The 57274-nt window shown below is 66.6% G+C and carries 47 protein-coding genes and 2 tRNA genes (1 of these 49 only partly in view); 28 read left to right on the top strand and 21 right to left on the bottom strand.

Going from position 1 to position 57274, the window contains the following annotated elements:
• Positions 1 to 6560: the 5' portion of a peroxidase family protein gene (locus tag ACWIEX_RS02105; protein WP_454031494.1), read on the bottom strand. 2437 nt of this gene lie to the left of the window's left edge; only the first 6560 of its 8997 coding nucleotides appear in the window; it begins with the start codon at positions 6558 to 6560; its stop codon lies beyond the left edge, outside the window.
• Between the two features lie 171 nt (positions 6561 to 6731).
• Between ACWIEX_RS02105 and ACWIEX_RS02100 the strand changes: the two genes are divergently transcribed.
• A complete protein-coding gene (locus ACWIEX_RS02100; protein WP_454031493.1) occupies positions 6732 to 8105 on the top strand; it encodes a sensor histidine kinase in 1374 nt (457 codons plus the stop codon).
• A gap of 176 nt (positions 8106 to 8281) precedes the next feature.
• Positions 8282 to 8950, top strand: coding sequence for a response regulator (locus ACWIEX_RS02095; RefSeq protein WP_454031492.1), 669 nt, complete (start codon positions 8282 to 8284; stop codon positions 8948 to 8950).
• Between the two features lie 147 nt (positions 8951 to 9097).
• Here ACWIEX_RS02095 and ACWIEX_RS02090 read toward each other — a convergent pair.
• A tRNA-Gln gene (locus ACWIEX_RS02090) sits at positions 9098 to 9172 on the bottom strand.
• Positions 9173 to 9320: 148 nt separating this feature from the next.
• On the opposite strand from ACWIEX_RS02090, the gene ACWIEX_RS02085 reads away from it, so the two are divergent.
• The 3 genes from ACWIEX_RS02085 to ACWIEX_RS02075 all read left to right on the top strand — a co-directional run bounded on the left by ACWIEX_RS02085 (position 9321) and on the right by ACWIEX_RS02075 (position 10809).
• Positions 9321 to 9397: transfer RNA gene (locus ACWIEX_RS02085), tRNA-Pro, on the top strand.
• A 348-nt stretch (positions 9398 to 9745) separates the two neighbouring features.
• Positions 9746 to 9880: a hypothetical protein gene (locus ACWIEX_RS02080; RefSeq protein WP_454031491.1), complete on the top strand. Its 135-nt coding sequence runs from the start codon at positions 9746 to 9748 to the stop codon at positions 9878 to 9880.
• A gap of 14 nt (positions 9881 to 9894) precedes the next feature.
• Positions 9895 to 10809: an MBL fold metallo-hydrolase gene (locus ACWIEX_RS02075; protein ID WP_454031490.1), complete on the top strand. Its 915-nt coding sequence runs from the start codon at positions 9895 to 9897 to the stop codon at positions 10807 to 10809.
• Positions 10810 to 10870: 61 nt separating this feature from the next.
• Here ACWIEX_RS02075 and ACWIEX_RS02070 read toward each other — a convergent pair whose 3' ends face one another.
• Positions 10871 to 11647 carry a DUF1499 domain-containing protein gene (locus tag ACWIEX_RS02070; RefSeq protein ID WP_454031489.1) on the bottom strand — a complete coding sequence of 259 codons (777 nt, stop codon included), beginning with the start codon at positions 11645 to 11647 and terminating at the stop codon, positions 10871 to 10873.
• A 157-nt stretch (positions 11648 to 11804) separates the two neighbouring features.
• On the opposite strand from ACWIEX_RS02070, the gene ACWIEX_RS02065 reads away from it, so the two are divergent.
• Positions 11805 to 14309, top strand: coding sequence for a methyl-accepting chemotaxis protein (locus ACWIEX_RS02065; protein WP_454031488.1), 2505 nt, complete (start codon positions 11805 to 11807; stop codon positions 14307 to 14309).
• Between the two features lie 238 nt (positions 14310 to 14547).
• Here ACWIEX_RS02065 and ACWIEX_RS02060 read toward each other — a convergent pair whose 3' ends face one another.
• Positions 14548 to 16176 (bottom strand): long-chain-fatty-acid--CoA ligase, encoded by a 1629-nt coding sequence (locus ACWIEX_RS02060; protein WP_454031487.1) that lies wholly within the window; start codon positions 16174 to 16176, stop codon positions 14548 to 14550.
• 134 nt (positions 16177 to 16310) lie between these two features.
• On the opposite strand from ACWIEX_RS02060, the gene ACWIEX_RS02055 reads away from it, so the two are divergent.
• The 4 genes from ACWIEX_RS02055 to ACWIEX_RS02040 all read left to right on the top strand — a co-directional run bounded on the left by ACWIEX_RS02055 (position 16311) and on the right by ACWIEX_RS02040 (position 20187).
• Entirely contained in the window at positions 16311 to 16775 is a 465-nt protein-coding gene (locus ACWIEX_RS02055; RefSeq protein WP_454031486.1) for a MarR family winged helix-turn-helix transcriptional regulator, read from the top strand.
• 6 nt (positions 16776 to 16781) lie between these two features.
• On the top strand, positions 16782 to 18245 hold the full coding sequence (locus ACWIEX_RS02050; protein WP_454031485.1) for an amidase: 1464 nt from the start codon (positions 16782 to 16784) through the stop codon (positions 18243 to 18245).
• Between the two features lie 156 nt (positions 18246 to 18401).
• Entirely contained in the window at positions 18402 to 19778 is a 1377-nt protein-coding gene (locus ACWIEX_RS02045) for an aspartate aminotransferase family protein (protein WP_454031484.1), read from the top strand.
• 199 nt (positions 19779 to 19977) lie between these two features.
• A complete protein-coding gene (locus tag ACWIEX_RS02040; protein WP_454031483.1) occupies positions 19978 to 20187 on the top strand; it encodes a hypothetical protein in 210 nt (69 codons plus the stop codon).
• 334 nt (positions 20188 to 20521) lie between these two features.
• On the opposite strand, the gene ACWIEX_RS02035 is transcribed toward ACWIEX_RS02040, so the two are convergent.
• Positions 20522 to 21118 carry a L,D-transpeptidase gene (locus ACWIEX_RS02035; RefSeq protein ID WP_454031482.1) on the bottom strand — a complete coding sequence of 199 codons (597 nt, stop codon included), beginning with the start codon at positions 21116 to 21118 and terminating at the stop codon, positions 20522 to 20524.
• Between the two features lie 222 nt (positions 21119 to 21340).
• Here ACWIEX_RS02035 and ACWIEX_RS02030 point away from each other — a divergent pair, with 222 nt between their 5' ends.
• Positions 21341 to 22270 carry a histone deacetylase family protein gene (locus tag ACWIEX_RS02030; protein ID WP_454031481.1) on the top strand — a complete coding sequence of 310 codons (930 nt, stop codon included), beginning with the start codon at positions 21341 to 21343 and terminating at the stop codon, positions 22268 to 22270.
• A gap of 15 nt (positions 22271 to 22285) precedes the next feature.
• Here the strand turns inward: ACWIEX_RS02030 and ribB are convergent, their stop codons facing one another.
• On the bottom strand, positions 22286 to 23566 hold the full coding sequence (gene ribB / locus ACWIEX_RS02025; RefSeq protein ID WP_454031480.1) for a 3,4-dihydroxy-2-butanone-4-phosphate synthase: 1281 nt from the start codon (positions 23564 to 23566) through the stop codon (positions 22286 to 22288).
• Between the two features lie 104 nt (positions 23567 to 23670).
• Entirely contained in the window at positions 23671 to 24789 is a 1119-nt protein-coding gene (gene aroC / locus ACWIEX_RS02020) for a chorismate synthase (RefSeq protein ID WP_454031479.1), read from the bottom strand.
• 386 nt (positions 24790 to 25175) lie between these two features.
• Between aroC and ACWIEX_RS02015 the strand changes: the two genes are divergently transcribed.
• Complete coding sequence (locus ACWIEX_RS02015; RefSeq protein WP_454031478.1) at positions 25176 to 25961, top strand: pseudouridine synthase; 786 nt, start codon at positions 25176 to 25178, stop codon at positions 25959 to 25961.
• Positions 25962 to 25973: 12 nt separating this feature from the next.
• Here the strand turns inward: ACWIEX_RS02015 and ACWIEX_RS02010 are convergent, their stop codons facing one another.
• Both ACWIEX_RS02010 and ACWIEX_RS02005 read right to left on the bottom strand, forming a co-directional pair.
• On the bottom strand, positions 25974 to 29993 hold the full coding sequence (locus ACWIEX_RS02010; protein ID WP_454031477.1) for a Pls/PosA family non-ribosomal peptide synthetase: 4020 nt from the start codon (positions 29991 to 29993) through the stop codon (positions 25974 to 25976).
• Positions 29994 to 30416: 423 nt separating this feature from the next.
• Positions 30417 to 31061, bottom strand: a complete 645-nt coding sequence (locus ACWIEX_RS02005) for a histidine phosphatase family protein (RefSeq protein ID WP_454031476.1) — start codon at positions 31059 to 31061, stop codon at positions 30417 to 30419.
• 91 nt (positions 31062 to 31152) lie between these two features.
• On the opposite strand from ACWIEX_RS02005, the gene folP reads away from it, so the two are divergent.
• The 3 genes from folP to folK are packed head-to-tail and all read left to right on the top strand — an operon-like array spanning position 31153 to position 32871.
• Complete coding sequence (gene folP, locus ACWIEX_RS02000; protein ID WP_454031475.1) at positions 31153 to 31995, top strand: dihydropteroate synthase; 843 nt, start codon at positions 31153 to 31155, stop codon at positions 31993 to 31995.
• On the top strand, positions 31992 to 32366 hold the full coding sequence (gene folB / locus ACWIEX_RS01995; protein ID WP_454031474.1) for a dihydroneopterin aldolase: 375 nt from the start codon (positions 31992 to 31994) through the stop codon (positions 32364 to 32366). The genes folP and folB overlap by 4 nt, the downstream gene beginning before the upstream one ends.
• A complete protein-coding gene (gene folK, locus ACWIEX_RS01990; RefSeq protein ID WP_454031473.1) occupies positions 32356 to 32871 on the top strand; it encodes a 2-amino-4-hydroxy-6-hydroxymethyldihydropteridine diphosphokinase in 516 nt (171 codons plus the stop codon). The genes folB and folK overlap by 11 nt, the downstream gene beginning before the upstream one ends.
• Positions 32872 to 32927: 56 nt before the next feature.
• On the opposite strand, the gene fabI is transcribed toward folK, so the two are convergent.
• The 3 genes from fabI to ACWIEX_RS01975 all read right to left on the bottom strand — a co-directional run bounded on the left by fabI (position 32928) and on the right by ACWIEX_RS01975 (position 35483).
• Positions 32928 to 33767: an enoyl-ACP reductase FabI gene (gene fabI / locus ACWIEX_RS01985; RefSeq protein ID WP_454031472.1), complete on the bottom strand. Its 840-nt coding sequence runs from the start codon at positions 33765 to 33767 to the stop codon at positions 32928 to 32930.
• A 155-nt stretch (positions 33768 to 33922) separates the two neighbouring features.
• A complete protein-coding gene (locus tag ACWIEX_RS01980) occupies positions 33923 to 34861 on the bottom strand; it encodes a DnaJ C-terminal domain-containing protein (protein WP_454031471.1) in 939 nt (312 codons plus the stop codon).
• Positions 34862 to 35012: 151 nt separating this feature from the next.
• Positions 35013 to 35483, bottom strand: coding sequence for an RT0821/Lpp0805 family surface protein (locus ACWIEX_RS01975; RefSeq protein WP_454031470.1), 471 nt, complete (start codon positions 35481 to 35483; stop codon positions 35013 to 35015).
• 124 nt (positions 35484 to 35607) lie between these two features.
• On the opposite strand from ACWIEX_RS01975, the gene pdxH reads away from it, so the two are divergent.
• The 5 genes from pdxH (at position 35608) to ACWIEX_RS01950 (ending at position 38544) form a co-directional block, all read left to right on the top strand.
• Complete coding sequence (gene pdxH / locus ACWIEX_RS01970; protein WP_454031469.1) at positions 35608 to 36222, top strand: pyridoxamine 5'-phosphate oxidase; 615 nt, start codon at positions 35608 to 35610, stop codon at positions 36220 to 36222.
• A gap of 67 nt (positions 36223 to 36289) precedes the next feature.
• Positions 36290 to 37012, top strand: a complete 723-nt coding sequence (locus tag ACWIEX_RS01965; protein ID WP_454033442.1) for an SDR family NAD(P)-dependent oxidoreductase — start codon at positions 36290 to 36292, stop codon at positions 37010 to 37012.
• 171 nt (positions 37013 to 37183) lie between these two features.
• Positions 37184 to 37651: an NUDIX hydrolase gene (locus ACWIEX_RS01960; RefSeq protein WP_454031468.1), complete on the top strand. Its 468-nt coding sequence runs from the start codon at positions 37184 to 37186 to the stop codon at positions 37649 to 37651.
• Complete coding sequence (locus ACWIEX_RS01955) at positions 37648 to 38091, top strand: TIGR02301 family protein (RefSeq protein ID WP_454031467.1); 444 nt, start codon at positions 37648 to 37650, stop codon at positions 38089 to 38091. Before ACWIEX_RS01960 ends, ACWIEX_RS01955 begins: the two co-directional genes overlap by 4 nt.
• A 183-nt stretch (positions 38092 to 38274) precedes the next feature.
• Positions 38275 to 38544 (top strand): hypothetical protein, encoded by a 270-nt coding sequence (locus tag ACWIEX_RS01950; protein WP_348521636.1) that lies wholly within the window; start codon positions 38275 to 38277, stop codon positions 38542 to 38544.
• Positions 38545 to 38553: 9 nt separating this feature from the next.
• On the opposite strand, the gene ACWIEX_RS01945 is transcribed toward ACWIEX_RS01950, so the two are convergent.
• Together ACWIEX_RS01945 and ggt are read right to left on the bottom strand one after the other, a co-directional pair.
• On the bottom strand, positions 38554 to 39567 hold the full coding sequence (locus tag ACWIEX_RS01945; RefSeq protein ID WP_454033441.1) for a Gfo/Idh/MocA family protein: 1014 nt from the start codon (positions 39565 to 39567) through the stop codon (positions 38554 to 38556).
• An 89-nt stretch (positions 39568 to 39656) separates the two neighbouring features.
• Positions 39657 to 41252 carry a gamma-glutamyltransferase gene (ggt, locus tag ACWIEX_RS01940; protein WP_454033440.1) on the bottom strand — a complete coding sequence of 532 codons (1596 nt, stop codon included), beginning with the start codon at positions 41250 to 41252 and terminating at the stop codon, positions 39657 to 39659.
• A 189-nt stretch (positions 41253 to 41441) separates the two neighbouring features.
• Between ggt and ilvA the strand changes: the two genes are divergently transcribed.
• Positions 41442 to 42968, top strand: a complete 1527-nt coding sequence (ilvA, locus tag ACWIEX_RS01935; RefSeq protein WP_454031466.1) for a threonine ammonia-lyase, biosynthetic — start codon at positions 41442 to 41444, stop codon at positions 42966 to 42968.
• 19 nt (positions 42969 to 42987) lie between these two features.
• Positions 42988 to 43866, top strand: coding sequence for a LysR family transcriptional regulator (locus tag ACWIEX_RS01930; RefSeq protein ID WP_454031465.1), 879 nt, complete (start codon positions 42988 to 42990; stop codon positions 43864 to 43866).
• A gap of 188 nt (positions 43867 to 44054) precedes the next feature.
• Here ACWIEX_RS01930 and ACWIEX_RS01925 read toward each other — a convergent pair whose 3' ends face one another.
• Positions 44055 to 45113 carry an ornithine cyclodeaminase gene (locus ACWIEX_RS01925; RefSeq protein WP_454031464.1) on the bottom strand — a complete coding sequence of 353 codons (1059 nt, stop codon included), beginning with the start codon at positions 45111 to 45113 and terminating at the stop codon, positions 44055 to 44057.
• Positions 45114 to 45241: 128 nt separating this feature from the next.
• Between ACWIEX_RS01925 and ACWIEX_RS01920 the strand changes: the two genes are divergently transcribed.
• The 3 genes from ACWIEX_RS01920 (at position 45242) to mgrA (ending at position 48601) form a co-directional block, all read left to right on the top strand.
• Entirely contained in the window at positions 45242 to 45679 is a 438-nt protein-coding gene (locus ACWIEX_RS01920; protein ID WP_454031463.1) for an Lrp/AsnC family transcriptional regulator, read from the top strand.
• A gap of 249 nt (positions 45680 to 45928) precedes the next feature.
• Positions 45929 to 47359, top strand: a complete 1431-nt coding sequence (locus ACWIEX_RS01915) for an aldehyde dehydrogenase family protein (protein ID WP_454031462.1) — start codon at positions 45929 to 45931, stop codon at positions 47357 to 47359.
• Positions 47360 to 47578: 219 nt separating this feature from the next.
• Positions 47579 to 48601, top strand: a complete 1023-nt coding sequence (gene mgrA / locus ACWIEX_RS01910; protein ID WP_454031461.1) for an L-glyceraldehyde 3-phosphate reductase — start codon at positions 47579 to 47581, stop codon at positions 48599 to 48601.
• A gap of 139 nt (positions 48602 to 48740) precedes the next feature.
• Here mgrA and ACWIEX_RS01905 read toward each other — a convergent pair whose 3' ends face one another.
• Positions 48741 to 49229 (bottom strand): Lrp/AsnC family transcriptional regulator, encoded by a 489-nt coding sequence (locus ACWIEX_RS01905; protein WP_113587173.1) that lies wholly within the window; start codon positions 49227 to 49229, stop codon positions 48741 to 48743.
• Positions 49230 to 49398: 169 nt separating this feature from the next.
• Between ACWIEX_RS01905 and ACWIEX_RS01900 the strand changes: the two genes are divergently transcribed.
• Positions 49399 to 50760: an aminotransferase-like domain-containing protein gene (locus tag ACWIEX_RS01900; protein ID WP_454031460.1), complete on the top strand. Its 1362-nt coding sequence runs from the start codon at positions 49399 to 49401 to the stop codon at positions 50758 to 50760.
• Positions 50761 to 50775: 15 nt separating this feature from the next.
• Here the strand turns inward: ACWIEX_RS01900 and ACWIEX_RS01895 are convergent, their stop codons facing one another.
• The 5 genes from ACWIEX_RS01895 to ACWIEX_RS01875 form a co-directional block, all read right to left on the bottom strand.
• Positions 50776 to 51183: a DUF983 domain-containing protein gene (locus tag ACWIEX_RS01895; protein ID WP_454031459.1), complete on the bottom strand. Its 408-nt coding sequence runs from the start codon at positions 51181 to 51183 to the stop codon at positions 50776 to 50778.
• A 292-nt stretch (positions 51184 to 51475) separates the two neighbouring features.
• Positions 51476 to 52873, bottom strand: a complete 1398-nt coding sequence (lpdA, locus tag ACWIEX_RS01890) for a dihydrolipoyl dehydrogenase (protein WP_454031458.1) — start codon at positions 52871 to 52873, stop codon at positions 51476 to 51478.
• A gap of 27 nt (positions 52874 to 52900) precedes the next feature.
• Positions 52901 to 54211: a dihydrolipoamide acetyltransferase family protein gene (locus tag ACWIEX_RS01885; RefSeq protein WP_454031457.1), complete on the bottom strand. Its 1311-nt coding sequence runs from the start codon at positions 54209 to 54211 to the stop codon at positions 52901 to 52903.
• Positions 54211 to 55227 carry an alpha-ketoacid dehydrogenase subunit beta gene (locus ACWIEX_RS01880; protein ID WP_454031456.1) on the bottom strand — a complete coding sequence of 339 codons (1017 nt, stop codon included), beginning with the start codon at positions 55225 to 55227 and terminating at the stop codon, positions 54211 to 54213. The genes ACWIEX_RS01885 and ACWIEX_RS01880 overlap by 1 nt, the downstream gene beginning before the upstream one ends.
• A 4-nt stretch (positions 55228 to 55231) precedes the next feature.
• Positions 55232 to 56491 carry a 3-methyl-2-oxobutanoate dehydrogenase (2-methylpropanoyl-transferring) subunit alpha gene (locus ACWIEX_RS01875; protein WP_454031455.1) on the bottom strand — a complete coding sequence of 420 codons (1260 nt, stop codon included), beginning with the start codon at positions 56489 to 56491 and terminating at the stop codon, positions 55232 to 55234.
• On the opposite strand from ACWIEX_RS01875, the gene ACWIEX_RS01870 reads away from it, so the two are divergent.
• Entirely contained in the window at positions 56490 to 56714 is a 225-nt protein-coding gene (locus ACWIEX_RS01870) for a hypothetical protein (RefSeq protein WP_454031454.1), read from the top strand. The genes ACWIEX_RS01875 and ACWIEX_RS01870 overlap by 2 nt on opposite strands.
• 7 nt (positions 56715 to 56721) lie before the next feature.
• A complete protein-coding gene (locus ACWIEX_RS01865; RefSeq protein WP_293799234.1) occupies positions 56722 to 57219 on the top strand; it encodes an Lrp/AsnC family transcriptional regulator in 498 nt (165 codons plus the stop codon).
• Positions 57220 to 57274: the final 55 nt, after the last annotated feature.

The following is a 57274-nucleotide window of genomic DNA, read 5'->3' as shown; positions in this document are numbered from 1 at the left end:
GCGCCTCCGAACATCTCGTCCGCACCGGCCCCGCCGACGAGAAGGTCATCGCCGCCATTGCCACGGAGCTCGTCGACCCCGTTGAAGCCGAGCAGCAATTCCGCGTCGTTGCCCCCCAGGATCGCCAGGGCGCCGCTATTGGCCCCGTTCGTGCCGGGAACGATGAGATAGCTGGTCGCCCCCATCTTCGCCCGCTCGATACCGACGAGCGTATCGGTTCCGCCGGCAGCCGTCGTGACCGTGATATTGCTCTGCGGCGTCAGGGCGAAACCGTGGTCGGAGATGGCCCCGCCGAGCACGACGGTGTCTGTGCCGCCGCCACCGTTCAACGTGTTGTTGGCCGCGTTGCCGGTGATCTCGTTGTCCAGGGTGTTGCCGATACCATCGATGGCCGCATTTCCGGTGAGGACAAGGTTCTCGACATCGGCATCGAGCTGATAGCCCGCGAGCGCGGTCTGAACGGTATCGACGCCGCTGACGTCGCCGATCGTGTCGCCAGCATTGTCGACGACATAGGTGTCATTGCCCGCGCCGCCATCCATGGCATCCGCGCCGGCGCCGCCGTCGATGATGTTCGCGTTCGCGTCACCGGCAAGCGTGTCGCCAAAGTCGCTGCCGACCAGGTTTTCGATGGCGATCAGCCTGTCGAAGCCGGCGCTTCCGGTGTCTTGCTCCTCGAAGCTCGCCCGCACCGGAGTGCCGGCGAGGGAGACGGTAACAGCACCACCAGCGGAAACGTAGGAAGCCGTATCATTGCCCGCACCGCCATCGATCCGATCGTTGCCGGCGCCTCCCGCCAGGACGTCGTCGCCCTGCTCGCCGTAGAGCTGGTCATTCCCGCCCCCGCCGAGCAGTTCGTCGTTTCCGAAGCCGCCACGGACATCGTCGTGGCCGTCGCCGCCGTTCAGGTTATTGGCGTCACCGTTGCCGAGCAGGGTGTCGTTGCCGCCTCCCGCCAAGACATTCTCCACCCCGCGGATGAACGAGAAGCCCGTGGCAGCGCCGGAGAGCAGGTTGACCGAGACATTCTGCCCGGTCTGGTACGCGAGCGTGTCCACGCCCCCGTTCAGATGCAGCTCCGCCGCTTCGACGCCGCTGACGGAGGCGCTTCCGTTGACGGAGGTGATGACGCCTCCGGCCAGGACGACCGTCAGATCATCGTCAGCACCGAACGCGCCTTCGACGATCCGCAAGGTGTCGGACCCCTCGCCGCCCGAGATGGCGTCAGAGCCCTCGTCATTCCCGTAGAGGATGATGTCGTTGCCGGCGCCGCCATTGACCGTGTCATTGCCGGCTCCGCCGTTCAGGACATCGTTGCCATCGTCTCCGGAGAGCGTGTCGTCACCGGCCCCCCCCAGCAGCGTATCATCGCCGGCCCCGCCGCTGATGTCGTTGCTTCCGGCGCCGCCGAGCACGATATCGTCACCGATCGTCGTGCCGCCTTGAGCGTCTCCACCCGTCGTTTCGCTGATGATCGGGGCGTTGTCGACGATGTAGTTGCCGACGATCTGGGTCGCGGTCGAGATGACTTCCTCCGCGTTGCCGCCATCATCCGTATAGTTGATGCGCATGCGCAGATGATTGCCGACCAGATCGGGGCCGGGCACGAAGGTTCGTGCGTTGCCGCCGTTCTCGGCGGGTACGCTGATCCAGGTCGTGCCGTTCGTCGAGGATTCCCACTGATAGGTCAGCAGGCCCTCTTCGAACGCATCCGTGATTCCGTCCGGATCGGTGAAGGCGGCTGTCGCGGTGAGCGGCTGGCCTTCGGTGGGGGTCATGTCGCTGATGAGGACATCGCCAGCCGGATCGCCGTCGACATTCTCGACCGGGTCCGTGGGCTGCGAGGTCACGACCTCCAGCACGCCGCCGCCATCCGTATAGCTGCCCAGGACGCGGATTCGCAGGCCGACATGGTCTCCGCCTGGTGTGAAGGTATCGCCAGAAGCGCCCGGGATATTGATGTAGTCGCCCGTCCCGTCGTTCCGCTCGATCTGCCACCGGTAGGTGATGTCGCCGCTCTGAACCGTGCCATCGGGGTTGTTGAGATCGCGAATGGCGGAGCTGCTCACCGTCAGCGGCTGGCCTTCCTCCGCGGGGAGGCCCGTGATGGTCAGCCGGCCGGTCGGGTCATGGTTCCCGGTTTGGCGGATCGTATAGATCCCGTCGGCGAAGAGAATTCGCTCGATGCCGACAAGTGTATCGACGCCTTCGTCGATCTGCGGATCGACCTCTTCCATCTCGCGCCGGGCGACGAGTGTCTTATCCCCCACATGGGTGATCTCGTACCAATCCCTGTTGCCCGCGAAGATAGCGGTATCGGTATCGTTGCTCGGATCCTCGTCGTATTTGATCTCGCGCACGATATGGAGCTGGTTGGGCCTGATCTCGCGAGACAGCAACAGTTCGCTCAGCGACTTGCCGTGCCAGGCCGGCGGGATCGGGTCGCCATTGCTGTCGAGCTCTCCGGCGGCGAACACGTGCTTCAGCGTGTCGACCGTTGCAATCTCGTTCACGCCCTCGTTCGCCTGACCGACCCCCGTGATGCGGATGCGGACGTTCAGCCAGGCGTCGCCATGGATGAAGTCGTCGCCGCCGCGACCTTCGAGGAGATCGCCGCCATCGCCGCCGATCAGCAGGTTGCCACCGGTCCAGGCGGTCACCGTCTCCGGATCCTCGTCGGCGGCAGGCGTGTAGTCGTCGAGGTCGAGCAGGTCGCGCAACCCGTCGATGCGCTCGACGCCCGCCTGCGTAAGCCGATGGTCAGCCAGGCTGAGCTCGACCTCGATCTCCTCGTTGCTGCCGCGGTCATCACCCCGGATGACATCGTTGTGGTCCGAGCCTGAAATGGCTTCGGTCTGGTCGAAGCGGTCGCGCAGGATATCGTCGGCGACGGTCGTGAAGAACGGGATGCGCATGTCCGCGTCGGCCGCGATGCTGCTGCCCTTGTAGATAGCCCAGTCGAAGCCGAACATGCCCTCGTTGCGCATGACGCTTTCGCCCTGGACCATGATGTCGTCGCCGGATTCGGCGTCGAAATCATTCTCGTTCTCGCCGGCGATCAGCACGTCGTGGCCGAGGATGGTCGAGTTGAAGAACAGCTCGGAATTGTCGCCGTTCAGAACGTCGAAACCGTCTCCGCCCTCCATCCAGTCGTCGCCCTCGTTGCCGAGCAGGAAGTCGTGATCGAGGCCGCCGAGCATGAAGTCGTCGCCTTCGCCGCCGAAGACCTCGGTGGCATCGACGCCGACAAGGAAGATGTCCTTGCCATCGCCGCCCATCAGCACGTCGAGCCCGTTCGAGTTGGCGATGATGTCGTCGCCGCTCTCGCCCTTGAGGAAGTCGCCCGTGTCCCCGCTGTCGGTGATGATGTCGTCGCCGGCACCCGCGCTGACGAGGTCGACGCCATGGCCGCTCTCGATGCGATCGTCGCCCGCACCGCCCCAGATTCCGTCATCGCCGTCACCGCCGATGATCGTGTCGCTGCCCGCGGTACCGCCCATCACCATGTGCTCGCCGCCGGTGAAGCGGAGGTAGTTCTGGTCGGCTCCGGCGGTGGTGGGATCATCGCGCTGCACCTTGGCGCGGATCGCGTTCATGAACGGGTCGTCGCCCTCCGGATCAAGCGCGATCTGCTTGCTCAGGTCTACTTCGAGGATGCCGTCGTACTTCGCGAACGAGTCGATGCCGATATGATGCCGTACGATGTCGTCCTCGGTGCCACGAATGCCGTCCGGCCCCGGCTCGGCGATATCGGTATTGGCCATGATCAGCTTCGAGAAGGCGTTGTTCTCGAGCTCGTTCAGCAGGTTGAGCCCCTGGGTGCGGGACAGGTAGTAGAACCGATCGCCCTCCTGCAGATTCTCGAGCTGCAGCTCGAACACGGCGTTGAAAGTCGAGCCGAGCATGCCGCCGAAGGGCATGAGCCTTTCGGCGAGGCCGCCGATCCAGAGATCGACGTCGTTGAGACCGCTGGACTCGGCGTTCCAGGAGCCGAATCCATTCAGGAAGTCGAGCCGGTCGGCAGGTACGGTCGCCGCCGTTCCGGTGGGCACGCCGAAGACGATCGCCATCGCGGCATCGCGCTTCTCGGCCATCGTGACGGCATCAACGATCGTCTCATGCTGGCCGTAAGCCGCGATGAAGTTGATGATCGAGGCCGGCGTCTTCAGGTTTGCGCCGAAATCCGCCCAGCTCTCATAGGGCTTGAGCCAGCTCGAGTTGCTGGCAGCGAAGAGCTGCGTGCGGGCTTCGTTGAGCGAGGGCACGCCGGCATCCCGCGCACGGGAGATGTTGATCGCGGCGAGGTCGAGCGGCAGGCCCAGCAGGTTGTTGCGCAGCGATTCGACCACGAACTCGTCGATGGCGCTGCCACGGACATAGGTCATGCCCCGGATGATCGCGCCGGCGGCCTGTTCGGCGGTGAGGCTGCCGTTCTGATCGTACATCACCGGGTTGAGGAAAGCCTCGATCAGACCGACATCGGTACCCCAGTCGTTGATCGTCTGACCGGTCCCGAGAACCGGATTTCCACTGGCGTCGAGCGGCAGCAGCTTCAGGTGCTCGGTCAGCATCGAATGGCCGAAGCGATAGACCGTATGCGCGAACTCCGCGAAGATCGCGGGGTTCACGTCGGTGATCGTGTTGAACACGAAGAGGTCGATATTCGGCTGAACCTTGCGGCCGAACTCCTCGAAGACGAGATGCTGGTACTGCATCTCCGTCGCGAAGCGGGCTGCCTGGAACAGGCGCTCGCCGTCCCATTGGAGCGTGGCGGGGTTAAAGCCGGGCCCCACAGGCTGGAGCAGCCATTCGTTCAGGAAGGCGATATCGTCGGCCTCGCCGCTCGCGGCGATGGCCAGCGCCTGCTTCTTCACGTCGTCGACCTGCCGATTGTGCTCGGAGTGGAAGACATGGTGGACGGCGGTCAGTCCGATGTTCTCGTTGCCGCGGCCATCACCAGTGATGAAGTGCTTGTCAAGAAGTTCGTTATCGTAGGCTGGGTTCAGATCAGGATTACTTGGAATCGGATTGCCCAGCGGGTCCGTCTCCGTGTTTTCGTCCGGCTGCAGGATAGCGGGCTGGCCGTTGACGGTCCCAACCGGGTTGGCATTGTTGGAGATGTCGTCGAGGAACTGGTGCGACGTCCGCACGGGGCCGAGGCCACCGTTGATCGTCGCAAGCACGATCGGGCTTCCTGGCGTGGCGCTGACGGTCAGGTCGTCGGCCGTATTCGGAATCAGGTCCGGACCGATATTGTAGATGACCTGCGGGAAACCGTCCGGTCCCCGAATGAACTCGCCATAAGCGTCGGTGCGCAGCAGCGGCACGCCGAGGACGTCGAGATCGCTGAGCTGGATACCCAGCTTCTCGAGGGCCTGTTGCTTGACGTCGGCCCAGGTGGCGAGGCCGCCATTGGCGCCGTCCAGCAGATGCCCTGTCGCCATCGGCTTGCCGTCGACCATCTCGTACTCACGCAGGAAGACCTGGTGCGAGGCGTGCGAGGTGTAGGTCTGGTTCTGGTCGACGAAGGGGGTGGTCTTGTTCCGCGCTTCCTGGGTGGTGATGTCGTCAGCAGTTCCCATCAGGCCGTCAGGGCCGGGCTCCTTGACGGGTGCAAGGCGTGTGATGGCCATGAAGGCCCGGCTTGGCGGCACCTCGTCGCCGCTGCCGGCAATGCCGTCGGGTCCGTGGGTCCGGAGCGGGTCGTCCGCGGCGAGGGGAACCCAGACCGTGCCGTTGTCACCCTTGTGGATGAGATCGAGGCCGTGGTCGAAGAACTGGCCGAAGAAGGTCATCCAGCCGTTAAAGGGAGCGGACAGGCCTTCGTCGGGCGCGACGTTCGGCACGACGAGATTGTCGCCATCCATCTCGATCCCATAGCCGGCAAGCAGCGTCTCATGGAGCGTGTTCTTGAGCGGCTCGATGGCACCCGCGACAGCTGCCTTCTTCTGGGCCGCCGTGGCTCCGGCGCCGAGGCCTGACAACGCGCTCGCCACTGCGGTCGCTGCCTGGCCGAGATAGGTCTGGTAGAGGCCGTTGATGGTCGTCAGCGCGCCGGGCACGCCCGACGCGTCGAGAATCGGCCCGTCATATTCGGCAAACTGAAGCGCAGCCACGATCGCCGCCGGGTTCTTCAGGGTCTGGTCGGCGATCAGATTGGTGATAATGCGCGGATCGGCGTCCACGACATGGCCGGGTGCTTCGTAATTGGTGTTGGTGACGTTGTCCGCGGGATCGTCAACGCCGGGAGGAAGGTCATCGGGAGTGCCGGGAATCCCATCGGGCCCGCGGGTGTCGGGTCCGTTGATGTCGATGCCGGTCTCGTCGCCCTCGTTGTTCCAGCGCGGATCGAACATCCGTGGCATGGGCTGGTCGGAGGCGCCCCAAAGTTCACGCCCGGGGATGAGATTGTTGTAGGTCCCATCGACCGTGCGCAGCCCGAACGGCAGATGCGGCTGGTCGATCAGCTGCGTCAGGGGGGTTCCCGCAACGTGAGCCTCGGCAATCTTGATCTGCTTGAGGACGAACTCAAGATCATGCCGATTGAGTTTGACAGCCATCTGCCTCTCCCCAAAAATCGAAGGCGACTAAAGAGTCGCTCATTACTGCTTCGGATGGCGGATTGTGGGGATCGAGCCCTTCCTCTGTCAGCCTCAGGAAGTCAGGCGTTCTTCGTGCCGTTGGTCCTTTGCGGTTTCGGGACTTTAGGCACCCTGGAAGGTAGCCGTTCAATGCAGTGGCGCAGCAAGTATAGCCTCTCGGTTCAGTTTCTTGCTGCTGCCGCCGTTGTCCTTTGTATTTCCATGGCCGTGCTTGGCACCTGGGTCACTCACCGGATCACACGCAGCGTGCTCGTGACATCGGGGCAAGGCGGCTCCGATCTGATGGTGGGTTTTCTTGAGGCGGAGGTGCAGAATCTCCTGCCGGACGGCACCATGCCGATCGCGAACCAGCACCGCCTTGATCAACTGCTTGTCAGAACCCCGGTGACGAAGAGGATCGTCTCGGTGAAGGTCTGGCGGCCGGATGGAACGGTCATCTACGCCAACATGGCGAAAGACATCATCGGCAAACATTTTGTCTCGACCGATGTCGCCACTGCAGCCAGCGGCAAGATTGTTTCTGAGTTCAAGGATATGGTGAGCGCCGAGAGCGCCTACGAGCAGAGCCTGAATCGATCGCTCATCGAAGTTTATGCACCGCTCTACAGGACCGGAACGGAGACTGTCGTCGCCGTCGGCGAGATCTATGAAGACGCCAGGATTTTGGATACGCAGCTTCAACACAGCCAGCGGCTGACGTGGATCATCGTCTGCCTGACCACACTGTTGATGCTCTCCTTCCTCTACCTGATCGTTCGGCGCGGCAGCTCGACGATCGCCGTGCAGGGAGCCGAGCTGACAAGGCGCATCGCTGAAGCGCAGTCGATGGCATTGCAGAACGAGCGGCTCAGGCTCGATGCGAACGAGGCGAACGAGGAGTTGCTCGGGCGGATCGGCTCCGACATCCATGATGGTCCGATCCAGGCGCTGACGCTCGCAAGGCTCCGGCTTGACGAGATCGCCGAGATCTTGCTCGACAAGCGACAGAGAAAGCGCCCCGTTCCGCAATACCTGAGTGAAGCGAGAGCCACACTCGGCGAATCCATTGAAGAACTGCGGCATCTCTCGACCGGCCTTGTGCTGCCGGAGCTGGACGAGCTGTCGCCGCTCGAGCTGATCGAGCTGGCGCGCGACCGGCACGAAAGCACGACGGCGACGAATGTCGAGCTCAGCCTCGGAGATCTGCCCGAGACCATGTCGAGCGCCATGAAGATTTGCGTTTACCGCATCGTTCAGGAGTCGCTGACGAACGCTTTTCGACATGCCGGCGGCGTCGGCCAACGTGTATCGGCCGCGGTCCGCGATCACCGGCTCGAGCTGACGATCAGCGATGAGGGCGGCCAAGTCGTGGCGCCTCAGGCAGAACGAGCGGTTCACGCCAAGCTGGGTCACCGCGGCATTCGAAATCGCGTTCAGGCGTTCGGCGGAATTTTGAAGCTGGAGAAGACCGAGCGCGGGACGGAAGTGCGGGTCACACTACCCCTCGCATACGGCCATCGGTGACGCCCCAAGGGGCATTACCTCGTACGCCGAGCGGGCATGCGTTAGTGCAGCCATAGCTGCCTCAGCGTATGGAGACAGAACGAGGCTCAATGCCTAGCCTTAACCAAGCATTTACGAAACTGTTGTAATCACCGTCAGTTACGTTAAGCTCTCCTTCTCGGTTGGAGAGCTGCACCATGCGCACAGTTTCCGTCGCTTTCGTCGATGACCACCCGACGCTCTTGGACGGCATTCGCGCCATATTCGGGCGCCGCCCTGGGTATAAAGTCGTAGGAACAGGCGGCTGCTGCGCAGAAGCACTCGATATTTCGTATAAGACGAAGCCAGAAGTTCTTGTCATGGACTTGAATATGCCTGGCGATGCTTTTGAATGCATAAAGCAAATTCATCACCTGGCTCCCGAAATCAAAATTGTTATCTTGACGGCGTCGTCGGGAATTCGACATGCAGTGGATGCGCTGAAAGCCGGAGCCAATGGCTATGTACTTAAAGGTAGTCCGCTCGAGAGCTTGAGGGAGGCGATAGACGCCGTCGTAGCCGGCGAAACCTATATCTCCAAAGGTTTTTCGGCTAAAGTGATTGCTGCACTTGCCAATCCTCACGAACTAAAAATCAAGCTGAGCGTTCGAGAGGAGCAAATCGTAAGCCTGCTTTTGGACAGTCGCACCAATCGAGAAATGGCCACTGTCATGAAGCTCAGCGAAAAAACGATCAAGAATTACATGAGCTTGCTCATGCAAAAATTGGAGGTGCGCAACCGGGTCGGACTGGTTCTCGCGGCGAAAAGACTGCCTATCTCCAACACAAAAATGAATGACGTCGAGCGCATCGGATTACTCAATTGAATGCGCGGCGCGCGAGCGACCGCAGATAAAATCGCTCCGAAAGGCAGATGAAAGCGCCGGCAACTGCAGACCGGCTGGCCCGACCAACCCTCGGCACTATCGCAGCAATTGCTCAGTCGGCCAAAAATCGCAGTTCGGCTGAATGGATGGCTGGGGCGGGAGGATTCGAACCTCCGAATGGCGGTACCAAAAACCGCTGCCTTACCACTTGGCGACGCCCCAATGTGCGGCGCGTTCTAGAACGCAGCAGCGCGGCGCGCAACCGTCAAGCGGCCTCGCCCCGCGCCTTGCCGGAAGAATTCCTCAACAACCTGCAAAGAGCCTGTTGCGCCGCAGCCGCGCGCTGGCTATAAGCCGGCCACCAGCGGATCGGAGTGTGGCTCAGCCTGGTAGAGCACCTCGTTCGGGACGAGGGGGTCGCAGGTTCAAATCCTGCCACTCCGACCAAAATTTCCCGGGATATTTGAAGTGACGACGAATGGCCCTCACGGGCCATTTCTTTTTCCGGCGGGTCCCGAACCGGTTCGCTCGGTCCCGGCCGCACCACCGGAACCGTCACCCATCTGTCAAACGGCACGACTATTGCTTCGGCTCCGGAACGGAGACGACCATGCTGCGCGACTGCCCGCCTGACGCCAAGGCCACCCTTGCCCTGATCGCCCTGTCGGCGATCTGCATCCTGGGCTGGCTTGCCGATCTCGGCCTTTGAACGCGCGCTCCTCCACCGAATTGCCGCTGTCGTCCAACCCCTGCAGCCACTAGACTGCCGCCTCATCGAATCGAACGGTCGGATCCATGAAGCGCATCACCCTCCTTGCCGGCATCCTCGGATTGGCCGTGTTTCTGTCCGGCTGCGACAAATGCGGCAATTTCGGCCCGCTGTTCGGATCGTCCGACACCAAGAGCTGCAGCGGCAAGTCGACGAGCTAGGGCCAGCGGGACAGATGGCCGACGAGATCGAGTTCGACAGAAGCGCGCCGGCGGCGGCCGGCACGGTCGCCACCCTGTCGCCGCTGGTCCGCCGGATCATCGCGGGCAATGGCGGACCGATGACCTTCACCGGCACCTGCTCCTATATCGTCGGCCGCGGCACGGTCGCGATCATCGATCCCGGCCCTGACGATGCGGACCATGTCGAGCGGCTCCTGGCGGCGGTCCATGGCGAGACGGTCAGCCATATCGTCGTCACCCATACCCATCGCGATCACTCGCCCGCGGTGCCGGCGCTGAAGGCGGCGACCGGCGCGATGGTGGTCGGCTGCGGTCCGCACCGGCCGTCGCGGGAGCTCGGACCGGGCGAAGGCCGCGTGCTCGACGCCGCGGCCGATACCGATTTCGTGCCGGACCAGGAAATGCGCGACGGCGACGCCGTCTCCGGGCCCGGCTGGAGCCTCGCCGCCGTCGAGACGCCCGGCCACACCGCGAACCATCTCGCCTTCACGCTCGCCGAAGAGCGGACGTTGTTCTCCGGCGACCATGTCATGGCCTGGTCCACCACGGTGGTCGCCCCGCCCGACGGGTCGATGGCCGCCTATATGGCCTCGATCGACAAGCTGCGCGGGCTGGAGCACGCCCGCTACTGGCCGGGCCATGGCGGCCCCGTCACCGAGCCGCAGCGGTTTCTGCGCGGACTGGTCCAGCACCGCCGCCAGCGCGAGGCCGCGATCCTGAACCGGCTCGGCGCCGGTGACGACACGATCGCCGCGATGGTGCCGGTGATCTATCAGGGCCTGGCCCCGGCCCTGCACGGCGCCGCGGCGCTTTCGGTGCTGGCCCAGATCGAGGATCTCGTGCTGCGCGGCGCCGTCCAGTCCAGCGACGCGATTCCGGCCCTCGCCAGCCGCTACAGGCTCGCCTGAAGCTATCGCCTGGAGCATCGGCTTTTTCCGAAAACCGCGTTCCACTTTTCGGGCCGATGCTCTAGCGGCTCTCCATCAGCAATTCGATCTCGTCGGCGAAGGCCGCGACACGCGCCGCATTCGCGCCGAGATCATGGCGACCGAGGCGCGAGGCCGAGCGGATGTCGATGCGGCTGCCGTCGACGCGCGGCCTGATGCGGATGGTGATGTCCTCGGAGAAGTGCAGGATCTGGCCCCGGGCCACCGCCTCGACCCGCCCTGCGCCGCTGCGCCCGCCCGGCCGCGCGGTCTCCAGCACCTGCCAGCCCAGCCCCGACGCCGCTCGCCTGGCGAGGTCGAAGGCGGCTTCCGCCGGCAGTTCGAGCAGGATCGGGACCGCCTTGGGATAGGCCTGACGCTGCAAGCGCCGCCGCGGCGCCGGCACATCGGGCGGGACCCGGCCGGAGCGCGCCGTCAACGCGGCCTGCGAACGGCTGAAGGCGGGGGGATCGTCGATATCGGTCGAGACATCGGCAAGAGCCGGCCTGGTCACGAGCCTGAGCACGACAAAGCCTGCCGGTACGAGCAGGAGGAGCGAAAGCAGCAGCGCGCCGGCGGCCATGCCGGCACCGCGATGGCCGGAATGCCAGATGCGGATAAAGGCAAGGATGGCAAGGCCGAGCGCCGCGAGCACGAGGACATAGGCACCAGCGACCGGCGCGAGCCCTTCGATGCTCGGCTCCCGCAAACGGACCAGCAGCAGCGACAAAAGCAGCACAGCGAACGCAAACCAGGCCAGCCGCCTGCTCCAGACAGCGGCGCGCGAAACCGGTTCCTCGAAGACGAGACGGCGGTGCATGGCCCTTTCGTGCCCGTGGCGAACCCGGAACGCAAGCCGGGGAGCGTGAAGCGCAATCTTAATCAAATCGGCGATAAGTGGGCAGGAGGTTTCGCCGCTGCCTGTCTCCCGGCCTCCGCCACCGCCTTACCGCCGCATGTCTCGCTCGAGTCCCGCCGTGAAATTCTTCCCCTCTTCGATCCAGAACTACCTCGTCGCCACCATCGCCTGCCTGTGCGTGCCGGGCATCGGTGCGCTCGCCTACATGGCGCAACAATCCATCGTCGAAGTGCGCAGCAACATGCGGCTGGCCGAGCTGGTCGATGCCGACAAGGCCCTGCTGCTCACCGGCAACGCGATCCGCACCGCGCGCGGACAGGCCCAGACCAGCATCCAGGTCGCCGATGATCCCGCCCCGGTGCTGAAGCAGATCGAGGACAGCAATCGCAGCCGCATCGCCGAGGCGATCACGCAGCTCGACGAAACCGACCTGCCGAACCGCAAGGAACTGATCGCCGGCATCCAGCAGCAGCAGAAGCTCACCGACGCCAGGATGGCCGATCTCTATGCCGAGGCGTCGAAGCCGAAGGCGCAGCGCAGCCTCGCCGCCACCATGCCCTGGTATAACGGCGTCGGCTCGATCGAAGGCGCGATCGTCAAGGCTTCCGACGAAACCTCCAATGCCGCCCGCCTCGCAGACCCGATCCTGGCAGACCTGCAGAGCTTCAAGTCGGCCGGCTGGGATGTCCGCTCGAATTACGGCACGCAATGCTCGGTGCTGCGCCCGGCCTTCGGCTCCGGCAAGGCGCTCGAGACGGCGCAGATCCGCAAGCTCGGCGAATTGCGCGGCATCTCCAACGCCGCCGGCGAGACGCTGAAGCAGCTCGCCTCGCGGCCCGGCGTCGGCAGCGAGCTCGTCCGGAAGATCGGCATCATGTCGGCCGAGGTCGAAGCCTCGAACCGCAAGATGGACGAGCTGATCGGCAAGCTCGGCCAGGGTTCCGGCCCGATCATCGCAGCGGAGGAATGGACGAAGCAGTGCAATGCGCCGTTCACCGCGATCGTCTCCGCCGTCACCCAGTCGCTCGACGACATGGTCACGCGGACCGACCAGAAGCTCAACGCCGCCTGGGTCAAGCTCGGCGTCGTCGGCTCGCTGCTGGCCGTGCTGCTCGCAATCTGCGTCCTGAGCTGGCGCGGCGTGCAGCGCCGGGTCGCGCGGCCGCTCGTCTCGCTGAAATCCGCGCTGGACCAGATGCAGACGGGCAATTTCGCCCAGGCCATCCCGGCCGCCCCCTCGCCGGACGAAATCGGTTCGCTGAGCGGCGCCCTCGAAATCTACCGCGAGAACGCGCTTGCCCTCGAGCAGAACCGGCGTGACCGCGAGCTCGCCATGCTCGCCGATGCCGAACAGGCCGCCCATGTCCAGAAGCTGCTCGGCGAAGTCGCCACCATCGTCGCCGCCGCGCGTGACGGCAATTTCTCCGGCAAGGCGCAGGTCGGCGGCATGGAAGGCCCGCTCAAGGAACTCGTCGAGGGCATCAACGAGATCAACGCGGTTGTTGACGGGGCGACGACGGAATTCGCCGGGGCGCTGTCTGCGATCGCGGGCGGCGACCTGACCAACCGGATCGAGACGGCCTATCGCGGCCGCTTCGCCGATCTGAAGGGCGCGATCAACGAGACGGTGGATCGCCTCTCGGACACGGTCGCGACGATCCAGACGACCTCGGCCGATGTCGGTCTCGCCGCGCGCGAGATCAACATGGGCGCCGACGATCTGTCGAAGCGCACCGAGGAACAGGCCTCCTCGCTGGAAGAAACCGCGGCCACGACCGAGGAGCTGGCGGCTTCCGTGAAAGCCTCGGCCCAGGCCTCGAAGGATGCCGCCCGGATCGCCGACGAGGCGATGCAGGCGGCCGAGAGCGGTGGCGCGATCGCCGGACAGGCGGTCGACGCCATGGCCCGGATCGAGACCGCCTCGCAGAAGATCTCCGACATCATCCGGGTGATCGACGACATCGCCTTCCAGACCAACCTTTTGGCGCTTAACGCCGCGGTCGAGGCGGCCCGCGCCGGCGATGCCGGCAAGGGCTTCGCCGTCGTCGCCTCGGAGGTGCGCACCCTGGCGCAGCGTTCGAGCGAGGCGGCCAAGGACATCTCCGGCCTGATCTCCTCGTCCAATGTCGAGGTCGGCGAGGGCGTCAAGCTGGTGCGGCAGGCCGGCGACCAGCTCAGCCGCATCCTGGCGGCCTCGCAGAAGGTCGCGGCGACGATCGCCGACATCTCGGCCGCGTCCGGCGAGCAGGCCAACGGCATCGACGAGATGAGCCAGGCGGTCGCCCATCTCGACGAGATGACCCAGCAGAACGCGGCTTTGTCCGAGCAGAGCGCCGCCTCCGCCAACGCGCTGTCCGGCCGGATCGAGCAGCTCAACGGACTGGTAGCGACCTTCCGCACCGGGCGCGAGCCCGCCGGCCAGGCGGCTTATGCGCAGCCGGCCGCGATGGCCCGCGCGAAGGCGCCGATGCGGGCCACCAGGCCGGCTCCCGCCACCTCCGGCGAGCCGGAGCGGCTGCGGCAGCTCGCCGAGGCCGCCTTCGTCCAGTCCCGCACCGCCCCCGCCCCGCGCAAGGTCGCCAATGGCGGCCGGGCCAACGATTCCGGATGGGAGGAGTTCTGAGGCGGCACAGCCTCGGCGCATCCTCGAACGACACGCGCGGCGCCCGAAAGGGCGCCGTTGGCGTTTCAAACGCAGCTCATTCTCCCTGAAAACCGCGACGTCATCCCGGGCGACCGGAGGGAGACCCGGGATCCATTCCGGAACGCCCGCGAATGAGGTTCAGGCATGGATCCCGGATCTTCGCTTCGCTCCGCCCGGGATGGCTCGCTTTCTGAAAACGTTGAGAGAAACCCGATGATCACCCCGGCAACCGGTAATCCCTGAACATCTCGCGCAGCGCCGTCTTCTGGATCTTGCCGGTCGCTGTGTGGGGGATCGCCTCGACCAGCACGACATCGTCCGGCAGCCACCATTTCGCGATCTTGCCGGTCATGAAGGCGAGCATCTCGTCCCTGTCTGGCGTGCGGCCGGGCTTCGGTACGATCACCAGCAGCGGTCGCTCGTCCCATTTCGGATGGGCGACGCCGATCACCGCGGCTTCCACCACATCGGGATGAGCGATGGCGAGGTTTTCGAGGTCGATCGAAGAGATCCATTCGCCGCCGGACTTGATCACGTCCTTCGAGCGGTCGGTGATCTGCATGTAGCCGGCAGGGTCGATCGTGCCGACGTCGCCGGTGTCGAAGAAGCCCTCTTCGTCGAGGGTCGGTTCGTCCTCGCGCCGATAATAGGCTTTCGCCACGGCGGGCCCGCGCATCTTGAGCCGGCCGAACGTCTTGCCGTCCCAGGGGAGATCCCGCCCCGCATCGTCGGTCAGGCGGAATTCCACCGTGAAGCCGGGATGACCCTGCTTGACCTTGAGATCGTAGAGCGCGTCGCCCTCCAGATGCTCGTAGACGGGTTTCACCGAGCAGAACGAACCGAGCGGGCTCATCTCGGTCATGCCCCAGGCGTGGGCAACGGTGACGCCGTATTTTCGCTCGAAGGTCTCGGTCATCGCGCGCGGGCAGGCCGAGCCGCCGATGACGACGCGCTTCAGCGTCGAGAGCTTGCCCTCCGTCGCCTCCAGGTGCTGCAGGAGGCCGAGCCAGACGGTCGGCACCGCCGCCGTCATGGTCACGCCCTCGCCCTCCAGCAAGGCATGGAGCGAGGGACCGTCGAGCTTCGCGCCGGGCATCACCAGCTTGGCGCCGGTCATCGGCGCGGAATAGGCCAGCGACCAGCTGTTGGCGTGGAACAGCGGCACGACAGGCATCACCGAATCACGCGACGACAGGTTGAGATAATCCGGCGTCGCCCAGGTCATCGCATGCAGCACGTTCGAGCGATGCGAGTAGAGCACGCCCTTAGGCCCGCCGGTCGTGCCCGAGGTGTAGCAGAGCCCCGACGCCGTGTTCTCGTCGAAGCGGCCCCAGGCGAAATCGTCGTCGACCTCGGCCAGCCAATCCTCATAGGCGACAGCGCCCCTCAGGCTGGTCTGCGGCATATGCACGGCATCGGTCAGCACGACATAGCGCTCGATCGTCGGCAGCTTGTCCTGGATGGCCTCGACCATCGGCACGAAGGTCAGGTCGAGGAAGAGCAGGCGGTCCTCGGCGTGGTTGACGATCCAGGCGATCTGCTCGGGAAAGAGCCGCGGATTGACCGTGTGCGTGATCGCGCCGATGCCGCTGATGCCGTACCAGAGTTCGAGATGGCGATCGCTGTTCCAGGCCAGCGTCGCGACCCGGTCTCCGAGCGCGATGCCCTGTCGCTGCAGGCGCTTCGCCACGCTCAACGCGCGACTGCGGATCTCGGCATAGCTGCGCCGTCTCAGCGAGCCGTCCTCGACGGCGCGGCTGACCACCTCGCGCGTGCCGTGCTGGACGGCGGCGTGGTCGATGATGCGGTGGAGCAGAAGGGGCCAGTCCTGCATCAGGCCGAGCATGCGCTTATCCTCCCAAATCCGTTTGCCCGGAGGATAGCGGCGCGCTCCCGCGAAAGGGAAGTCATCCCATCGAAGGCTCGCCTGCGCCCGCCAGATGGTTTAGGCCTGATCCTTCAAGAGCGGGGGGAAACGCCATGACCGCACCGAAGATCGTGCAGCAGGCCGCGACGGAACCGGACCGGGTCTGGTTCCGCTTCATGCGGCTGCACCAGCGCATGCTGATGCAGATGACGGCGCGAATCCGCGCGCTCGGCCTCTCGATCCCGCAATTCGACCTGCTCTCGACCCTGACCGAGCAGGAGGGCATCAGCCAGAGCGAACTCGCCGAACGGCTCTACGTCACCAAGGGCAATGTCTCCGGGCTGGTCGACAGGCTGGTGCAGGCCGGGCTGGTCGAGCGGCGCGCCATCGCCGGCGACCGGCGCTCCTATGCCATGCACCTGACGCCGGAAGGCCGCCGGCTCGCCGAAGCCGGCATCGCCGCCCAGCGTGATTTCGTCGCGAACACGCTCGGCAAGCTGGAAACGGACGATCTCGCCGAGCTCGACCGGCTGGTGCTGCTCTGGCGCGATTTCGCCCGCGCCGTCGATGCCGAGTGAGCGGCCATGGCTGACGGCATCGACCTGACCGCATCCGCCACGGCCCTGCGCGCGGCGCTGCTCGCCCGCCGCTTCAGCGCCACCGATCTTCTCGAAGCGACATTCGCCCGCATCGATGCGCTGAACCCGCGCCTCAACGCCGTCGTGGCCGAGGATCGCGAGGCCGCTCGTGCAATGGCGAAAGCCTCGGATGAGCGCATCGCCAGCGGTACGGCTCGCCCACTCGAAGGGCTGCCGATCACGATCAAGGATGCATTCGACGTCGCCGGCCTGCCCTCCTCCGGCGGGTTGCCGGCCTATCGCGAGCGCGTGCCCGCCGAGGATGCCGCCGCGGTCGCGAGGCTGCGGGCCGCCGGCGCGGTCATCATCGGCAAGACGAACGTCCCGGTCTTTTCCGGCGATTTCCAGAGCTACAACCCGGCCCATGGCGTCACCAACAACCCCTGGGACGAGGCGCGCTCGCCCGGCGGATCGTCAGGCGGGGCGGCGGTTGCCGTCGCGACCGGCATGAGCGCCTTCGAACTCGGCTCCGATCTCGGCAGCTCGATCCGCTGGCCGGCCCATGCCTGCGGCGTCTTCGGCCTCAAGACGAGCTGGGGGCTGGTCTCGACCTGGGGCGCGATCCCGCCACCGCCGGAGCGCCGCACCCTGCGCAATGTCGACCTGATGGTCGCCGGCCCGATCACCCGCGCCAGCGAGGATCTCGACCTGATCCTGCGGGTGATCGCCGGGCCGCGCGATACGGCCCTGCCCGCGCCCGCGCTGCCTGAGCCGCGCCGGACCGACGCGAAGGGCCTGCGCGTCGCGCTCTGGGCGGACGATCCCTTCGCACCGGTCGACCGGGAGGTCGCGGATGCCGTGCGCGAGGCGGCGCGCCGGCTGGCCGAAGCCGGCGCCATCATCGACGAAACCGCGCGGCCCTCCATCCGCTTCGCCGACGCGTTCGAGGTCTATGCGCTGCTGAACCATGCCGTCGTCGCCTATGGCCTGCCGCCGAAGGTGCGGGCGCGCATCCAGGCGCAAGCCTCGCGCTTCAGCCCGAACGACCTGTCGCACCAGGCCCTGCAGGCGCGCGGCGCCCGGATGACGCCCGGTCTCTACCAGCAGGTCGACCAGCGCCGCCGCGCCCAGAAGCGGCAATGGGCCAGCTTCTTCGCCCGCTACGACGTGGTGCTCTGCCCGCCGACCCCGGTCGCCGCGATCCCGCATGATCACGGCCCCGACATCCATGCCCGCCGCCTGATCGTGAACGGCGAGCCGCGGCCCTATCTCGACTTCCTGCTCTGGGCCGCGCTTGCGACCGGGGCGGACCTGCCGGCCCTGTCGGCCCCGGTCATGCGGTCGCGCGAGGGCCTGCCGCTCGGCGTCCAGATCATCGCGCCCCTCGGCGAGGATCGCACCGCCATTGCCGTCGGGGCGATGCTGGAAGAGCTGGGCGGACGGTTCACCTCGCCGCCGCTCGCAAACTGAACCGCTCTGAGGGCGGTTGCACCCGCGTGGCGCGAGGCCTTTCCGGTTCCCTCGTCCCGCGGCAGAGTCTACTGTCCCCTGCGTCAAATTCGCTCAACATTTGCAGCCATATCGGCGTATGTTGGCAAGAATATTAAACAGAACCGGGAGCCCATCATGCTGTCGAATGTCGCCGTCAGGGATATCGAGACCCTCGTCCATCCCTATACCAACCTCGCCACGCATCGGCAGACGGGCCCGCTGATCCTGGAGAGCGGCAAGGGCATCTATGTCTACGACTCCACCGGCAAGGAATATATCGAGGGCATGGCAGGGCTCTGGTGCACCTCGCTCGGCTACTCGAACCAGGAGCTGGTCGAGACCGCCTATGAGCAGATGAAGAAGCTGCCCTTCACCCATATCTTCGGCGGGCGCAGCCATGATCCGGCGATCGAGCTGGCCGAAAAGCTCAAGGAGATCGCCCCGGTCCCGATCTCCAAGGTGTTCTACGGTGCCTCCGGCTCCGACGCCAACGACACCCAGGTCAAGATCGTCTGGTATCTCAACAACGCGCTCGGCCGGCCGCAGAAGAAGAAGATCATCTCGCGGCTGAAGGGCTATCACGGCGTCACCGTCGCCTCGGCCTCGCTGACCGGCCTGCCGAACAACCATATCGATTTCGACCTGCCGCTGCCGGGCATCCTGCACACCTCCTGCCCGCATCACTACCGCTTCGCCGAGCCGGGCGAGAGCGAGCAGGACTTCTCGTCGCGCCTCGCCGCCGAGCTGGAAGAGATGATCCTGCGCGAAGGGCCGGACACGGTCGCCGCCTTCATCGCCGAGCCGGTGATGGGCGCCGGCGGCGCGATCATCCCGCCCGAAGGCTATTTCGAGAAGATCAACGCCGTGCTCGCCAAGTACGACGTGCTGTTCATCTCGGACGAGGTCATCACCGGCTTCGGCCGCACCGGCAAGATGTTCGGCACCGAGACCTACGGCATGAATGCCGACTCGATCTCGCTCGCCAAGCAGATCACCTCGGCCTATTTCCCGCTCAGCGCCGTGATGATGAACGACAAGATCTATGACGTGCTCGTCGACCAGAGCCGTAAGATCGGCACCTTCGGCCACGGCAACACCTATGCCGGCCATCCCGTCGGCTGCGCCGTCGCGGTGAAGACGCTGGAGATCTACCAGCGCGAGAAGATCGTCGACCATGTCGAGAAGGTCTCGCCGACCTTCCTGCGCCGCCTCAACAAGCTCGCCGAGCATCCGCTCGTCGGCGAAGCCAAGGGCGTCGGCCTGATCGGCGGCGCCGAGCTGGTCAAGGACAAGCAGACCAAGGCCTCCTTCGACGTGAAGAAGGGCGTCGGCGCCAAGGCCGTGGCCTATGCGCTGGAAGAGGGCTTCATCACCCGCGCCATGGGCGACCGCCTCGCCTTCTGCCCGCCGCTCGTGATCAACGAGGCCGAGATCGAGGAAATGTTCAACCGCTGCGAGCGCGCCCTCGACAAGACCCTGAACTGGGCCAAGGCCGAAGGCCTGCTGGCCTGACGGCCGTTCACCGCTGAAACGACAGAAGGCCGGGCAGCGACGCCCGGCCTTTTTTGTGTTCAGCAATGTGGCGGATGGGCCCGAGATCGCCACGAACAGATCACAGAGGCGCCCCGGCGCCGTCCCGATCCGCCGTCAGACAGGCAGGGTCGGCTGGCGCGAGCCGCCGGCATGAGGTCCATCAGACGAGTCAGGAGCCATGCTTCAACGCGACACGCACGCCCCGACACCGGCCCGCAAGGGTTTCCATGACGCCACGGCGCGGGCGACCTATGCCTCCCGCTTCCGCCCGATCGCAATTCGGGCGGTTGCCGCGGGAACCCGACAGGCATCACCTGCGTTGAAACAGCACGGTGAAGCGCGCAAGGCCGAGTTGCCCGGCGTTCTCCGCCACGGTTTCTACGACTGAAACCTCCCCTTCGAGACCCATGACTTGGCCGGTGCGGAGCTTGCTCCCACCGGCCTTTTTCTTGGGCGGTGCGGCTGAGCTGGCCTAGTTGCGCGACGGCTTCATGAGACCTGTTGTCATTCCGGGGCATGCCGCAGGCATGAACCCGGAACCCACGACTGGGTGTGGCGCTCGGCTTTAATAATCTCGGGCAAGCGCTCACCCGGTCGTGGGTTCCGGGTTCTTCGCTGCGCGAAGCCCCGGAATGACAGAGGTGGTCTCACCGATGGTATCCCGCAAACGAAAACGGGCGACCCGAAGGCCGCCCGCTGAATTCTCCGGACCGTCTGATCGATCAGACGACGATGACCTTCGCGCCGACCGGCACGCGGTTGAACAGGTCGATCGCGTCGATATTGCGCATCCGGATGCAGCCGGAAGAGGCCGAGCGGCCGATCGTCTCCGGCTCGTTGGTGCCGTGGATGCGATAGAGCGTGTCGCGGCCGTTCTGGTAGAGATAGAGCGCGCGGGCGCCGAGCGGGTTCTCCGGGCCGCCATTCATGCCGCCGGCAACCGGCTTCAGATGCGGCCAGCGCTTGACCATCTCGGCCGGCGGCGTCCAGCGCGGCCATTCCGCCTTGCGCTGCACCACGGCTTCACCGGTCCAGCCAAAAGCCTCGTCACCGGTGGCGACGCCGTAGCGGATCGCCTTCTTGTTCGGCAGGACGAGGTAGAGGAACTTCTCCTTCGTATCGACATAGACCGTACCGGGAGCCTGCCCGGTCGGATCGCTGATCTCGTAGGGGAGATAGGGCAGGTAGGTGTCGAACTTGGGGACGAGCGCGATATATTCGGCGTCGCGGGCTGACAGCTCCGGCGCGCTGACGCTCTTGTACTGGCAGGCGCCGAGCAGGGCCGACAACGCCAGCGCTACGAAAACGGTCTTCTTCATAGTCCCCACCGAGCCGACCCGAAGGCAGCCTTTATGATGAATCGAACGTTAACGCTTCGTATCGGCCCAGCGTTTATCCAAAAGCGGCCGTCCGGCGAAGCACTAGGCCTCAAACGGTCATGGCGCAATCGGGTTCCGTTTATGGCGTTCGGAAGGCTGCCAGGCGTGGCAAACCGGCCACGCATGACCCTTCCGCCGGCTCCAGCGCGCGGATAACGGCTCTTGACGACCCTGCTCTTCACCCATCCGGCCGGCCTCGATCATGCCATGCCCCCCGGCCATCCCGAATGCGCCGATCGGCTGAAAGCGGTCGAGCATGCGCTCGAGGCCGAGCGTTTCGCGGCACTGATTCGGCTGGAGGCTCCCCTCGGCACGCTTGAGCAGGCGGCGCTGTGCCACTCCCCATCCTACGTGCAGGCGCTGATCGCATCGGCGCCCGCGGCCGGCTACGTGCAGGTCGATGCGGACACGCTGATGTCGCCCGGCACGATCGAAGCGGCACTGCGCGGCGTCGGCGGGGCTGTCGCCGCGGTGGACGAGGTGATGGCAGGCAAGGCGCGCAACGCCTTCGTCGCAATGCGCCCGCCCGGGCACCATGCCGAGCGCGAGCGCGCCATGGGCTTCTGCTTCTTCAACCATGCGGCCATCGCGGCCCGCCACGCGCAGAGAGCTCATGGGGCCGAGCGTGTCGCGATCGTCGACTGGGACGTCCATCACGGCAACGGCACGCAGGACATCTTCTGGGACGATGCGAGCGTGCTCTACGCCTCCGTCCACGAGATGCCGCTCTATCCCGGCACCGGCGCAGCCTCGGAACGGGGCACGCAAGGCACGATCGTCAATGTGCCCCTGCGGGCGGGCGACGGCTCCGATGAATTCCGTGACGCCTTCGAGACCGCGATCCTGCCGCGGCTCGATGCCTTCCGTCCCGATCTCGTGGTGATCTCGGCCGGGTTCGACGCGCATTGGCGCGACCCGCTCGCCGATCTCAACCTGCGCGAGGCCGATTTCACCTGGGCGACATCGAGGTTGATGGAAGCGGCCGACCGCCATGCCGGCGGCCGCATCGTCTCGGTGCTGGAGGGCGGCTACGATCTCGACGCACTGGCGAAATCGACGGCCGCCCATGTCTCGGCGCTGATGGAGGGGTGAGCGCCCGAACCCCGGCTATTCCAACGGCGACGTCTCGGCGATCTCGATCCCGAAGCCGGAGAGGCCGACGAAGGAGCGCGGCGAAGAGGCGAGGTTGATGATCGAGCGGACACCGAGATCGCGCAGGATCTGGGCACCGAGGCCGACCTCGCGCCATTGCTGAATCCGCAGTTCGTCCGAACCCTCGTCCTCGACGCTCTTGATCGGCACGCCGGCGCTGCCGTCGCGCAGGTAGATCAGCACGCCCTTGCCTTCCTGCTGGAAGCGCCGCAGCGCGCACTGGATCGAGCCGGCGCCGCCGAGCACGTCGGCGACCACATCGGCGCGGTGCAGGCGGGCCGGCACCTTCTCGCCATCGCCGAGCTTGCCCATCACGAAAGCGAAATGCTGGGTGTTGTCGAAGGGCGTGACATAGACATGGCCGGTCACGTCGCCGAACTCGGTCTTGACCGGGAAGGAATGCACCCGCTCGACCAGCTTCTCGCGCGACTGGCGATAGGCGATCAGGTCCGCGACAGTGATCTGCTTGAGGCCGTGCTTCTCGGCGAAGGCGGTGATCTGTGCGCCCTTCATCACCGTGCCGTCGTCATTGGCGAGCTCGCAGATGACGCCGACCTGCGGCAGCTCGGCAAGCTTGCACAGGTCGACGGCCGCCTCGGTATGGCCAGAGCGCATCAGCACGCCGCCGTCTTTGGCGATCAGCGGGAAGACATGGCCGGGGCGGACGAAATCGGCGGCGCCCATATTGCCGTTGGCGAGCGCGCGGACGGTGTTGGTGCGCTGCTCGGCCGAGATGCCGGTGGTCAGCCCGTGCTTGACGTCGACGGTGATGGTGAAGGCGGTGCCGAGCGGGGCATCGTTCGAGGAGACCATCGGGTCGAGGCGCAGGCGCCGGGCTTCACCCGTCGTCAGCGGGGCGCAGACGATGCCGCAGGTGTTGCGGATGATGAAGGCCATCTTCTCGGGCGTGCAGAGCGAGGCGGCGACGATGAGATCGCCCTCGTTCTCGCGATCGTCGTCATCGGTGACGATGACGATCTCGCCGCGGGCAAAGGCTTCGATGGTCTCGGCGACATTGTTGGACATGGCAGCCTCGCGCGGCCCTGACAGGCCGAGGAAATCATTGGGGGTGACGGCGCCGCTGGTGGCGGCAGTGATGCGCTCGGCGCTTTCGCGGGAAATCCAGGCGGCGGGATCGTTGCACAGCGCGGTCACGCTGGCCGGCGACAGGCCGACCTGCCTGGCGAAGGCGCTACGCGCGATCTTGTTCTGCCGGAGCCAGACGTCGAGCTTCATGCCGTGAAGCTAATACGCCGCTGCTTCATCCGCAATGAATGATCGATGCATTTTCAGTATTGCTGAAATGCAAGATGCGACGCCGCGGCAAAAGCCGCTCCGCATCACTCCTGGAACGGCCAGCGCGGCTCGACGACGCCGACCTGCGCGCGATGGCGTAGATACTGGTCCGCCAGCACGCAAGCGACCATCGCCTCGCCAACCGGCACGGCGCGGATGCCGACGCAGGGGTCGTGGCGGCCTTTGGTGAACATCTCGGCCTCACCGCCGGTGCGGGTCACGGTCGCGCGCGTCGCCAGGATCGAGGAGGTCGGCTTCACCGCGAAGCGCGCCACGATCGGCTGGCCGGTCGAAATGCCGCCCAAAATGCCGCCGGCATGGTTGGAGAGGAAGAGCGGGCGCCCGTCATTGCCGGCGCGCATCTCATCGGCGTTGGCCTCGCCGGAGAGTTCGGCCGCGCCAAAGCCCTCGCCGATCTCGACGCCCTTCACCGCATTGATGCTCATCAGCGCGGCGGCGATCTCGGAATCGAGCTTGGCGTAGATGGGGGCACCCAGCCCCGCCGGCACGCCTTCGGCGACGATCTCCAGCACGGCGCCGATCGAGGAACCGGATTTCCTGACGCCGTCGAGATAGCCCTCGAAGAAGGCGGCAGCCTTGGCATCCGGGCAGAAGAACGGGTTGCGGCCGACCTCCTCCCAATCCCAGTTGGCGCGGTCGATCTTGTGGGGCCCCATCTGGACGAGCGCGCCGCGCACAATCATGCCGGGCACGACCTTGCGGGCGATGGCGCCTGCGGCGACGCGCATCGCCGTCTCGCGCGCCGAGGAGCGGCCGCCGCCGCGATAGTCGCGGATGCCGTATTTCACATCATAGGTGAAATCGGCATGGCCCGGCCGGTACTTGTCCTTGATGTCGGAATAGTCCTTCGAGCGCTGGTCGACATTGTCGATCATGAGCCCGATCGAGGTTCCGGTCGTGACCTGTACGCCGTCGCTCTCGCGGGCGAAGACGCCGGAGACGATGCGGACCTGATCCGGCTCCTGGCGCTGCGTGGTGAAACGCGACTGGCCCGGCCGGCGGCGGTCGAGATCGCCCTGAATGTCGGCCTCGGTCAGCGGCAGCAGCGGCGGGCAGCCATCGACGACGCAGCCGATAGCGGGCCCATGGCTCTCGCCGAAGGTGGTGACGCGGAAGAGATGGCCGAAGCTGTTATGCGACATGGGAGCCCGATAGGTTTCGCATGGCTCTTAAGCCGGATCGGCGCGCGGCGAAACCCCGCATGGGCCGCCACGGCCGTTGACAAGCCCTGCCCTCGCCGCTTCAACGCAGCCATGAGCCGGACGCCCAGCCCTTCGCGCTCCTGGCGCCCCGGGAGCCCCATCATCGCGGGAGCCTAGCCCCGAGCCGCCCGGCAGGGCCGCTTCGGGGTCGACCCGGCGACGACCAGCCTGATTGCAGGCATCGCGCCACGCGTTTTCCGACATCGACAAGCTTCCGCGTCGAAGCCACCCGCCGCCCGCGCATGGGACCGGCCGACCGCGAGCGTTCGCGCGCAGGGGGCCGGCGTGCCCTGTTCGCGGCGCCACGACGAACCGCCAGGCTCATCATGAGATTTCTCCGCAGGCGCCCCGCGCGGGCATCGACGGCCAGCGTCAGCCTTGCCCGCGCGCTGTCCAAGCTCGGCTATTGCTCGCGGACGCAGGCCGAAAAGCTGGTGCGCGAGGGGCGCGTCACGGTCGACGGGCGCAATGTGCGCCAACCCGACCTGCGCCTCGATCCGCAACGGGCACGGCTTGCGGTCGATGGTCAGGCAGTGACCGCCGCGCGCCGCATCTACCTGATGCTCAACAAGCCGCGCGGCATGGTGACGACGGCGAGCGACCCGGAAGGTCGCCAGACCGTCTATGCCTGCCTTGAAGGTCTCGACCTGCCGCATCTCGCGCCGGTCGGGCGTCTGGACATGGCAAGCGAAGGCCTGCTGCTGATGACCAACGACACGCGCTGGGCGCAGCGTATCCTCGATCCCGCCTCCGGGGTCGACAAGACCTACCATGTCCAGATCGACCGGATACCGGACGAAGCCTTCATGACCAGGCTGAGACAAGGTGCCATCGACGGGGACGAGGTGCTGTCGATCCGCTCGGCCGCCCTGCTGCGCTGTGGGGAGCGCAATGCCTGGGTCGAGATGGTGATCGACGAGGGCCGCAACCGGCAGATCAGGCGGATCGTCGAGGCTGCCGGCGCCGAGGTGCTGCGCCTCGTCCGGATCAGGATCGGCGAACTCGAGCTCGGCGAGCTCGGCAAGGGCGCCGTCCGCGAATTGCAGCCCGAAGAAACGCCGCTGCCGCTTGCCGGCTATCCCGCCGGCAAGCTTCGCATCAACGTGGCCTGAGCCATCGGCGCGTCAGTGCGCCGGCGTTTTCGCCGGGGCCGCAGGGGCGCCCTCCCAGCGCGTATGCGCCGGCAGATTCTCGCCCTTCATGATGACCGTGAGCAGGCCGATCTGGGCGTAGTCGCCGACATGGGTGTCGTAGAGAACGGTCGCACCCGCGCCGACGCAGACGCCCTTGCCGAGGCGCACCCGGCCGACCTTCATCACCCGGTCCTCGTAGAGATGGGTCTGCAGCGCCGAATGGGCGTTGACCGTGCAGAAATCACCGACCTTGATGCAGTCGAACTCGGTGATATCCGTCGAGTCGAGCCAGACGCCCTTGCCGTATTTCGCGCCGAACAGCATCAGGAACCAGGGCAGGAACGGCGTGCCGCGCAGATAGTCGAACAGCACCTTGCCGCCGAGGCCCCAGTACATCACCGCGACCGCCTCGGTGCGCATCGCCCACCACGACCACATCGGCTTCATCACGGGCTTGTAGACGCCCATCATCAGCCATTTGACGGCGGCGCAGATCATGGCCTGCACCACGGCGATCGCAACCGCGACCATCATGAAGGAGAGGACAAGGCCGATCCAGTCGCCCTCGTTGATCTTCTGCTGCAAGACCATGTCGACCGCGATCGTGCCGAAGGTGATGAACAGCATGGCCGGGAACGAGGTGTGCAGCGCCTCGAAGACGCCGCGTCCGAACTGCTTGGCGAAGGAGGGCTTGTAGGTCCAGTCGGCGCCGAGATCGACCTTCTGCCGCGTCGGCAAGCGGATCGGCGGCGAGCCGAACCAGGTGTCGCCGGGCTGCATGCGGTCGTTGGCGGGGGGCTTCGACTTGATGCCGATCAGCACCCGGTCGGGAATGACGGCGCCGGGCGGCACCACCGCGTCGTTGCCGACGAAAACCTGATCGCCGGTACGGGTCGCATCGAGGCGCATATAGCCACGGCGCATGTCCTCGTCGCCGAAGACGACCTCGTCGGCGATGAAGTTGCCGGCGCCGATGCCGGTGAGGTCGTAGCGGCCGGAAAGATTGGTCGAGATCTCCGCGCCCTTGCCGATGCTCGCGCCCATCAACCGGTACCAGGCCCGCATGTAGATGGTGGCGAAGAGCGAGGAGAGCGTCTCCAGCGTCACCTCGGTCGCCAGAGCCACCGTCCATTTGCGGGCGTAGAAGCCGGAATGGATCGACCAGGAACCGGAGGTCACGCGCGGCAGGATCGCCCAGCGCAAGGCGGCCATCAACAGCACGGTGAAGGCGATCAGGCCGATCGCGGTCGGCCAGGTCAGGATCGGCAGGAACCAGAGATAGCTGATCTCGGTCCAGCCGGCGATGAAGTAGTCGATCTTGTCGAACAGCCAGAAGGCCGGGAAGATCGGCAGCAGGCTGACCGGCGGCAGCACCACCAGCATCAGGATGTAGAAGCAGGTCATCAGCGCGCGCCGGCCGGCCGAGGCCTCGGCCTGCGGCGGCAGCGCGGCGACATCGACCGCGCCGATCTTGCGGCCGGGCGTGCCATCCCAGATCTCGGCCTCGCCGACATGGGCGCCAGGCGCGATCGCGGTGAGATCCCCGATCTCGGCATGGTCGCCGATCACCGCGCCATGGCCGAGCACGACTGAGGCGCCGGCCGAGACGTCCTTGCCGATGGTGATGCGGCCGATCACCAGCTTGTCGCCGATCGCCTCGCCATTGGCGAAGGTGGTCTTGGAGCCGAAGGTCGTGAAGTCGCCGATCTCGATCAGATCGATGGCGCCGGCCTCGTAATCGGAGATGATGACGTCGCGGCCCACCTTGGCGCCGAGCAGGCGCCAGTAGAAGCGCATCACCGGCGTGCCCTGCAGCCACTTGATATGGACGAGCCCGGCGACGCGGGCAGCGAACCACCAGCGGAAATAATAGACGCCCCACAGCGGGTAGACGCCCGGCTTCGTCCGGCCGAGCACGAGCCATTTCAGCGCGATGGCGATCAGCCCGGTCACGACGATGATCGCGACATAGACGCCGAGCAGCGCGAAGATCTGGCCGAGCAGCGGCAGGTCCTCGCCCGAAAGGATCATGTAGGTGACGAAGACGCCGAGCCATTGCGCGGTCGCCAGGCCGATGATGACCGGCAGCGCCACCGCCTGGGCGAGACCGCAGAGGAAACGCCGCAGGAAGGGCGGCGGGGTGAAGGAGAGATCCTCGGCCACGGCGACGCCGCGTTCGTCGAGGAGCGCCGCCATCGCCCGCAAGGTGCGGGCGCCATAGACGTCCTGCAGCGTGATGCCGGCATAGGCCGGCGTCTCGCGCACGATCGAGATGAAGCGGGCCGCCAGCAAGGAATGCCCGCCAAGGTCGATGAAGAAATCAGCCTCCAGCGGCAGGCTCGCCGTACCGAGCACGCGCTTGGCCGCCTCCAGCAGCGCGGCTTCGGTCGCATTGCGCGGCGGCTCCTGCTCGCCCTCGGCACTGGGCGCCGTCAATGGCGCCGCCTTGAGCATCTTGCGGTCGAGCTTGCCGGAGACCATGCGCGGCAGCGAGCCCGCCGCCTCGAAATGCGCCGGCACCATGTAAGGCGGCAGCTTCTCGCGGAGCGCCGCCCGCAGCGCCGGACCGTCGACCGCGACGCCGGGCTCGGGCACGACGAAGGCGACGAGGCGCTCGATGCCGTCATCGGTGCGCAGCACCACCGCCGCCTGCGCAACGCCCGGCTCGTCGGCGAGCTTGGATTCGATCTCGCCGAGCTCGACGCGGAAGCCGCGGATCTTGATCTGGTCGTCGATGCGGCCGTGGAAGACGATATTGCCGTTCTCGTCGAGGCTGACGGCATCGCCCGAGCGGTAGAGGATCGGATCGCCCTCGCCCGCCACGCCGGCGAAGGGATTGGCGATGAATTTCTCGGCCGTCAGCTCGGGGCGGCCATGATAGCCCTTGGCGACACCTGGACCGCCGATCAGCAACTCGCCCTGCTCGCCCGGCTGGGCGAGGCGCAGGTCCTCGCTGACGACATAGGCCGTGTAGTTCGGGATCGGCTTGCCGATGGTCACGGTCTCGCCGGGAACGACCTCGGCCGCGGTCGCAACCACCGTCGCTTCGGTCGGCCCGTAGGTGTTCAGGATGCGCCGGCCGGGCTTCGACCATTTCTGCACGATCGCGGGAGGCAACGCCTCGCCGCCGAGCAGGATCAGCTTCAGCGAGGGGACATCGGCCGGCAGGATGCCGAGCAGCGTCGGCACGGTGTCGATGATGGTGACGCCGGCCTCATTCAGGATCGCCGGCAGCTTCTCGGCATCGCCCATCATCTCCGGCGAGGCGACGAAGAGCGTCGCGCCAACGAGATAGGGCGTCCAGATCTCCTCCATCGACAGGTCGAAGGCGACGGAGGCGCCCTGGAAGGCGACGTCGTCCGGCCCGAAGCCGTAGAGGGCGTTCCCGGAGCGCAGGAAATGGCAGATGTTGCGATGGCTGATGACGATCGCCTTCGGCGTTCCTGTCGAGCCGGAGGTGTAGATCAGATAGGCGGGGTGATCCGGCGTCAGGCCAGCGGGACGCGCGAGCGGCGCGGTGCCATCGGCGCCGGCCACCAGACCCTCGGGCGTCCAGACGGCGCGCTCGGTCGCTTCCGCCCGCCCGGCCCAGCCGGTGCAGGTGACGATGCCCTTGGCCTGGGCATCGTCGAGGCAGGTCGCGATGCGCTCGACCGGGGCCTCGGCATCGAAGGGAATCCAGGCCGCACCGGCGCGCGTGATCGCGATCTGCGCGACGAGAAGGTCGATGCCGCGCGGCATCCACAGGCCGACCATATCGCCCGGGCCGATGCCCGCAAGCTGCAGGCCGCGTGCCTGCCTGCCAGCGGCAGCCCAGACCTCGGCATAGCTGAGGCGACGCTCGGGATCGGTGAGGGCGGGATGGTCGGGGCGAGCCGCGGCGGTCGCCGCGAAAATCTCGGCCAGCACCTCGTCCCGAATCAGATCGGGACGCTTCTCGCCGGCCAGCATGGCGAGTGTGTTGGCAGCAGCCGCGTCAGACGCCGCCGACAGCTTCGTCATATCGTTCATCGCGCCCCGCTGCGCTGAAAGGCCCGTCGCTGATGCCGCGGCAGACCCTGCCTTCGGCCCTCTGGCGCCTTATCACGCACCTCGTGAAGAAAACCGGAATCGTCGCCTGTGCATCGCGACATCCGCGTGAGCCCCCCGGCCAGGCAAGCCGCCGCATCACACTTGTCTCGCTAGCATATTCTCCCTGCAAAATCACGGCTGAACGGGCCATGAATACGCGCTGGGCAACGCGGACAATTGCCGAATCGTTCATGGTCGGAGCGAGCTTGTCATTCCGGGGCTTCGCGGAGCGAAGAGCCCGGAACCCACGACTGGGTGAGCGGCCTGCGACCGGGCTGAGATGGTTGACCCAGTCGTGGGTTCCGGGTTCGCGCCTGCGGCGCGCCCCGGAATGACAAGGGTGTCGTTCAAAACCGACAGGGCCTAGAGCCAGTCTGCCTTGTTCCCGCTGACGACGAGCAGCTTGCCCTGCCAGATCTCGACCAGCGACGCCTCGCGCGGCGCCACCGCCCCCACCAGGGCGAGCACGGCGCGCGCCACGCCGCCATGGCTGACGATCACCGTCTCGCGCGTGAGCTCTTCCAAAACCGGGCGGACGCGCTCGGCCAGCATGCGGTAGCTCTCGCCGCCCGGCGGCACGAAGCCCCATTTGTCGCGCTCGCGCAGATGCGCCTGCTCGCGCTCGGCCTTGCGGATGTCGCGCCAGGTGAAACCTTCCCACTCGCCGAAGGTCAGTTCGCGCAGGCGGTCGTCGATGCGGTATTCGCCGGCGGGCAAGGCCAGTTCGCGGCGGAGGATGTCCATGGTCTCGCGCGCCCGCTGCATCGGCGAGCCGATATAGGCGAGATCGGCGTAAGCCGGCTCCAGCGCCTTCAGGCGTCCGGCGGCCTCGGCGGCCTGGCGGCGGCCGAGATCGTTCAGCGGGATATCCTGCCCGCCCTGCAGCCGGCCCTCCCGATTCCAGTCGGTTTCGCCATGACGGACGAGAATGAGCCGGTGAGGGAGCGAGAGCGGGACCATGCGGGGCTTCTGCACGCTGGCACCGGCGGGGTCAAAGCCCTTCCCCATGCTTTCCGCCGATGGCGACAATCGGCCGCTTTCTGTGGCCGAATTTACACGGGCTGTGTATAGCGCCCTAGCCAATCACCCGCGGAACCGCATGCTCCCTGCTCTCACCTTGCCCGACGGCCGCAGCCTGGCGCTTCCCGCGACGCCGCTCGTCATGGGCATCGTCAATATCACGCCCGATTCCTTCTCGGATGGCGGGCTGCTGGCGAATGCCGAGGCGGCGATCGGTCATGGCGCGCGCCTGACGGCGGAGGGCGCGGCGATCGTCGATATCGGCGGCGAGTCGACGAGACCCGGCCATGCCACCGTCGATGCCGCGACCGAAATGGCGCGCGTGCTGCCGGTCATCGCCGGGCTGAAGGCTAAGGTCGACACGCCGATCTCGATCGACAGCTACAAGGCCGAAGTGGCGGAAGCGGCGCTCGCGGCAGGCGCCTCGATCGTCAACGACGTCTGGGGCGCCCAGCGCGACCCGCGCATCGCCGAGGTCGCAGCGCGGGCCGGCGCGCCGATCATCCTGATGCATAACCGCGAGAGCATCGATGCCGCGCTCGACATCTTCGACGAGGTGCTGCGCTTCCTCGAACGCTCCCTTGCGATCGCGACGAAGGCCGGCGTGCCGCGGAGCCAGATCGTCGTCGACCCCGGCATCGGCTTCGGCAAGACGATCAGACAGAATCTCGACCTGATCCGCCATCTCGACCGGCTCGCCGTGCTCGGCTGCCCGATCCTGCTCGGCGCCTCCCGCAAATCGACCCTCGGGCGCATCACCGGCCGGGAGGTTCCGGCTGAGCGGCTCGCCGCCAGCATCGCCGCACATCTCTATGGCGCAAGCCGCGGCGCCGCCATCATCCGCGTCCATGACGTTGCCCCGCATATCGACGCGCTCAAGACCTGGGCCGCCATCGAAGACAGCATGAAAGCAGACCTGTGAGCGAAACCGGCCGCATCCTGATCGAGAAACTCGATATCTACGCCTATCACGGCTTCTTCTCGGAAGAGGAGCGGCTCGGCCAGCGCTTCGTGCTCGACCTCGTGCTCGATACCGACCTGCGCGCCGCCGCCGCCAGCGATCGCCTCACAGACACCGTCGACTACGGCCGCGCCGTCGCCATCGTCGCCGAGGCCTTCACGGCCCGCCGCTACCACCTGCTGGAAGGCGCGGCGCGCGCCGTGGCACTCGCGATCTTCGATGCATTCCCCACTGTCGAGGCCGTTGAGGTCACATTGCGCAAGCCGGCGCCGCCGATCCCTGCAACGCTCGGCTCGGTCGGCATCCAGTTGAGGTTCCAGCGTGAAGGTTGAGGCCGCACTCGCCTTCGGCGGCAATATCGGCGACCCCGTGGCGGCTTTCGCCGCGGCGCTGAAGGGTCTGCGCGAGCATTCCGACGTCAGGCTCGGCCGGCTGTCCTCGATCTATCGCACGCCGCCCTGGGGCAAGACCGATCAGCCGGAATTCCTCAACATGGCGGCGCTGGTCGAGACCTCGCTGCCGCCACAGGACCTGCTCGCTTTCTGCCTGGAGCTGGAGCGTGCCGGCGGCCGGGAACGCCGTGAGCGCTGGGGGCCGCGCACGCTCGATATCGACATCCTGACCTATGGCGATGCGATCATCGACCAGGCGCGCCTGCAGATTCCGCATCCGCGCATCCCGGAACGCGCCTTCGTGCTGACGCCGCTGGCCGAAATCCTGCCGCAGCGCCTGATCGGCGGGCGCAGCGTCATCGAATTGCTGGCGGCCGCCACAGACGAAACGATCCGCCGCGACGATGTCGCGACGGATCGGTTGAAGGCGCTGCTGGCGGCCTAGATCAGGTTTTTTTCCATCGGACCGACCGCGATGGCGCATCGATCCGATGAGAACGCTCACTCGCCCTTGTCGAGGGAGATGTCCGGCGCGGTCGGCACCTTCATGCCGACGACATGGTAGCCGGCATCGACATGCATGATCTCGCCGGTGATGCCGCGTGACATGTCGGAGACGAGGAAGACCGCGGTCTCGCCGACCTCCTCGATCGTGACGGTGCGGCGCAGCGGCGAGTTGTATTCGTTCCAGCGCAGGATGTAGCGGAAATCGCCGATGCCGGAGGCCGCCAGCGTCTTGATCGGGCCGGCCGAGATCGCATTGACGCGGATCTTCGAGGGGCCGAGATCGGCGGCGAGATATTGCACGCTCGATTCCAGCGCGGCCTTGGCGACGCCCATGACGTTGTAATGCGGCATCCACTTCTCGGCGCCGTAATAGGTCAGGGTCAGCATGGCGCCGCCATCCGGCATCAGCTTCTCGGCGCGCTGGGTGATCGCCGTGAAGGAATAGCAGGAGATCAGCAGCGACTTGGTGAAGTTCGCTTCGCTGGTCTCGACATAACGGCCGGTCAGCTCGTCCTTGTCCGAGAAGGCTATGCAGTGGACGACGAAGTCGAGCTTGCCCCAGAGCTTCTCGATCTCGGCGAAGACCGCATCGATCGTGGCGCCATCGGTGACGTCGCAATGCCCGACGACATGGCCACCCAGTTCCTTGGCGAGCGGCTCGACGCGCTTCTTCAGCGCATCACCCTGATAGGTGAAGGCGAGTTCAGCACCCGCATCGGCCGCAGCCTTGGCAATGCCCCAGGCGATGGACCGGTTGTTCGCGACGCCCATCACGAGCCCGCGCTTGCCCTTCAGGAGATTGGCGGTCGGCGAAACGGCGTTGGAATCAGGCATGGGAAACCCGCAGATGAACGATGAGCAGGTCTCTTAGAACAGTCGCAGGGAAACGGGAACCGCTTTGATGCCCGCCTCCACGGCTGAATCACGCATAAGGCCGCGATCCGTGGCCTGCGCGGCTCGTTTTCGGCTGCAACGGCGCCCGAGCCGGCTCAGTTCGCCTCGTCCCGCCCCTTCATCAGCGCGGTCAACTCCGCGTCGCTCGCCGGCATCTCGATATCGATGGCGACGAAGAGATCGCCGACCGCGCCCTTCTCGCCCTTCAGGCCCTTGCCGCGCAGGCGGAACTGCCGGGCCGTGCCGGTCAGCGGCGGGATGTTCATCTCGACCGCGCCGGTCAGCGTCGGCACATGCAGCGGCCCGCCGAGCACCGCCTTGGCCAACGGCACCGCGACGCGGGTGCGCAGGTCGTTGCCATCGACCGTGAAGCGGGAATCCGGCTTGACCTTGATGGTCATCATCACGTCGCCGGCCTCGCCGGAGAACGGATCGATCTGGCCGAGCCCGCGCAGGCGCATCACCTTGCCGTCGCTCACCCCCACGGGGATGGTGATCTCGACCTCGCGCCCGCCCGGCAGCTTGACCCGGCGCGTGCCGCCGGTCGCGGCCTGCGCCAGCGTGACCTCGAGCGTGAAACTCTGCTCCGGCGGCTTCTGCGGCTCGGGCTTGCCGCGCGCGCGCCGGCCGGCCTCGCCGAACAACGAGGAGAAGATATCGGAGGCGTCGAAGCCGGCATCGCCCGCGCCACCGCCCGGACCGCCGCGACCGCCGAAGGGATGGCCGCCGCCGCCCTGGCCGAAATTGAACTCGAAGCCGCCGCTGCGCCCGCCCCGGCCGGCGCCCATGCCCTCGAACCCCTGGAAGCGCGGCTTGCCCTCGGCATCGATCTCGCCGCGGTCGAACTGCTTGCGCTTGGTCTCGTCGCCAACGATCTCATAGGCGGCGTTGAGCTCGGAGAACTTATCCTGCGCCTTCGGGTCGTCCCGGTTGCGGTCCGGGTGCAGCTCCTTGGCGCGCTTGCGGAAGGCCTTCTTCAGCTCCGCATCGCTCGCGCCGCGGGCAACGCCCAGAACCTGATAGGGATCGCGCATCCAAAACCTCTTTCAGACAAAGTCGAACGGCCGGCGCGAGAACCGCCAGCCGTCCGCCTCGTCCAATGTGGGGGCGGTGTGGCGTGTGCGCAACACCTGGTCGGGGCGGTTCTGCACCCGGCCTCGCGGTAAGGCAAGCGACGTGCGAACGTCAGCCCAGGCCCTTCCAGGGCTCCATATCCTTGACCGCCCATTCGCCGCCCGAAGGGCGGCAGGCCGTGCCCTGCAGCTTGACCGGCCGGCTTTGCGTCTGGACGCTGGCGATGAAGGCGCGGCAGATCTCGTCGGAGCGCAGGAAAGGGCCGCCTACAGGTATGAAGGAGCCCTTGATGCCGCTTTGGGGATTGTCCCAGGAAACAGGGGCGCCGTTGCCCTGGGGATCGAGCGCCACGCCCATCGCCCCGTCGGCGCGGCGCATGTCCTCCGGCCCGAGCTCGGAAGACAGGCCGGCGAGCGCACTGGCGCGGTCGCCGCCGCGCGCCGGCAGGACCGAGGAGGTTGTCATCGCCGAGGTCGCGGCGACTTCGTCCTCGCTCTTGCCCGACAGGCCGAGGATGGGGAAGGAGACCGAACAACCGGCGCCGAGCAGCCCCAGCAGCACCGCGGCAGCCAGCGGGCGCATGGGGGCTGCGCAACGGTTGAGGCTTTGGAACGCCCCCGCCCCTGCCCTATATAAACCAGCCGCCCGAATCCGGATCACTTCTGCGCTCGCCCGACGCCCATTTCCACTGACCGAGGATTAGAACGTGCAACCGTTAACGAGCGGTGACTTCACCGAGGAAAACGAGCCTTTCGCCTTGTTCCAGAAGTGGTTGGACGAGGCCACGAAATCAGAGCCGAACGACCCGACCGGCATGGCGCTCTCGACCGTCGATGCCGAGGGCATGCCCAACAGCCGCATGGTGCTGCTCAAGGGCCACGGACCGGACGGTTTCGTGTTCTACACCAACACCGAAAGCCAGAAGGGCCAGGAACTGCTCGGCCAGCCCAAAGCCGCCGCCCTGTTCCACTGGAAGAGCCTGCGCCGGCAGATCCGCATCCGCGGCACGGTGACCCAGGTCACCGACGCCGAATCGGACGCCTATTACCAGTCCCGCCCGCGCGACAGCCGGATCGGCGCCTGGGCCTCGCAGCAGTCGCGCCCGCTGGAAAGCCGCTTCGCGCTGGAGAAGGCGGTGGCGAGCTACACGCTGAAATTCGGCATCGGCGAGATTCCGCGCCCGCCCTACTGGCGCGGCTTCCGGATCACCCCGACCTATATCGAGTTCTGGCGCGACGGCGCCTTCCGCCTGCATGACCGCATCATCTTCCGTCGCGACTCGAACGAGACGCCCTGGACGAAGACGCGTTTCTACCCCTGAGGAAATCAGCCCCATGGCGATGCCCAAATTCGATTTCCCGAAGACCGAGGCCGGCAAGCGCCCGGTCATGCTGCTGACCGGGGCCAGCCGCGGCATCGGACATGCCACGGTGATGCAGTTCGCCATGGCGGGCTGGCGCATCCTGTCCTGCTCGCGTCAGGCCTTCTCCGACAAGTGCCCCTGGCCGTCGGGCGCCGACGACCATGTCCAGATCGATCTCGGCGACCCCGAGGACACGATGCGCGGCATCGCCGAGATCAAGAAGCGGCTGGCCGCCGAAGGCGGCAAGCTCAACGCGCTGGTCAACAATGCCGGCATCTCGCCGAAAGGGCCCAATGGACAGCGCCTGGGCGCCGCAACCACCTCCTTCAACGACTGGCACAAGGTCTTCCAGGTCAATTTCTTCGCGCCGATCATGCTGGCGCGCGGCCTGCTCGACGAGCTCACCGCCGCCAAGGGCGCGATCGTCAACGTCTCCTCGATCGCGGGCTCGCGCGTGCACCCCTTCGCCGGGGCGGCCTATGCGACCTCGAAGGCCGCGCTCGCCAGCCTGACCCGCGAGATGGCCGCCGATTTCGGGGCGCTCGGCGTGCGCGTCAACGCGATCTCGCCCGGCGAGATCGACACGGCGATCCTGTCGCCCGGCACCGAGAAGATCGTCGCGACCCTGCCGATGCAGCGCCTCGGAAAGCCCGACGAGGTCGCCAAGGCGATCTACTTCCTCTGCACGGACGCCTCGAGCTACGTCACCGGCTCGGAGCTGCACATCAATGGCGGGCAACACGTTTGACGGATGTGCCCGGACAGTCCCGAGCCCTCATCCTGAGGAGCCATTCCCTTGGGAATGGCGTCTCGAAGGATGCTTCAGGAGGCTCCGGAACCATCTGGAGCATCCTTCGAGACGCCGCTGACGCGGCTCCTCAGGATGAGGGCTTGCGGTGGCTGAAATGGTAGCGCGGATATGAGCGTCATCCGCTTCCCCACGCCCGGCCGGGCAGCGGCGCGGCCGGTGCTGGCGGCTTCCGTCGCGGTCTTCCGAGACGGCAAGGTGCTGCTGGCGACGCGGACGAAGCCTCCCGCCGACCAGCTCTGGTCGCTGCCGGGCGGCAAGGTCGAGGCCGGCGAGACGCTTGAAGAAGCGGCCCTGCGCGAGCTGGAGGAAGAGGTCGGCGTCACCGCCCGCATCCTCGGCTTCAACCGCCATGTCGAGATCTTCGGCCGCGATGCAAAGGGCGCCGTGACGCATCATTTCGTCGTCGCCTCCTTCGTCGGCCAGTGGCTCTCCGGCGAGCCGCGGACAGGGCCGGAGGCCGGGGCGGTGATATGGGCCGATCCGCTCAAGCTGGGCGGGCTGGCGACGACGCGCGAGCTCGGCGACGTGCTGCGCCGCGCCCACCAGCTCTTCATCGCGGGTATCCCCGCGCCATGAGAATCGGGCTTCGCCATTCGGCGCTTCTGGTTGCGCTCCTGCTGCTGCCGATGGCGGCCGCGGCGCAGCAGCGGTCACAGCCGGCCGCGAAGCCGCCCGCAGCCAAACCTGCCGAGCAGCCTGCCCCGGAACCGACCGCTCCGCCCTATGAGCCACAGCTCCTGCAGCTCTCCGAGATCATGGGCTCGCTCGCCTATCTCAGGACGCTCTGCGGCGGGCGGGAGGCGCAGGACTGGCGCGCCCGGATGGCGGCGCTGATCGAGGCCGAGGGCCGGACGCCGCAGCGGCGCGACCGGTTAACCGCAGCCTTCAATCGCGGCTTCAAGGCCTATTCCCTGACGCATCGCTCCTGTACCGAGGCCAGCCAGGAGGCTTCCTCCCGACTTGCAGCCGAAGGCGAGGTGCTGTCGCGGGCGCTAGCAGGGCGCTATGGCGGATAGGCAACAGCTGTTGCCGGAATACGCGCTTCCACCGGATTCTTCCGGTCGCGTTAACCTTTCTTAAAGGCCATGGTAGCGTGCCGCTCTGGCACGGCTTATGTCTTGGGCATCGCCCAACCGTCGCGATCCGGGGCAGAACCGCCGCGATTCGCGCCAGACAGAAGGCTGAAGAGTCCCGTTTCGATGCCGATCCAGCCAGACGACACGATGCTCGACCCGAATCTCGCCGAGGACCATGGCGACGTCCGCCGCGTTGCCTATGGCTATGTCGAGGACGCGTTCAACGAGGCGCAGCAGGACGGGCTCGATCCCGATGCCATGGCCCATGCCGCCCTGTTCGCGGCGCTGCGCACGCTGGTCGAGACCTATGGCGAGGACGCGACCGCCACTTTCGCCGAAACGCTGGCCGACAAGGTCCGCTGCGGCGCCTTCACCTGCGGCACGCGGCACTGAACAAGCCGGTCAGGCCGCCCCCGCCGGCCCGGCCCTTACCGCCTCGATGATCCGCAGGACGGCCGCGCTTTCGCCGAGCGGCATCTGCGCGCAGGCGCTCTTCCCCGCTCGCACTGCCGCCATCACGGCCTCCGCCTGAAACTGAAGGCCATTGCCGGTAAAGACGAAGCTTTCGCTGAGCCGCCCTGCCTGAGGCAAGCGGTCGAGCAGACGCGCCAGGCTACCCGGTCCGCGCTCATAGGCTGATGCAGCTCTTCCGGCATCAGCATACCAGGTCAGCCGCTGCACCTTCAGGAACGGCGCCTCGAAGATGAGCGCACCGCGCTCGCCCTCAATCAGGAGGCGGTTCGATCCGTTCCGATCGAAGCCGCAGGACAGCTCCGCCACCGCCGCTGGGTAACCCAGCCGGAAGGCGCTGCGCCGGTCGACGCCGGTTCCCGCAGCGAGCCAGCTTCCGCTCACAGCCCGCGGTTCGCCAAGCAGATGCAGGGCCAGCGATAGCGGATAGACGCCAAGGTCGAAGGCCGCGCCTCCGCCAAGATCGGGATCGAAGAAGCGGCTGCCGGGCTCTTCAGGATGGAGATAGGAGAGGTCAGCGCGGATGCGCCTGATGGCGCCGATGCGACCAGCCGCGATCTGCTCGCGTGCCCGGCGAACCGCAGGAAGGAAGCGGCTCCACAAAGCCTCCATCGCGAAGATGCCGCGCTCGCCTGCCGCCAGCGCGATCGCCTCGACATCGGCGCTGGCCAGCGCGATCGGCTTCTCGATCAGGACCGGCTTTCCGGCCGCGATGGCTTTCAGCGCTTGCCCGGCGTGGAGATGGTTGGGCGTTGCGATATAGACTGCCTCGATCGCGGGGTCGGCGAGGAAGGCGGCCTCGTCGTCATAGGCTTGAGCCCCGCCGAAGGAGGCGGCAAAGCTTTTCGCCTTTTCCAGCGAACGCGAATGCACGGCGGCGATGCTGGCCTGCGACAGCAGGCCGAGATCGGCGGCGAAGAGCCCGGCAATCGTGCCGGTGCCCATGATCCCCCAGCCGAATGGCTTGTCCTGCGCCAAGCGCCCCTCCCTCGCTGGCGACGAGCGATAGCGGAGGGGCGTTAAGGGCAGGTTCCTCAGACGGCGAGCGCGAAGCCGTCCTTGCGATGGTCGGAAGCGCCGAACATCACGCCGCGCTTGTGATCGACCCAGATCGCCTGGCAGCCGCCGAGCGGCTCCTCGGACCAGACCACGTCATGGCCGCGCGCCTTGAGATCGGCCGCGACACTCGCGGGAATCGTCGTCTCCAGCGAGAGCTTGCCGTCATAGGCGAAGCTGCGCGGGGCGTCGGAAGCCTGCTGCGGGTCGAAGCCGCGGTCGAGGATGCCGGAAAGGAAATGGGCATGGCCGGTCGACTGGTACTGGCCGCCCATCACACCGAACGGCATGATCGGCTTGCCGTCCTTGGCCAGCATGCCCGGGATGATCGTGTGGAACGGGCGCTTGCGCGGAGCGATCGCGTTGGGATGCCCTTCGATCAGGCGGAAGCCCGAGCCGCGATTCTGCAGCATCACGCCGGCCTTCGCCGCATAAATGCCGCTGCCGAAGGCTGAGAACAGCGAGTTGATGAAGGAGACCATGTTGCCGTCGCCATCGACGACGCAGAGATAGATCGTGTCCTTGTGCAGCGGCATGTCGAAGACTTCCGGCGCCGCCGCCTTCTCCAGGCTGATCTCCTTGCGGATACGGCCGACGAACTGATCGGAGAGGAAGGCCTCGGTATCGAAGGGGCTGACCGTGGGATCGGCCACCAGCGCGTCGCGCTGGCGATAGGCCGCCTTGCTGGCTTCGGCGAGGAGATGGATGCGGTCGGCCTCGCTGAGCTTCTCATCCTTCATGTCGAAACCTTCGAGGATGCGCGCGATCAGCAGCGCCGCGATGCCCTGGCCGTTCGGCGGGCATTCCCAGAGGCGGTGGCCGCGATAATCGGCGCCGATCGGATCGACATAATCCGGCTTCGAGGCCGCGAAGTCGTCGAGCCCGATCAGGCTGCCGGCGGCTCGGAGCACGCCGACCATGTCCTCGGCGAGTTCGCCCTCGTAGAAGGCGGAGCGGCCCTCGCGGGCGATGCGGCGCAGCATCCCGCCCAGCGCCGGGTGAACCATCTTGTCGCCGACGGCCGGGGGGTTGCCGCCCGGCAGGTAGACGGCGTTGCCGAGGCCGTGCTTCTCGATGCGGCCGCGGGCCTTGGCCCAGTCGAGCGCGACGCGCGGCGTCACCACGAAACCCTCCTCGGCGGCGCGGATCGCGGCTGAGAAGATTTCCTCCAGGCTCTTGCTGCCGTGGTCGGCGACGAGGCGGCACCAGGCATCGATCGCGCCAGGCACGGTAACGGCATGGGGTGAATCCGCCGCGATCGAGGTCATGCCCTGACTGAGGAACCAGCCGAGATCGGCCTTGGCAGCCGAGCGGCCGGAGCCGTTGATCGCGACCATCTTGCCATTGGCCGGCGCGTAGATCGCGAAGCAATCGCCGCCGATGCCGGTCATGTGCGGATCGACCACTGCCTGGACGGCGACGGCTGCGATGGCGGCGTCGATGGCATTGCCGCCGTTGCGCAGGATCTCGACAGCGGCCAGCGTCGCGGCGGGGTGCGAGGTCGCCGCCATGCCGCGATCACCGACTGCAACCGGCCGCCCCGGCACCATGAAATCGCGATTGCCCCAGTTCATGCGCGTCTCCACCTCTGCGGCACCATCGCTGCGCGGCACCTTGTTTCTCCCAACGCTTTGGCGCGCCGGCCGGGGGCTTGGCAATCCCGCCTCGCGCATGGCCGGTCCCCCAGCCCCTCGCCGCACGCAACTGTCGCGATTGACATCCCGGCGCGGAGGACTATCGCGACCGGGAAGGACGGGCCGGCCATGCAAGACTACATCCGCAAGATCATCGGGGCGCGCGTCTATGACGTCGCGATCGAAAGCCCGCTCGACCCGCTGCCGCGATTGTCGGCCCGGCTCGGCGGCAGCGCGCTCCTCAAGCGCGAGGACCTGCAACCCGTCTTCTCGTTCAAGCTGCGCGGCGCCTACAACAAGATCGCCGGTCTCACCGCGGTCGAGGCGGAGCGCGGCGTGATCTGCGCCTCGGCCGGCAACCATGCGCAGGGCGTGGCGCTGGCGGCGAAGAAGCTCGGCATCAAGGCGACCATCGTGATGCCGCGCACCACGCCCGACATCAAGGTGCAGGCGGTGCGCAGCCTCGGCGGGCGCGTCGTGCTCCATGGCGAGAATTTCGACGAAGCCTATGGCCATGCCCGCAAACTCGAAACCGAGAAGGGGCTGACCTTCGTCCACCCTTATGACGATCCCGACGTCATCGCCGGCCAGGGCACGGTCGGCATGGAGATCCTGCGCCAGCACTCCGAGCCGATCGAGGCGATCTTCGTGCCGATCGGCGGCGGCGGGCTCGCGGCCGGCGTCGCGGTCTACGCAAAATTCCTGCGGCCCGAGATCAAGGTGATCGGCGTCGAGCCGGAAGACGCCGCCTCCATGGCCGGCGCCATCGCCGCCGGGAAGCGCGTGGTGCTCGATCAGGTCGGGCTCTTCGCCGACGGCGTCGCGGTGCGGCAGGCGGGCGAGGAAACGTTCAGGCTCTGCCGCGAGCTGCTCGACGAGGTCATCACCGTCTCGACCGACGAGATCTGCGCGGCGGTGAAGGATATCTTCGAGGATACCCGCGCCATCGCCGAACCCTCCGGTGCCGTCAGCCTCGCGGGTCTCAAGGCCTATGCGGCGCGCGAGGCCAAACGCACCGGCACTCTGATCGCCATCAACAGCGGCGCCAACATGAATTTCGACCGGTTGCGCCATATCGCCGAGCGGGCCGAGATCGGCGAGCATCGCGAGGCGCTGCTGGCGGTGACGATCCCCGAGAAGCCCGGCGCCTATCGCGCCTTCATCGAATTGCTCGGCCGGCGCGCGATCACCGAGTTCAACTACCGCTATTCCGACCCGAAGGCCGCGCGCATCTTCGTCGGCGTCCAGCTCTCCGAGGGCGATGCCGAGAAGCGCCAGATCATCGCGATGCTCTCGGAGCACGGCTATCCCGTGCTCGACATGAGCGACAACGAGCTAGCCAAGCTGCATATCCGCTACATGGTCGGCGGCAAGGCGCCGGGGCTCGGCGACGAACTGATCTTCCGCTTCCAGTTCCCGGAACGGCCGGGCGCGCTGCTGAAGTTCCTGAACAGCCTCTCGGCCGACTGGAACATCTCGCTGTTCCATTACCGCAATCACGGAGCCGATTACGGCCGCATCCTCGCCGGCATCCAGATCCCGCCTTCCCAGCGTGGCCAGCTTGCCAAGCGGCTCGACGCGCTCGGCTACCCCTATTGGAGCGAGAGCGACAACCCGGCCTATCTCTCGTTCCTGGCGGAGATGCCGGCGCCGTGAACCGGCTTAAGGTGGAAGCATGACGCTCGAACAGCTTCGCATCTTCGTCGCCGTCGCCGAGCGCGAGCACCTGACGCAGGGCGCGCGCGCCCTCAATCTCACGCAATCGGCGGTGAGTTCCGCGATCGCGACGCTGGAGGCGCGCTACGCGACAAAGCTGTTCGACCGGATCGGGCGGCGGATTGTCCTGACCGAGGCCGGCAGGCTCTTCCTGATCGAGGCACGCGCCGTGCTGGCGCGGGCGGCGGCGGCGGAAGCCGTGCTCTCCGATCTTTCGGGGCTGGCGCGCGGCTCGCTTGCGCTGATGGCGAGCCAGACCGTGGCGAATTACTGGCTGCCGCCGCTGATCCAGCGCTTTCGCCGCGAGCATCCCGGCATCACCGTCTCGCTAGCGCTTGGGAACACGGAGACGGTGAGCGCAGCCATCCGTGACGGCGTGGCCGATCTCGGTTTCATCGAGGGTGAGATCGACGACCCGGCTCTCGCCATGACGGCGGTGGACGAGGACGAACTTGTGATCGTTGTGCCGACCGGCCACCCTTGGGTGGAAAACGCCCCTTCAGCCAAAGAACTCTCGGGAGGCGCCTGGGTCCTGCGCGAAGCGGGCTCGGGGACGCGGGCGATGTTCGAGGCGGCGTTGCCGGGGCTAGGCCTCGCGGCAGACGACCTCAGCGTGGTGCTGGAACTGCCCTCCAACGAAGCGATCTGCGCCGCCGTTGCATCAGGTGCGGGCGCGACCGCGATCTCGCGGCTTGTCGCCGCCAATGCCATCGCAGCCGGGCGGCTCGCCACCGTGGCGCTGCTGCTGCCGAAGCGCCGGTTCCTCGCCTTGCGCCACAAGGAACGCTACCTCGCCAAGGCGGCGGCAGCGTTCCTCGCGCTCAGTCAGGCGGGTTAGGTCGCGCGAGGGATCACCGAGCGCTCCTGATCGGCACTGCCCTTGTCATTCCGGGGCGCGCCACAGGCGCGAACCCGGAACCCACGGCTGGGTGCGACATTCCACGCCCGTTTGGGAAGGGCTCACCCAGTCGTGGGTTCCGGGTTCTTCGCTGCGCGAAGCCCCGGAATGACAACCGGGTCTGAAGCTCAGGCCGCCGCAGCCGCGCCCGGCGCGGCACGCATCAGCATGCCGAAGAGATCGCGGGAATCGTCGGGGTCGGCGATCAGGTCGAGATCGACATAGGTGCCGGCCTCGCGGATGCGCTCGTAGACGTAACGCAGCGCCGAAAAATCCTCGATCGCGAAGCCGACCGAGTCGAACATCGTGATCTGGCTGCTATCGGTGCGCCCCTGCGCCGCCCCCGTGATGACCTTCCAGAGCTCCTCGACCGGATGGTCGGCGTCGAGCTGCTGGATATCGCCCTCGATGCGGGTCTGCGGCGGGTACTCGACGAAGATCGACGAGCGCAGCAGCACGTCGCGGTGAATCTCGGTCTTGCCGGGGCAGTCGCCGCCGACCGCGTTGATGTGGATGCCCGCTCCGACCATGTTGTCGGTCAGGATCGTCGCATACTGCTTGTCGGCCGTGACGGTGGTGACGATTTCGGCGCCCTCCACCGCTTCCATCGCGGTCGCGCAACGCGTGATCTTGAAGCCGTGGCGGGCGAGATTGCCCGCGCATTTCTCGGTCGCAGCCGGATCGACGTCGTAAAGACGCAGGTTCTCGATGCCGAGGATCGCGCGGAAAGCGAAGGCCTGGAACTCGGACTGCGCGCCGTTGCCGATGATCGCCATGGTCGCAGCATTCTTCGGCGCAAGATGCTTCGCCGCAACCGCCGACATCGCCGCCGTGCGCAAGGCGGTCAGGATGGTCATCTCCGAGAGCAGGACGGGATAGCCCGTCGCAACATCGGAGAGCAGGCCGAAGGCGGTGACCGTCTGCAGGCCGGCCTTCATGTTCTTGGGGTGGCCGTTAACATATTTGAAGCCATAGAGCTTGCCGTCGCTGGTCGGCATCAGCTCGATCACGCCTTCGAGGCTGTGCGATGCGATCCGCGGCGTCTTGTCGAAGATCTCCCAGCGCCGGAAATCATCCTCGATGTAACCCGCGATGTCGGACAGCATCCGCTCGATGCCGATCGCATGGACCAGCTTCATCATGTGGTCGACGCTGACGAAAGGCACGACGTTGAGCTGCTGAATCATGGGTCCCCGCGCTGTTCTCGTTGAGGGAGCGATTGTCCCTGTTTTCGGCGGCAGGCGATAGAAGCCAAAATGACCAGATCGGACCCAAGATTGATCGATATGGCAAAACCATCTATCCATTTCGGACGATGAACTATCTCGACCGCAAGCTCATCACCCTGCTGCGCCATGACGGGCGCCGCAGCATCTCGGACCTCGCCGCCGATCTCGGCCTGACGCGGGCGACGGTGCGAGCGCGATTGGAGAAGCTGGAGCAATCCGGCGAGATCATCGGCTTCACCGTGATCCTGCGCTCGGACGCGATCGACCTGCCAGTGCGCGGCATCACCATGATCGAGATCGCCGGACAGGCGGCGGATTCGGTGATCGATGCGCTCTCGGGCTTCACCGAGGTTTCCAGCATCCACACCACCAACGGCAACTGGGACTTGGTGGTCGAGCTCGGCACGTCCGACCTGATCGCCTTCGACCAGGTGCTCCGGCGCATCCGCATGATCCCCGGCGTGACCAACAGCGAGACCAGCCTGCTGCTGGCGACGCCGCGCAGCGTCAAGGCGCGGCTCTAGCCCCCGCAAGAAGCGCCGCTGCATGGCGGCCATCCGCAAACGCGGCGCGGGGGCCCGTGACAGGCGCGCATCCGCCCCCTAACGTTGTGCCCCGTCAGATATAGCGTTGGTAGCGGCCGGCGATGCATGATCGCGCAAGGCCGCCCGTTCGCGTCGGACACCCACAGTTCCCGCTCGGGGCATCGATATCCGGCCGCTTTCCGGCAGATTGTCCGTGCCACGAGCCAAGACGAGGCAGGAGACCAGACCATGGCACATGAGCTCGAATTCTATATCGACGGCCAGTGGGTGAAGCCGTCCGGCAGCCGCACGCTCGGCGTGATCGATCCGTCCAACGAGGAGGTCTTCGCCACCATCGCGCTCGGCGAGCAAGCCGATGTCGACAAGGCCGTCGCCGCGGCCCGCGCCGCCTTCCCCGCCTTCGCCGCGACCCCCAAGGCCGAGCGCCTGGCGCTGATGCGCCGCCTCGCCGAGGCCTACAAGAAGCGCTACGACGACATCGCCAATATCCTGTCGCGCGAGATGGGCGCGCCGAAGGAACTGGCGCACCGGGCGCAGGCCGCGATGGGCACCGCCCATCTCGCCAAGATGATCGAGACGCTCGAAAACTTCGAGTTCGAGGAGCTGCGCGGCACCACCCTGATCGCCAAGGAGCCGATCGGCGTCGTTGGCATGATCACGCCGTGGAACTGGCCGCTCAACCAGATCATGTGCAAGGTCGCGCCTGCTCTGGCTGCCGGCTGCGCCATGGTGCTGAAGCCTTCCGAGATCGCGCCGCTCAACGCCATCATCTTCGCGGAAGCGATGGAAGAGGCCGGCGTGCCGAAGGGCGTGTTCAACCTCGTCAACGGCGACGGCCCGACGGTGGGCGAAGCCATCTCGCGCCATCCGGGCGTCGACATGGTCTCCTTCACCGGCTCGACCCGCGCCGGCATCCTCGTCGCCAAGGCGGCGGCGGATACCGTCAAGCGCGTGCACCAGGAGCTCGGCGGCAAGTCGGCCAACATCATCCTGGATGATGCCGACCTGAAGAAGTCGGTGAAGCTCGGCGTCGAGAGCGTGATGCGCAACTCCGGCCAGTCCTGCAACGCGCCGACTCGGATGTTCGTGCCGGAGAAGCTGCATGAGGAAGCCCTCGCCATCGCCAAGCAGGTGGCCGAGCCGCTCAAGGTCGGCGCTCCCTCGGCGGATGGCGTCTTCCTCGGCCCGGTCGTCAGCGAGGTCCAGTACGACAAGATCCAGCGCCTGATCGAGGCCGGCATCAAGGAAGGCGCGACGCTGGTCACCGGCGGCGCCGGCCGTCCGGAAGGCCTCAACCGCGGCTACTATGTCCGCCCGACGGTGTTCGGCGGCGTCACCGACGAGATGGCGATTGCCCGCGAGGAGATCTTCGGCCCCGTGCTCTCGATCCTGCCCTACAAGAGCGACGACGAGGTGGTCTCGCGCGCCAACGATACGCCCTACGGCCTGGCTGCCTATGTCCAATCGGGCTCGCAGGAGCGCGCCCGCAAGATCGCGGGCCAGATGCGCGCGGGCAATGTCTACATCAACTATCCGGCCTGGGACGCGGGCGCGCCCTTCGGCGGCTACAAGCAGTCCGGCAACGGCCGCGAATACGCCGATTTCGGCCTCGAGGAGTTCCTCGAGATCAAGGGCACGGTCGGTTACGCCGCGGCCTAAGGCAGCACGCCGGGTCGTTGAACAACGACGCTTCTCGTCATGGTCGGGCTTGTCCCGACCATCCACGTCTTCGCTCTCGAAGGGCTGTGTTCAAGACGTGGATGCTCGCCACAAGGGCGAGCATGACGGCGAGGTTACAGCGACAACGAGGCCCGGTGGACCGAACGCCACCGGGCCTTCATTTTACGCTCCGTTTCAATCGATTGAGAGGGCCGAGCCATGGTCAATCCGAACCGCTATGACGCGATGCGCTATAACCGCTGCGGCCGCAGCGGGCTGCAATTGTCGGCGCTCTCGCTCGGCCTCTGGCAGAATTTCGGCGAGACCGGCAATCACGCCAATATGCGCGAGATCTGCCGCACCGCCTTCGATCTCGGCATCACCCATTTCGACCTTGCCAATAATTACGGCCCCCCGCCGGGCTCGGCCGAGACCGCCTTCGGCGAGATTCTCCAGCAGGATTTCGCGGGTTATCGCGACGAGCTCGTGATCTCGACCAAGGCCGGCTACCGGATGTGGCCCGGCCCCTATGGCGAATGGGGCAGCCGCAAATACCTGATCTCCAGCCTCGACCAGAGCCTGAAGCGGATGAAGCTCGACTATGTCGACATCTTCTACTCGCACCGCTTCGATCCGAACACGCCGCTGGAAGAGACGATGGGCGCGCTCGACTCGATCGTGCGCCAGGGCAAGGCGCTCTATGTCGGGCTCTCCTCCTATAATGCGAAGCGGACGCAGGAGGCTGTCGCGATCCTGCGCCGGCTCGGCACGCCCTGCCTGATCCACCAGCCGAGCTATTCGATGCTCAATCGCTGGATCGAACAGGACGGGTTGCTCGACACGCTCGACGCGGAAGGGATCGGCTCGATCGTGTTCTCGCCGCTGGCGCAGGGCATGCTGACCGACAAGTACCTGAAGGGCGTGCCCGCCGGCAGCCGCGCCGACAAGAAGGCGCCCTCCTTCCGCGACGGCTTCCTCAGCGATGACAATCTCAAGAGCATCGCGGCGCTGAACGAGATCGCGGCGGCGCGTGGCCAGAGCCTCGCCCAGATGGCGATCGCCTGGGTGCTGCGCGGCGGGCGCGTCACTTCCGCCCTGATCGGCGCGAGCCGGCCGGAGCAGGTGAGCGATTGCGTCGCGGCTCTGAAGAATCCGGAATTTTCGGCGGAAGAGCTGGCGGCGATCGACAGGCATGCGGTCGATGGCGGGATCAATATCTGGGCGGCTTCGGCGGAGCGGTAGAAGACCTTCCCACCGTTCCGCTGTCATCCCGGGCGACCGAAGGGAGACCCGGGATCCATTCCGGAACGGTTCAGGCATGGATCCCGGATCGGCGCAGCTTTGCTGCTTGTCCGGGATGACAGGTCGTGAGAGGCGCCCCCTAGTCCTCCTCGGGCACCGCCGCGATCGGGAGCGCGCTGGAGCGCTTCACCTGGCCCAGCGCAAAACTCGACTCGATCGAGGCGACGCCGTCGAGGCGTGTCAGCTTGTCCTTGAGGAAGCGCTCATAGGCCGGCAGGTCGCGCACCACGATCCGCAGCAGATAATCGCGCTGGCCGGTCATCAGATAGCAGTCGACCACCTCGGGCCAACGCGCCACGGCCTGCGAGAAGCGGTCGAGCTCGTCCTCGCGCTGGCGCTCCAGCTTGATCGAGACGAAGACGCTGATCGGCAGGCCGACCTTGGTCTGGTCGATGATCGCGGCATAGCCGGTGATGACACCGGCCTCCTCCAGGATACGGATACGCCGCGCGCAGGGCGAGGCTGACAGGCCCACCCGCTCGGCCAGATCCTGCACCGAGAGGCGCGAATTGATCTGCAATTCCGCGATGATCTTGCGGTCGAGCGCATCGAGGCGCAGGCGTGCCATGCCCTGTCTCCGGTCCCGGCTGAGCTCGCTCTATGACAGGACAGGCCAACCGCGACTACCGGCATCTCTGTGAAAGCGAGCAGCGGCGACGGCATGGCACTGGTGTGGGGAGCCCGGCCGCGCTATGCGATGCCTACAATCCAATGAATGTATGGAAATCAACTTGGCGATGGCTGACAGCGATGACGGGCTTCACTGGACCGGCCGGCTCGATCCGGCAGCGGGGCCGCGCTATCTGCAGATCGTCACGCAGCTCGAACAGGCCGTGGCAAGCGGGCGGCTGCGGCCGGGCGACCGGTTGCCGCCGCAGCGCCGGCTCGCCGAGCATCTCGCGGTCGACCTCACCACGGTGACGCGCGCCTTCGGCGAGGCCCGCGAGCGCGGCTTGATCGATGCGGTGACCGGGCGCGGCTCCTTCATCTCGGCACGGCAGGAGCAGGAAGGCCCGCCGCTCGACCTCAGCATGACGATCCCGCCGGCACCGAAGGGCCTGCGGCTCGGCGAGCTCATGCAGCGCGGCATCGCCGAGATTTTGGCGCGCAGCGATGCCGACCAGTTGATGAACTATCATGGCGGGGCCGGCTCTCTCGCGGAGCGCGCAGCCGGCGCGGCATGGCTCTCGCCATTGATGGGAGCGATTGCGCCGCAGCGGATCGCCGTGGTGCCGGGCGCTCAGACCGGGCTGAACGCCCTGCTCTCGCTGCTGGCCCGGCCCGGCGAGACGATCCTGATGGAGCCGCTGGCCTATCCCGGCCTGATCGGTGCGGCGCGGCAATGCGGGCTCGCGATGACTCCGGTCGCAAGCGATGAAAACGGCCCGCTCCCGGATGCGCTCGACGAGGCCGCCGGCCGCTACGACGCGAGGCTGTTCGCGCTGACGCCGACGCTGCAGAACCCGACCTGCACCACGATCCCGGAAAGACGCCGCATCGACCTCATCGCCGTCGCCCGCAAGCGTGATCTCACCCTGATCGAGGACGACCCCTACAGCCTGCTCGCGGGCGATGCGCCCGTGCCGCTGGCAGCGCTGGCGCCCGAGCGGACATGGCATGTCGCGACCTTGTCGAAGGTGCTGACGCCCGGCCTGCGCACTGCTTTTGTCATCATGCCGGATGGAACCGACAGCGCGGCCTTCCTGGGCGCATTGCGGGCGACAGCACTGATGCCCGCCCCCCTGATGACGGCGCTCGCGGCGCATTGGATCAGGATCGGCGCAGCGAAAGACCTGCTGGACGGCGTGCGGCGCGAGGCGGCAGAACGGCAATCGCTGGCGCGGGAGATCCTGCCCGAGACGATGCAGGCTCATCCGCATGCCCTGCATGTCTGGCAGCCCCTGCCCGCCCATTGGGCACGCCACCGATTGATCGAGCGTGCCCGCGAGGCCAGGCTTGGCGTGATGGCCGCCGATGCCTTCAGCACGGGCGGCGTGGCGCCGGACGCAATCCGGATTGCGCTGGGTGCAATTCCGGAACGGGCGCGGCTGGCGGAAGCGCTCGGCCTGCTCGCCGGATTGATCCGCGACGGAGGCTGAGCACGCCGGCCCTCCTCAGTTCGAGGCGAGCGGCTTGTCCTGCGGCACCGGGCGGGCGAGCCGGCCCTCCTCCGCCTTGTGGAAATATTGCGAGGCGATCAGCCAGCCCTTGAGGGGCTGCAGGGGCGGGATGCAGGTCAGCAGGATAAGCGGCAGCGTCGTGACTAGATGCACCCAGGTCGGTGGATTGTAGCTCAATTCCAGCCAGAGCGGGAACGCCACGGCCGGAATGCAGAGGAACATCATCACGAAGAAGGCCGGGCCGTCGGCGGGATCGGCGAAGGCATAATCCAGGCCGCAATTCTCGCATTTCGGCTTCAGCTTCAGGAAGCCTTCGAACATCTTGCCCTGCCCGCAGCGCGGGCAGCGGCCGCGCAGGCCGGTCTTGAGCGGAGAGAGTGGCGGCCAATGCTCGCCGGACATGGAGGTTCTCCTCGGGACGGCGCCGTTCGCTCGGCGTCGCCCCTCAGATCGCGCTCGATGAAGACAATGTCAAGATTGTATGCATCTTAGCTGGCACGCTGCGCGCATCGGTCGCGGGGCTATGGCTGTCCCCTGCCAGAACCAAAAGCGAGTCATCCCGGGCGACCGCAGGGAGACCCGGGATCCATTCCGGAACATGTCTCGGTGAGGTTCCGGAATGGATCCCGGATCTTCGCTTCGCTCCGTCCGGGATGACCCGCGCCCTTGTTGGGAGAGCGTCACCCCACCCAGCTCAGATATGCAGCGCGTGACCCAGCGCCTTCATCGCGGCTTCCGGGAAGGCCTCGCCCAGCGTCGGATGGGCGTGGATCGTGCCGGCGATATCCTGCAAGGTCGCACCCATCTCGATCGCGAGCCCGAAGACTGCCGACAATTCCGAGACGCCTGAGCCCACCGCCTGAATGCCGAGCACGAGTTCGCTGCCGGCCTGCGCGACGACGCGGACGAAGCCGGCCTCGGCGTGGCGGGTCATGGCGCGGCCATTGGCGGCGAAGGGGAACTGGCCAATCTTCAGCTCATGGCCGGCGCGCTTGGCCTCGTCCGGCGAGAGGCCGACCGAGACGATCTCGGGATCGGTGAAACAGATCGCCGCGATGCCGCGCTTGTCCCAGGCGCGCGGCAGGCCGGCGACGATCTCCGCCACCATCTCGCCCTGCGCCATGGCGCGATGCGCCAGCATCGGCTCGCCGGTGACGTCGCCGATCGCATAGATGCCGCGCATCGCGGTCTCGCAACGCTCGCCGATGCGGATGAAGCGGCCATCCATGTCGAGCACGAGGTTCTCAAGCCCGAGACCATCGGTGACCGGCTTGCGGCCGACCGTGACGAGGATCTTGTCGGCCGGGAGACTGCGCTCCTTGCCGTCCGCCGTCTCGATGCGCAGGCCGTCACCCTTGGGCGTAGGCCCGAGCGCCTTGGCGCCGGTGAGCACCTCGACGCCGAGCGCGGTCAGGCGCTTGGAGATCGGGCCGGTCAGTTCCGCATCGTAGAGCGGCAGGATCTTGTCCTGCGCCTCGACGACCGTGACCTTGGCGCCGAGCTTGGCGAAGGCCGTGCCAAGCTCCAACCCGATATAGCCGCCGCCGACCACGACGAGGCGCTTCGGCACCTCGGTCAGCGCCAGCGCGCCGGTCGAGGAGATCACGTTGCCGCCGAAGGGCAGGAAGGGCAATTCGACCGGGGCCGAGCCGGTGGCGATGACGATGGCCTCGGCCTGGATCGTCTTGGGGCCGGTCTCGGTCTCGACCACGACGGTCTTGCCGTCGCGGAAGCGGGCCTTGCCATGGACGATCTTGACCTTGGCCTTGCGCAACAGGCCGGCGACGCCGTTGTTGAGCCGCTGGACGATGCCGTCCTTCCAGGCCACCGCCTGCTTCAGGTCGAGCTTCGGCTCGGCCGCGGTGAGGCCGAACGGCGTCTTGCCGGCGGCGGCCTCGGCCGCCTTCTCGAACTCCTCGGCGACATGGATCATCGCCTTCGACGGGATGCAGCCGACATTGAGGCAGCTTCCGCCGAGTTTGGTGCTCTCGACGATGACGGTGTCGATGCCGAGCTGGCCGGCGCGGATGGCGCAGACATAGCCGCCGGGGCCGGCGCCGATGACGAGGAGCTTGCAAGTAATTTCTGTCATGGCTCGATCTCGGTCATGGCACGCCCCTCACATATCCACGAAGAGCGTGGCCGGGTTCTCCAGCAGCTCCTTCAGCCGCTGCACGAACACGGCGGCGTCCCAGCCGTCGACGACGCGGTGGTCGAAGCTGGAAGAGAGGTTCATCATCTTGCGCGGCACGAAGGTGGTGCCGTCCCAGACCGGGCGCACGACCATCTTGTTGACGCCGACGATGGCGACTTCCGGGTAGTTGATCACGGGGGTCGTGGCGATGCCGCCGAGCGCGCCGAGCGAAGTGATGGTGATGGTCGAGCCGGTCAGCTCGTCGCGGGTCGCGGTGCCGTCGCGGCCGCGCTCGGCGAGGCGGGCGAGCTCGATGCCGCAGCCCCAGAGATCGCGGGCCTCGGCGTGCTTCACCACCGGCACGATCAGGCCGGTCGGCGTCTGCGTGGCGATGCCGATATTGATCGCGGCATGCTGGCGCACGATGCCGGCATCATCGTCATAGAGTGCGTTCAGCGCCGGCTGCTCGGCGAGCGCCTTGACCATGGCGCGCATCAGGAAGGGCAAGAGCGTCAACTTCGGCCGCTCCGGCGTCGGCTTCTTGTTCAGCGTCGCGCGCAGATCCTCCAGGGCTGAGACATTCACCTCCTCGACGATTGTGATGTGCGGGATGCGCGATTTCGACAGCGCCATCTTCTCGGCGATGCGACGGCGCAGGCCGACGATCTTGACCTCGGTGACGGCGCTCTGCTCGACGAGCCCGCCGCCACGGGCCGGCTCCGGGCCGCGCAGAAGGAAAGCGTCGATATCCTGATGGCTGATCCGCCCGGCAGGACCCGTGCCCTGGACCTGGCGCAGATCGACCCCGGCCTCGCGCGCCTTCAGGCGCACGGCCGGCGAGGCCAGCGGCTTCTCGCCCGGCGCACGGCGTTGGGCGGGGGGTGCGTCGGCGCGCGCCGGCTTGGGGGCTGGCTGAGGCGGTGCAACCGGCTTGGCGGGAGCGGCAGGCGCAGCAGGCTTTTCGGCGGCCTTGGGCTGCGGAGCGGCGGGAGTCGACGCCGCCTTCTCGGCAGGTTGGTCTTCGGCAGGCTCTTCAGCCGCAGCACCAGCCTCGCCCGCGACCTTGAGCTTCACGATGGCCGAGCCGATCGCCACGGTGTCGCCGACCTCGGCGCCGACCCAGGTGACTTCGCCCTCAACCGGCGAGGGAATCTCCACCGTCGCCTTGTCGGTCATCACGGCGGCGAGCAGGTCGTCCTCGCGGACGATGTCGCCGACCTTGACGTGCCACTCGACGAGCTCGGCTTCCGCGATGCCTTCGCCGACATCCGGCAGCTTGATGATGCGCTCGGCCATCAGCGTGCCTCCATGATGTCGCGCAGCGCCTGTCCGAGGCGGGCGGGCCCGGGGAAATAGTCCCATTCCTGCGCATGCGGATAGGGCGTATCCCAGCCGGTGACGCGCATCACCGGCGCCTCCAAATGGTAGAAGCAGTGTTCCTGCACCAATGCGGCCAGCTCGCCGCCGAAGCCGGAGGTCAGGGTCGCCTCGTGCAGCACGATGCAGCGGCCGGTCTTCTGGACCGAAGTCAGAATCGCTTCGAGATCGAGCGGAACCAGCGTGCGCAGGTCAATGACCTCAGCATCGATGCCGGTATCCTCGGCAGCGGCCAACGCGACATGGACCATGGTGCCATAGGCGAGGATGGTGACGGCCGAGCCCTCGCGCCGCGTCACCGCCTTGCCGAGCGGCACGGTGTAATGGCCCTCCGGCACCTCGGCGAGCTCATGCTTCGACCAGGCCGTGACCGGCCGGTCATGATGGCCGTCGAAGGGGCCGTTATAGAGCCGCTTCGGCTCCAGGAAGATCACCGGGTCGGGGTCCTCGATCGCGGCGATCAGCAGGCCCTTGGCGTCGTAAGGGTTCGACGGGACGATCGTCTTCAGGCCGGAGACATGAGTGAAGAGCGCTTCCGGGCTCTGGCTATGGGTCTGGCCGCCGAAGATGCCGCCGCCGGTCGGCATGCGGATCACCAGCGGGCAGGTGAAATCCCCGGCCGAGCGGTAGCGCAGGCGGGCGGCCTCGGAGACAATCTGGTCATAGGCCGGGTACATGTAGTCGGCGAACTGGATCTCGATGCAGGGTTTTAGGCCGTAGGAGGCCATGCCGATCGCGGTGCCGACGATGCCGGCCTCGCTGATCGGCGCGTCGAAGCAGCGGGACACCCCGTATTTCTGCTGCAGCCCATGGGTGCAGCGGAAGACGCCGCCGAAGAAGCCGACATCCTCGCCGAAGACCACGACATCGTCGTCGCGGCCCATGGAGACATCCATGGCGGAGCGGATCGCCTCGATCATCGTCATGCGTGGCATCGCGTCAGACTCCGATCTGCTGGCGCTGGCGGCGCAGATGCGGCGGCAGCTCGGCATAGACGTCCTCGAAGATGTCGCGGGCCGAGGGCTTGCCGCCGGAATGCAGCGTGCCGAAGCTCTCGGCCTCCTTCTGCGCCGCGATGACGGTGGCGAGGATCTCGGCCTCCGCCTGCTTGTGGCGCTCTTCCGACCAGGCACCGACCGCAATCAGATGCTGCTTCAGGCGGATCAGCGGGTCGCCCAGAGGCCAGTCGTCGGATTCGTGCTTGGGACGGTAGGCGGAAGGGTCATCCGAGGTGGAATGGGCGCCAGCGCGATAGGTGACGTACTCGACCAGCGTCGGGCCGAGATTGCGGCGAGCCCGCTCGATCGCCCATTGCGCGACCGCATAGACCGCGAGGTAGTCATTGCCATCGACGCGGAGCGCCGGGATGCCGAAGCCGAGGCCGCGCGCCGCGAAGGTGCCGGAGCCGCCGCGCGCGATGCCCTGAAAGGTCGAGATCGCCCACTGGTTGTTGACGACGTTGAGGACGACGGGCGCCTTGTAGGTCGAGGCGAAGACGAGCGCGGCGTGGAAATCCGATTCCGCCGTCGAGCCGTCGCCGATCCAGGCGGCGGCGATGCGGGTGTCGTTCTTGATCGCCGAGGCCATCGCCCAACCGACCGCCTGGACATATTGCGTCGCGAGATTGCCCGAGATCGAGAAGAAGCCGTGCTCCTTGGAGGAGTACATCACCGGCAATTGCCGACCCTTCATCGGGTCGCGCTCGTTCGAGTAGATCTGGCACATCATGTCGACGAGCGGGTAGTCGTGCGCGATCAGCAGGCCGGCCTGGCGATAGGTCGGGAAGTTCATGTCGCCGGGCTGGAGCGCGATGCGAAAAGCGCAGCTCACCGCCTCCTCGCCCGTGTGCTGCATGTAGAACGAGGTCTTGCCCTGTCGCTGGGCCATCTGCATGCGCCCGTCGAAGGTGCGCAGCGTCATCATGTGGCGCAGGCCGCGGATCAGGTCGTCATGCGAGAGATCGGGCACCCAGGGGCCAACCGCCTCGCCTTCGCGGTTGAGCACGCGGATGATCGAATAGGCGAGATCGCGGATGTCCTTGGGGTCGACATCGACGGGCGGGCGCGCGACCGAGCCCGCCTTCGGGATCACGACATGGGAGAAGTCCGGCTTCTCGCCCGGGCGGCTCGCCGGTTTCGGGACATGGAATTGCAGTGGCTGGGTTGCTGCCGGCGCCTGGCCTGACTTGTCGCTGCTCATGAGCGCCTCCATCCCTGACGCCGCCAGCATTCCGCCTTCGCGCGCATCCCGCAAGCGCCTGTGGCGCTCTTCAGAGATGCGGGCGAAGGTGCACAGCCGGCCGGCGATCGTTCCCCCTGCAACCAACGCTAGCGGGGACGGTTCGGAGGTTCATTCCGAATTTGCCGGCAAGGGTGAAATCAGGCAGAAGAAACATCTGCAATACCGTCAACTCCCAGAATGATCATTCGATGAACAAAAAGAGCCAGAATGGTCCTGCTCTCGATCTGATCGATCGCAAGATTCTCGCTGCGTTGCGAGATGACGGGCGGCTGACGACGCAGGCGCTGGCCGAAAAGGTCGGGCTTTCGCCCTCGCCCTGCTGGACGCGGGTGAAGCGCTTGGAGGAATCCGGCGCGATCGAGAAATATGTCGCGCTGCTTGACCACAAGGCGCTCGGCTACAACAACATCGTCTTCGTCGAGATCACGCTCGACAAGCACGACGATCAGGTTCTGGACCAGTGCGGCGAAGCGCTGAGCCGGGCGCCGGAGGTGGTCGAGGCGCATCTGGTCACTGGCGAATACGATTATCTCGCCAAGGTCGTGGTCAGTGGCACCGACCATTACGAGCGCTTCCTGCGCGGAACGATCTACCGCATTCCGGGGGTCCGGCAGACCCGGACGACGTTTGGGCTCAGGGCGCTGAAGCGGACGCTGTCGGTCGATCCGTTGAAGGTGGTGGGGTAAAAGGCCGTCATGCTCGGGCTTGACCCGAGCATCTCCTGGCGAAAGAGGCTCCTTT

The organism is Allobosea sp. NPDC055353 (assembly GCF_053644975.1).
This window is presented reverse-complemented; position numbering and strand designations above follow the sequence as displayed.

Coding starts and splice junctions, on each gene's coding strand:
- ACWIEX_RS01955 (WP_454031467.1), top strand. CDS start 37,648: ATGAGAATCGGGCTTCGCCATTCGGCGCTTCTGGTTGCGCTCCTGCTG.
- ACWIEX_RS02040 (WP_454031483.1), top strand. CDS start 19,978: ATGCTTCAACGCGACACGCACGCCCCGACACCGGCCCGCAAGGGTTTC.
- aroC (WP_454031479.1), bottom strand. CDS start 24,789: ATGTCGCATAACAGCTTCGGCCATCTCTTCCGCGTCACCACCTTCGGC.
- ACWIEX_RS01965 (WP_454033442.1), top strand. CDS start 36,290: ATGCTGCTGACCGGGGCCAGCCGCGGCATCGGACATGCCACGGTGATG.
- ACWIEX_RS01975 (WP_454031470.1), bottom strand. CDS start 35,483: ATGCGCCCGCTGGCTGCCGCGGTGCTGCTGGGGCTGCTCGGCGCCGGT.
- ACWIEX_RS01875 (WP_454031455.1), bottom strand. CDS start 56,491: ATGAGCAGCGACAAGTCAGGCCAGGCGCCGGCAGCAACCCAGCCACTG.
- ggt (WP_454033440.1), bottom strand. CDS start 41,252: ATGAACTGGGGCAATCGCGATTTCATGGTGCCGGGGCGGCCGGTTGCA.
- ACWIEX_RS02100 (WP_454031493.1), top strand. CDS start 6,732: ATGCAGTGGCGCAGCAAGTATAGCCTCTCGGTTCAGTTTCTTGCTGCT.
- ACWIEX_RS02045 (WP_454031484.1), top strand. CDS start 18,402: ATGCTGTCGAATGTCGCCGTCAGGGATATCGAGACCCTCGTCCATCCC.
- folP (WP_454031475.1), top strand. CDS start 31,153: ATGCTCCCTGCTCTCACCTTGCCCGACGGCCGCAGCCTGGCGCTTCCC.
- ACWIEX_RS02010 (WP_454031477.1), bottom strand. CDS start 29,993: ATGAACGATATGACGAAGCTGTCGGCGGCGTCTGACGCGGCTGCTGCC.
- fabI (WP_454031472.1), bottom strand. CDS start 33,767: ATGCCTGATTCCAACGCCGTTTCGCCGACCGCCAATCTCCTGAAGGGC.
- ACWIEX_RS02080 (WP_454031491.1), top strand. CDS start 9,746: ATGAAGCGCATCACCCTCCTTGCCGGCATCCTCGGATTGGCCGTGTTT.
- ribB (WP_454031480.1), bottom strand. CDS start 23,566: ATGAAGCTCGACGTCTGGCTCCGGCAGAACAAGATCGCGCGTAGCGCC.
- ACWIEX_RS02060 (WP_454031487.1), bottom strand. CDS start 16,176: ATGCTCGGCCTGATGCAGGACTGGCCCCTTCTGCTCCACCGCATCATC.
- ACWIEX_RS02070 (WP_454031489.1), bottom strand. CDS start 11,647: ATGCACCGCCGTCTCGTCTTCGAGGAACCGGTTTCGCGCGCCGCTGTC.
- ACWIEX_RS01930 (WP_454031465.1), top strand. CDS start 42,988: ATGACGCTCGAACAGCTTCGCATCTTCGTCGCCGTCGCCGAGCGCGAG.
- lpdA (WP_454031458.1), bottom strand. CDS start 52,873: ATGACAGAAATTACTTGCAAGCTCCTCGTCATCGGCGCCGGCCCCGGC.
- ilvA (WP_454031466.1), top strand. CDS start 41,442: ATGCAAGACTACATCCGCAAGATCATCGGGGCGCGCGTCTATGACGTC.
- ACWIEX_RS02050 (WP_454031485.1), top strand. CDS start 16,782: ATGGCTGACGGCATCGACCTGACCGCATCCGCCACGGCCCTGCGCGCG.
- ACWIEX_RS01865 (WP_293799234.1), top strand. CDS start 56,722: ATGAACAAAAAGAGCCAGAATGGTCCTGCTCTCGATCTGATCGATCGC.
- ACWIEX_RS01900 (WP_454031460.1), top strand. CDS start 49,399: ATGGCTGACAGCGATGACGGGCTTCACTGGACCGGCCGGCTCGATCCG.
- ACWIEX_RS01980 (WP_454031471.1), bottom strand. CDS start 34,861: ATGCGCGATCCCTATCAGGTTCTGGGCGTTGCCCGCGGCGCGAGCGAT.
- ACWIEX_RS02015 (WP_454031478.1), top strand. CDS start 25,176: ATGAGATTTCTCCGCAGGCGCCCCGCGCGGGCATCGACGGCCAGCGTC.
- ACWIEX_RS01880 (WP_454031456.1), bottom strand. CDS start 55,227: ATGCCACGCATGACGATGATCGAGGCGATCCGCTCCGCCATGGATGTC.
- ACWIEX_RS01960 (WP_454031468.1), top strand. CDS start 37,184: ATGAGCGTCATCCGCTTCCCCACGCCCGGCCGGGCAGCGGCGCGGCCG.
- ACWIEX_RS01915 (WP_454031462.1), top strand. CDS start 45,929: ATGGCACATGAGCTCGAATTCTATATCGACGGCCAGTGGGTGAAGCCG.
- ACWIEX_RS01895 (WP_454031459.1), bottom strand. CDS start 51,183: ATGTCCGGCGAGCATTGGCCGCCACTCTCTCCGCTCAAGACCGGCCTG.
- ACWIEX_RS01920 (WP_454031463.1), top strand. CDS start 45,242: ATGAACTATCTCGACCGCAAGCTCATCACCCTGCTGCGCCATGACGGG.
- ACWIEX_RS02005 (WP_454031476.1), bottom strand. CDS start 31,061: ATGGGGAAGGGCTTTGACCCCGCCGGTGCCAGCGTGCAGAAGCCCCGC.
- ACWIEX_RS02055 (WP_454031486.1), top strand. CDS start 16,311: ATGACCGCACCGAAGATCGTGCAGCAGGCCGCGACGGAACCGGACCGG.
- ACWIEX_RS01885 (WP_454031457.1), bottom strand. CDS start 54,211: ATGGCCGAGCGCATCATCAAGCTGCCGGATGTCGGCGAAGGCATCGCG.
- ACWIEX_RS01905 (WP_113587173.1), bottom strand. CDS start 49,229: ATGGCACGCCTGCGCCTCGATGCGCTCGACCGCAAGATCATCGCGGAA.
- ACWIEX_RS02035 (WP_454031482.1), bottom strand. CDS start 21,118: ATGAAGAAGACCGTTTTCGTAGCGCTGGCGTTGTCGGCCCTGCTCGGC.
- ACWIEX_RS02075 (WP_454031490.1), top strand. CDS start 9,895: ATGGCCGACGAGATCGAGTTCGACAGAAGCGCGCCGGCGGCGGCCGGC.
- mgrA (WP_454031461.1), top strand. CDS start 47,579: ATGGTCAATCCGAACCGCTATGACGCGATGCGCTATAACCGCTGCGGC.
- ACWIEX_RS01925 (WP_454031464.1), bottom strand. CDS start 45,113: ATGATTCAGCAGCTCAACGTCGTGCCTTTCGTCAGCGTCGACCACATG.
- ACWIEX_RS01950 (WP_348521636.1), top strand. CDS start 38,275: ATGCCGATCCAGCCAGACGACACGATGCTCGACCCGAATCTCGCCGAG.
- ACWIEX_RS01870 (WP_454031454.1), top strand. CDS start 56,490: ATGAGCGCCTCCATCCCTGACGCCGCCAGCATTCCGCCTTCGCGCGCA.
- ACWIEX_RS02095 (WP_454031492.1), top strand. CDS start 8,282: ATGCGCACAGTTTCCGTCGCTTTCGTCGATGACCACCCGACGCTCTTG.
- ACWIEX_RS01945 (WP_454033441.1), bottom strand. CDS start 39,567: ATGGGCACCGGCACGATTGCCGGGCTCTTCGCCGCCGATCTCGGCCTG.